This is a genomic window from Butyrivibrio sp. VCB2001, from assembly GCF_000423965.1.
Taxonomy (GTDB): Bacteria; Bacillota; Clostridia; order Lachnospirales; family Lachnospiraceae; genus Butyrivibrio.
In genome coordinates this window covers 115,343-173,013 of record NZ_AUIZ01000008.1, presented here as the reverse complement: position 1 = coordinate 173,013, position 57,671 = coordinate 115,343, and the positions used below count along the sequence as shown (strand labels likewise).

Sequence of the window (57,671 nt, the reverse complement as noted above, 5' to 3'; positions counted from 1 at the left end):
GCAATCTTTAAACATTCTACTAAAGTGCTATACAAAAATCAAGGCTTTCCAGCATAAGCCGGAAAGCCTTTAATTCTTTGTAAAAATGAGGTTTTACTAAAAAATTAATCCTCAACTTCAACAATGCTCTTCTTATTGTAATAGCCGCACTTCTTGCATGCACAATGTGGCTGCATAAGAGCTCCACAGTGACTGCACTTTACCAAAGTAGGAGCTGTCATTTTCCAGTTAGCTCTTCTCTGATCTCTGTGGCCTTTTGATGACTTATTCTTTGGGCAGATTGACATTTCAGTAACACCTCCTTACTGTATCCGTATAAGAAACTGCCTTTTTATGGGCAATCAATTACGTTTAATCATTTGCATACCTATGTATTGTAACTAGCAGGTAAGTATTTGTCAACAGTTTTTTAATACCCTTATATCATATTTTTTCAGATATAAGAAATCTATCATTTTTATAATTTCTCACTTTTTGATAAAAACATATCAAATCTTGAAAATAATGAAGTCTTCCTGTATCATTACTTCTGTCGGTATTTATTTTATCATAAGCGGAGAACAATCATGAAAGAACTTAATTCCTGTAAGGAAGCAATGGCTAAAAGTATTGAGAATAAGTATTTTGCCGTTGCACATCTATATAAGGATGAAAAAGCCATGGAGATGCATATCCATGACTGCTATGAAGTCTATTTTTCAATTTCCGGTGGGAAGCAGTTCCTTATAGATAATCAGGTATATGATATCGCTCCCGGAGATCTTTTCCTTATTAATCAGTACGACTCCCACTATCTCACTCAGATTGATAAAGAGCTACACGAGAGAATCGTTATCATGATTGATCCTGAGTATATGCGAAGCATATCCACGGAAGAGACCAATCTTGACGCATGTTTCCAGGGAAGATCAGAGCACTTCTCTCACAAGGTAAGCCTCACCCAGGAGCAACAAGGCAGATTCTTATACTTCATAAACAAACTTGTAACCAGCAACGGCTATGGTCATGACCTTTTAGAACGTGCAACCTTCACAGAACTCTTCGTCATGATCAACAAGATCGTCGCTGACAGGGAAAATAACACAGAGGCTGAGAAGCCTTCAACCTACAACGAACAGGTTGACTCCATTCTCTCCTACTTAAACAACAACCTCCAGTACCCGGTTAGCATCGGCGATCTTTCCAAGCACTTTTATATAAGCGAATCCTATATATGTAGAATTTTTAAAGCCGCCACCGGTACAACAATAAACAAATACATGACAGCGCGTCGTATATCCATCGCCAAGTCATTACTTGCTGAAGGCGTTGGTGTTAGTGAAGTCTGCGAACGCTGCGGCTTTTCCGATTACAGCAACTTCCTGAAAGCCTTCACCAAGTCAGTAGGAATATCACCAAAGAAGTATTCTCAGTACTGCAACAAATAAAAATAGCCTCAGGCTCTTGGCCTGAGGCATTATTTTTTTACATCTTGATTTCGTGGATCCATCCTTCCGGAGCTTCTACTGTGCCCATCTGGATACCTGTGAGGGTGTCGTAGAGCTTTTTGATTACGGGACCCATCTCGTCCATTCCATTCACGAAGCAGATCTCTTTTCCGTGATCATTGATCTTGCCTACAGGTGAGATTACAGCTGCTGTTCCGCAAAGTCCCATCTCAACGAAATCTGAAACCTCTGAAAGCTTAACAGGTCTCTCTTCTACGTTCATGCCAAGGATCTCTTTTGCAACATAAACAATTGATCTTCTTGTGATTGAAGGAAGAATTGAATCTGTGTGTGACTTAGGAACTACAAGTGAGCCGTCCTTGGTTACGAAGATGATGTTAGCTCCGCCTGTCTCCTCAATGTAGGTTCTCGACTCAGCATCAAGATATACATTCTCTGCAAAGCCCTCTTCATGAGCTGTAACAATAGCATGAAGACTCATTGCATAGTTAAGTCCGGCCTTGATGTTACCTGTTCCGTGAGGTGCTGCTCTGTCGAAATCACTGATCTTAACAACGATTGGCTTAGCACCACCCTTGAAATAAGGTCCAACAGGTGTTACAAAGATTCTGAACTGATATTCATCGGCAGGCTTAACACCGATTACATTACCTGTTGCAAACATAACAGGTCTGATATAAAGTGTTGCACCGCTTCCGTAAGGTGGTACCCAGTCAGCGTTTGCTGCAACAACTTCTTCTACTGCCTTAATAAATCTATCTTCCGGGAAAGAAGGCATCTCAAGTCTCTTAGCGGAATCAACCATTCTCTTGGCGTTGAGATCAGGTCTGAAGGTAACAATCCTACCATCCTCTGTCTCATAAGCCTTAAGGCCTTCAAAGCACTCCTGTGCGTAGTGAAGAACTCCGGCATCCTCACTTAAGGTAATTGTGGAATCCTCTGTGATAACACCGTCATCCCATTTTCCGTCCTTGTAATTGGATACAAATCTCTTGTCGGCAACATGATAAGCGAATCCAATATTTGCCCAATCTAAATTTTTCTTAGCCATAATAACAGCTCCCCTTCCCGTACTTTAACACGTCAAAGCACTAATTAGTAACAATTATAATTCAAAATAAATTAACGTCAAGTGCCCATTATCCAAAAATCACTTCTTTGGATTCTTCTTTCTGTTAAATATCTTTTTGATACTGGACACCTTTTTTGAACCTGCATTGTATTTCGTATTGCTCTGGTCGCTCAAAAGCTTGTACTCGCCATTCTCGATATACGCCAGATCATAATAATCACTGGTATTCGTGCTCAAATCCTTTTTGCGCAGATAATGATTTGTTATCCTTGCAACAAAGGCATAGAATACAGCAAATATCGGAACTCCGATAAGCCATCCCACTATTCCCCATAGTCCGCCAAAGAACATGATTGAGAAAATAACCCAGAAGCTTGAAAGACCTGTTGAGCCTCCAAGGATATATGGTCCTAATATATTTCCATCAAACTGTTGGAGAACGATAACAAAGATCAAGAATATCAACGCCTGTATAGGATCTATCAATATCAGCAAAAGAGCTCCTGCTCCACCTCCGATATATGGTCCAAAGAACGGAATTACATTAGTAACACCAACTATAACCGAAATAAGCACAGGATAATCTATCTTCAAAATCTTGCATCCGATATAGCAAATAATTCCAATGATGATAGAATCTACAATTTTACCGCCGATAAAGCTCTCAAATGTTCTGTGCGTAAATCTGAAGGCTGAAATAAGTTCATTTGCAACGTTTTCTTTAAAGAAAGAATATGCGATCTTTTTCCCCCTTGTTGTAAATCTTTCCTTAGAATTAAGAACATAGATTGCAACAATTACACCAACGATAATATTGATGATCGCACTTACACCGGACATTACACTTTTTGAAGCAACTTTAAGCACTGTCTGCCATTCAGGAAGATAAGGCTTAATATTCCTTGTGATAAACACTGATAACGTTGCATAGTAAGAATCCAGCTGTGAATCGATCAGCTCCTGCAGATCGGGATTGTTCTCCAAAAGCGAATTGGAGTAATCATCAATCTTTTTTATATACTCGGGCAGATTATTGATGATCTCACGTATACTGCTTACCAGCTGAGGAATAATGATGATAAGAAGTGTATAGATCAGTAAGATGAATACCGCAATAGTTATCAGAACTGCTATTCCTCTCATCTGCTTTCTCTTTTTCCAATCTGCATCTTTGGAAAAAGAAACATCGATTCCTCTTTTCTTATATATAGGGATCAAAATAGTTCTTTCAATGCCGTTAAGCATTGGTATCAGTATATATGCCAGTACTACGCCCATAATAACGCCGGAAATAGAATCCAGCATTGAATTTAAGGTAGAAACCACTGTCTTGCCATGGAAAATGACGTAGTATGCAAGAAGTGTTCCTACTGCAACGAAAAATATAGTGATGCCCCAGGTTATTTGGTTTTGATTAGGCTTATTCTTCATCTCTTTTACCTCAGAATAAATATGAATATTATTCTGTCATTCCATCAAGCACGTAAACAAGACTATCAAGACAATCAACTTCGATATCTTCTGCCTTACCTGCGTCACACTTTGAAGCAAAATCAGGATTCATAGGAATTCTGCCAAGTACATCAAGACCTCTTGAAGCTGCATAAGCATCAAGCTTACTCTCTCCGAAGATATAGATTGGCTCACCACAGTGAGGACACTCCATGTAGCTCATGTTCTCAACAATGCCAAGTACAGGTATATTCATCATCTTGGCCATATTGATTGCCTTATCTACGATCATTCCTACAAGTTCCTGTGGAGTAGCCACTACAATTATTCCGTCAACAGGAAGTGACTGAAATACTGTAAGAGGCACATCACCTGTTCCCGGAGGCATATCAACAAACATGTAATCTATATCGCCCCAGTTTACATCTGACCAGAACTGTTTAACGATTCCTGCGATAACAGGTCCTCTCCATATAACGGGATCAGTCTCATTCTCCATGAGCATATTAAGAGACATTACCTTCATTCCGCCTTCTGTAGTTGCAGGAAGCATATTTCCATTCTCGTCAGCAAAGTTCAGCTTACCGATTCCAAACATCTTAGGAATGGAAGGTCCTGTAATATCTGCATCCATAATTGCTGTTTTATAGCCTTTTTTATTCATAAGAGATGCTGAAAGACCTGTTACAAGGCTCTTTCCTACGCCTCCCTTACCACTTACGATTCCGATAACCTTCTTGACTTTTGAGTTCTCATTTAAAGGAGCCCTCATGCTATCTTCCATCTGTTTCTTAAAATCTTCCGGCTTCTTGCCATGTCCGTTTGCCATAATTTCTACTACCTCTGTTTCTATACTTATTTCTGATCCTTCTCGTCGCCGAGATAAGATTCTATGATAAACCTTGGCCTGTTCTTGGTTTCAAGGTAAATCTTGCCTATATACTCACCAATAACGCCAAGGGAGATCATCATAAGACCTCCGATTGCCCAGACTGAAATGACTGTTGTTGTCCAGCCCTGAATAGTATTGCCTGTAAAGTATCTTACAAGCGAATAGATCAGTACTGCTATGCTGACAAAAAAGATGAAAAAACCAAGACCTGTGATCATCTTGATTGGCTTAGTTGAAAGGCTGGTGATACCTTCTATAGCAAAGCTGATCATCTTTTTTAAGGGATACTTGCTCTCTCCTGCAAACCTCTCGGCTCTTTCGTAGTAAACAACGTCACTCTTGTAGCCGATCATGGGAACTATTCCTCTGAGGAACAGATTAACTTCACCAAACTCTGCAAGGCCTAAAAGAGCTCTTCTGGACATCAGTCTGTAATCCGCATGGTTATAAACTGTTTTTGCACCAAGTGCGCCCATGAGCTTGTAAAAACCTTCTGCAGTTGTTCTTTTAAAGAATGTATCAGTCTTTCTGGCACTTCTTACACCGTAAACAACATCGCAGCCTTCATTGAACTTATCAATCATCTCATCAATGGCATTTATGTCATCCTGAAGATCCGCATCAAGAGAAATAGCTGCATCACAAATGTCTTTTACAGTCATAAGTCCTGCAAGAAGCGCATTCTGATGACCCATATTCTTGGAGAGATTGATACCCTGAAAAATCTCATCCTCTTCATGAAGAGCCTGTATTATCTCCCAGGTTGCATCTCTAGAACCGTCATTGACAAAAACAATTCTGCTGTCTGAAGAAATCTTGTTCTGTTCAATTAGATCGTGTAATTTGTCCCGAAGAAGGGATGAAGTAGTCGGCAGAACCTCTTGCTCGTTATAGCAAGGGATAACGCAGAAAAGCCTTCCCATAAAATATCCTCCAAATAATTTTCATACCCTCTTATAATAATACATTTAGCCAAAAATCACCATACGCTCTTACGAAGGAATCGTAGAATAATAAAAACGGGTAGTTCTTAACACAAGAACTACCCTTCTTTTTTATTTGTTGTTTATGTAATTTATAAGTCCCTCTGAATCTATGATCTTTTGCATAAATTCCGGGAAAGCCTGTCCCTGGAAGGTCTTGCCTGTTGTTTCATCGGTGATCACACCGGAATCAAAGTCAATTGAAACAGTATCTCCTGCTTTTATATTCTCGGCTGCTTCCTCGCACTCGATGATAGGAAGACCGATATTTATGGCATTTCTGTAAAAGATACGTGCAAAGCTCTTAGCAATAACGCAGCTCACACCTGCAGTCTTTATTACAAGCGGCGCATGTTCTCTTGAAGAGCCACATCCGAAGTTTTTATCAGCAACGATGATATCGCCTTCTTTTACATTATTTACAAAGTCCTTATCGATATCCTCCATACAGTGAGTCGCAAGCTCTTTTGCATCAGAAATGGCAAGATATCTCGCAGGAATAATTACGTCAGTATCAACATTATCTCCGTATTTAAAAACTGTTCCCTTTGCAGCTTTCATCTCAAATCCTCCTTAAAGTCCAAGCTCGCTGGGCTCGGAAATCTTTCCTGTAATAGCACTTGCTGCTGCAACAGCAGGTGAAGCAAGATAAATCTCAGAATCAATGGCGCCCATTCTTCCAACAAAGTTTCTGTTGGTTGTTGATACGCACTTTTCACCTGAAGCAAGAATACCCATATATCCACCAAGACATGGTCCGCATGTAGGTGTTGAAACAATTGCTCCGGCTTCTATAAAGGTCTTTAACAGTCCTTCTTGCATTGCCTGAAGGTAAATCTTCTGAGTTCCCGGGATGATGATGCATCTCATGCCATCTGCAACGTGTCTTCCCGACAGGATCTCAGCTGCACAGCGAAGGTCATTAAGGCGTCCGTTTGTACATGATCCGATTACAACCTGATCTATCTTTGTATCTTCGATTTCATCAAAGGTATGTGTATTCTCAGGAAGATGAGGGAATGCAACCGTTGATTTCAAAGTGCTAAGGTCAATTGTGTACTCTTTGTCATACTCAGCATCGGGATCAGCTTCAAATATCTTGTATTCCTTACCCGGTGCATGCTCTTTAAGGTACTCGATAGCAATTTCATCAACAGGGAAAATTCCGTTCTTACCGCCTGCTTCAATAGCCATATTGGCAATTGTAAATCTGTCATCCATCGAAAGGTTCTTTATTCCTTCACCAACGAATTCCATTGACTTATAAAGAGCTCCGTCAACACCTATCATTCCGATGATGTGGAGGATAACATCTTTTCCGCTGACCCACTTTGAAGGTTTACCAACAATATTGAACTTGATGGCTGAAGGAACCTTAAACCATGCCTTTCCTGTTGCCATTCCGGCTGCCATATCAGTAGAACCGATACCGGTAGAGAAAGCTCCGAGTGCACCATATGTGCAGGTATGAGAATCAGCTCCGATGATAACATTTCCCGGAAGTGTAAGTCCGCTCTCAGGAAGAAGTGCATGCTCAATACCCATCTGGCCTACTTCAAAGTAGTTTGTGATGTTGTTCTTCTTGGCAAATTCGCGAACACATTTGCAATTCTCAGCTGACTTGATGTCCTTATTTGGAACAAAATGATCAGGAACAAGAGCAATCTTGTCCTTATCAAAGACGCTGTCAGACTTAAATTTGGTCATCTCCCTTATTGCCACAGGGCTTGTTATATCATTCCCCAGAACAAGGTCAAGGTCTGCCTCAATAAGCTGACCTGCGCTAACCTCTGAAAGCCCTGCATGAGAAGCCAGTATCTTCTGGCTCATAGTCATTTTACTCATACCGTTAATCTCCTTTGATGTCTTAATATAAATCAAAAACTTTATAGCAAATATAACATAACTAACAAATCACGAACACATACAAATTTAATCGTTTTTCTTGATTATTTTTAACATTACGCAATAAAGAGCCAGCAGCAACAGTCCAAAAGCTGTCATCAATGTGCCGACAAGAAGCCCTTCCGGTCTGTAATCCACCCTGATAACATGCTCTCCTCTTTTTACCGGAATAGCCATAAGACCATAATCTGCTGTATAGATCTGCGTCTTTTTGCCATCAACTCTGCATTTGAAGCCTTTTCTGTTTGGAACGGAGAAAAATACAAGAGTATCATCTTTTAAATTAGCTGTTCTTGCAGTAAATCCATGAGTATCTGTTTCAAAACTGGTACAGGAAGTCTGCCTTCTCTTTTCACATTCCTGCGTAAACTTCAGATATGATATGTTTTCCTCAAACAAGTCCTCGGCAGTGATCTCTTTCATTGCTACAGTCTTTTCTACTTCCATTGCAACTTTGTCAGGAAGGATAAGGAGTCTTGCGAGGTCGTAGTCTCTCTCTTTTGCCTCGACATCGCTCCATTCCGACTCAGTAATGTAGTAGTCATAAGTAAATCCCATTGGTATGAAATTTAGATTTTCAAATATATCAAAACCGTTGTGAGTGTCCAGATACTGATAACCATCAGTACCCTCGCTGTTATAGTAGGTTCTGTTTTTACTGATCTCAGCATTTTCAAAATAATATTTTGCTGAAATTATCGCTCTTAAACCTGCTCTTTCAACAGGGATATTGGTTTCTACCGTTCTCTTGATGCCACCGGTACCTTCAAGGAACGTAAATATCTGTGACGGAACTGTACTTAAGAAGCAGTGGACCGAAGGGATTCCCCAGACCATATCGTAATTGGTGGATGTGGAATCGACTTCACCTCTGCAGAAATCGCTAAGGTCTACAGTGACAGTGTTTTCAAGCATCTGCTCCTGCCACATCTCTTTTCCCCTGTCACTTATTATCGAGCTTCCGTTCTTGACCGGAATATAGGTCGCAATAATGCAGCTGATCATCACAAGGAAGAAAGTTATAATCTTCCTCTTTTTATTGATAAAAAATGTGGTGGCAATAAGGAAAATACAAAGTACCGCAGTTCCGATCAAATCCCTTATAAAAATGGCATTGTTATCTGACATTTTGAAAAATACTCTTTTACCGTCTTCATCTGTACTTGGCAAGAAATAAATAAGAACAAACAGAAGAAAGAACAAAATCGCAAAGATCGTTCCTTTCTTAAATTCCTTGGTTCTACCTCTCTCAACCGTAACTGCTGTCATCTGGCTCATGATAAGCACAGGCATGTAGAACCATCTTGCATAGTAGCTTGAATTAAAGAACGAAAAGGCTGAATTAAATACCGGAATAAGAGCGATCACAAGGCATACGATAAGAAGGTGCTTCTGCCAGCTCTTTTTCTTGTCTTCAAAAAGCATAAATGCCACAACACCTGACAAGCCAAACATAGGTATATAAGCTGCCAAAGAGGCGTTTTTGACCGTACTTGTGTAAAAGAGTGTGCCCTTTCCTATAATGTCAGGAAGCATAGCCATGCTCTTAAAGATATCCCAGATCAGTTTTTCACTTGGGTAGATGAGCATATCATAGCCGCTGATAAAATTATCAAGCCTTGTATTCCCGGACACACCAACAAAAGCAGGCACCAGGAAAAATCCGGCTATAAGGACGCCTATTACACCGCTTATCAGAGCTCTGTTAAAAAGAACCAGATTCTCCCTCAGGTGATTTTTAACTCCAACCTTAACTATGTAATAGATCAGCAGAAAAAGAACCTGTCCAAAGAAGAAGTAATAATTTACTATGGACATGAATGTAGTCATCAGAATAAAGCGAATCAGCGGCTTCTTAGGAAGGTATAAATAGCCTTCATCATCTAACGTCTTCTCTTCCATCAGCCTGTCAAAGAAGTGCAGATAAAGCGGGAAAAATGCAACAGAATCTGTAAAATGATTAAATACAATGTTGCATGCATTAAAACCGGAAAAAGCAAAGAGATAGCCACCTATCATGGCGTAGACATCTCTTTTAACATATTTTCTGATGTAGATGTAAGCACAAAGCGCAGCAAATGCATACTTAAGCGCCATTAGCACAGGCATCAGATACGGAATCGCACCTTCAGGAAAAAGAACTGTCAGCCAAAAGAACGGACTTCCCCATAAATAAAATGAGAAATCTCCGGCCATACTTCCTCCGAGATCAATATTCCAATTCCAGAAAAACTCTCCGCTTCTTACAGCCCTGTGGGCAACAATATAGAAAGGAATCTGCTGAACATTGTAATCGCCGTAATAAAAAAAGGGTAATCCTCTGATAACCAAGATAGGAAGAATTGCGATAAGATACATTAAAAAGCTGCTTGCAAAGACTATTATCGGAGCATACACCCTGTTACTCGTATTCTCTTTAATGGTCAATTTCTTAGTAAGCAGCATTTCATTGTTTCCCCTGATAAAAATTAAGAGTGCCATTTACATGACACTCTTAAATATTAAGCCAAATTCAGGACTTTTTCAAATGTCCGAAAATCAGTTGTTGATGAGCTTATCAGACTCATTATTCCAGCTGTAAAGCTTTCTGATCTCAGCACCGATCTTCTCTGAAGGATGCTCAGCATGAAGCTTACGCATAGCCTGGAAGTGAACCTGTCCGCCTGCCTCTGACATATCAAGCAGGAACTCCTTAGCAAATGTTCCGTCCTGGATGTCTGCAAGGATCTTCTTCATTGTCTTCTTGGTCTCATCTGTGATGAGCTTAGGTCCTGTTACGTAATCGCCATACTCAGCTGTGTTAGAAATTGAATATCTCATTCCTGCGAAACCTGACTGGTAAATAAGGTCAACGATGAGCTTCATCTCGTGTACACACTCGAAGTATGCATTTCTTGGATCATAACCTGCCTCAACAAGTGTATCAAATCCTGCCTGCATAAGAGCACAAACACCACCGCAAAGAACTGCCTGCTCACCAAAGAGGTCAGTCTCAGTCTCTGTTCTGAAGGTTGTCTCAAGAAGACCTGCTCTTGCTCCGCCGATTCCTGCACCATATGCAAGTGCAAGGTCAAGAGCCTTACCTGTAGCATCCTGCTCAACAGCAACAAGACAAGGTGTTCCCTTACCTGCCTGATATTCACTTCTTACTGTGTGTCCGGGAGCCTTAGGAGCGATCATAGCAACGTCAACATCCTTAGGAGCCTTGATAAGACCGAAGTGTACGTTGAAACCATGAGCAAACATAAGCATATTACCTGGCTGAAGGTTGGGTTCGATGTCCTCTTTGTACATCTTAGCCTGCTTCTCATCGTTGATAAGGATCATGATGATATCAGCCATCTTAGCAGCCTCTGCTGTATTATAAACCTTAAGTCCCTGAGCCTCAGCCTTAGCCTTGCTCTTTGATCCCTCGTAAAGACCGATGATTACATTGCATCCTGAATCCTTAAGGTTAAGTGCATGTGCATGTCCCTGTGAGCCGTAACCGATAATAGCAATGGTCTTGCCCTCAAGCAGTGATAAATTACAATCTTCCTGGTAAAAAATTCTAGCATCCTGTGACATAACTAAATCCTCCATATTTTTGTTTTATATTATTCCTTACTCATCAAGGTAAATAACCTTGTCTGTGCCTCTACCAAGTCCTGCGATACCTGTTCTTGCAAGCTCTAAGATCTCATATCCCTCAAGGAGTTTAAGGAATGCATCAACCTTAGACTGGCCACCGGTAATCTCGATAATTAGTGAATCAGGACTTACGTCGATAATGTTTCCTCTGAAGATGTTTGCTGTAGCAAGTATGCTCTGTCTGTTGGTTGCCTCAGCTCTTACCTTGACCAGAGCAAGCTCTCTGTAAACCGAATCCTCAGGAAGCAGTTCGTGAATATCTCTGATATCAACAAGCTTAGCTACCTGTTTCTCAATCTGATCAAGAATGACATCATCGCCTGATGCAACAATTGTTATCCTGGTAAATCTCGGATCTGCTGTAACGCCCGCTGTGATACTCTCGATGTTGTATCCTCGTCTTGAAAACAGTCCTGATATTCTTGAAAGAACACCGGGGTTGTTATCAACGATCAGCTGAAAGACTTTTTTCTTTAATTCTTTCATTTTTCGCTCTCCAATTGTGCCTTTAACTTTAGTGTTTATCTAATACCTTTAGCACTTTAAAGTGCTAATTTTTATTGATTTAAAAGCAAGTCATTTTCTTAATATTTTGTTATTTATTGCCTTGTTTTTTCATCAATTTAAATCAAATTATACCACTTGAGTCACATAAGTCAACAAAAATATTTCATCGCTTTACACCGTTAAATTCATGTCCATAAAAATAGGGCCTCCCAGTTATTGGGAGGCCCATTTAGGTCAAAAGTATTACTGTTCTCTGCACTTTGTAAGCGCTACTGTTCCAGTGCGTGCAATCTCGACAATGCTCACACTCTTTAGCATCTCGATGAAGACTTCAATTCTGTCTGAAGTATCGCATATCTGGATTATCATCATATTTTTGGACATATCAACAATCTGAGCGTTCATGATTGTACAGTTCTCCATGATATCACGCCTGTTTTCTTTGTTGTACTTGACCTTGATAAGCATAAGTTCTCTGTTGATACTCATACTTTCTTTAAAGGTCTTTACCTTGATGACATCTATCTTCTTGTTGAGCTGCTTCTCAATCTGCTCTATGGTCCTTTCATCGCCTGTTGAGACAATAGTCATGCAGGAAACAGCCTTGTCAGCCGTCTCACCCACAACCATTGAATCAATATTAAAGTTTCTTCTTGAAAAGAGTCCTGCTACCTTTGAAAGGACACCAGCTCTGTTTTCTACAAGAACCGAGTAAATTCTCTTCATATCTTTACCTGCCTGTTTTTATCTTGTAAGTGCCATTGGATCAACCATAACTTCCATCAGTTCTGAGGAGTCATCTTTAAGGAAATCATCAAGGGCTTTCTCCATATCAGTATTTCCGTCAACCTTATAATACTCCATACCATAGGCTGCAGAAATGAGTGAAAGATCAGGATCACCCTCCAGTTTTACCATGGAATAGTTGTCATTATAAACATTGTGCTGATGCTCTCTTACCATTCCAAGATATCCGTTGTTCATGACAACTATCTTTACTTTTACACCGTATTGGCGCATTGTTGCCAGCTCCATCATAGACATCTGGAAGGCTCCGTCACCAATTACAGCAACAACCTGCCTCTTTGGTGCAGCGATCTTACCGCCGAGAGCTGCAGGAATTGAGTATCCCATTGTTCCCATTCCGCCTGATGTAAGGAATCTTCCGTTCTTTACGATATGATATGCGCAGGACCAGATCTGATTCTGTCCTACATCAGCAACGTAAATTGCATCATCATCCATTGCTTTTGAAAGAGCCCTGATGAATGCTTCCGGATCAACAAAGCCTTCTGCAGCAGGAGCTCTTAGAGTCATCATCTGCTCTTTGTAGCTTCTAAGTGTTTCAATCCACTCTTTATGATCATCTGCATGGTCATCCTGTGCAAGGAATTCAGCAAATATATGCTTGATATCACCAACCAGAGGAATTGTAGGGCCAACATTCTTTCCAATCTCGGCAGGATCCACGTCAATGTGAACCATTACTTTGTTCTCTGTTATAAGATCAGGTCTGTTCACAGCTCTGTCAGCAACTCTTGCACCAACCATCAAAAGAAGGTCAGACTCATTCATTGCCCTGTTGGCATAAGCCTTACCGTTATTTCCAACCATTCCGAAGAACAGCGGATGATCAGAAGGCATAGCTCCAATTCCCATCATTGTAGAAACTACAGGAACATCATTGAGCTCAGCAAATTTTATCAGTTCCTGGGTAGCACCACTAAGATGCACACCTCCGCCAACGCATATAATAGGCCTTTTCGCTTTTTCAACTTCCTTAATGACCTTCTTTATCTGTACAGTATTTCCCTTGACTGTAGGCTTATAGGACCTCATTGAAATAGTCTCAGGATAAGCAAACTTTTCAGTCATCTCATCATTCTGGATATCAAAAGGGATATCTATAAGTACAGGACCCTTTCTTCCGGTGCTCGCGATATAGAAAGCTTCCTTAAACACCTTTGGAATATCATTTACATCTCTGATGAGATAGCTGTACTTAACAAAAGACTCAACAGCACCTGTAATATCTGCCTCCTGGAATACATCGCTTCCGATCATATCGCTGTTAACCTGTCCGGTAATTGCGATCATGGGAATTGAATCCGCATAGGCAGTTGCTATTCCTGTAATGAGGTTAGTTGCACCGGGACCTGAAGTCACAGCACATACGCCAACCTTTCCGCTTATTCTTGCATATCCGCTTGCACAGTGAGCAGCATTCTGCTCTGTGCGGATAAGCACAGTCTTAATATCAGAATCTAAAATCTTGTTCCAAAACGGATCAATGGCAACTCCCGAATAACCGAAGATCACCTCAGTATTTTCTTTTTCAAGGCATTTTACTATGGCCTCTGCTCCAATCATGAAAGCTCCTCCGTTCTTATTAAGCAATGCTTAATATCGTTCTTACTACCTTAACAGCATCGGCTGCATCGGATGAATAGCCGTCTGCGCCGATCTCAAATGCATAGTCTTCAGTAACAACCGCTCCACCGATTATTATCTTGGACTTTATCTTTTCTTTCCTTGCCAGCTCAACCACGTTCTTCATTTCCTTCATGGTCGTAGTCATAAGTGCAGAAAGAGCTATAACACTGGCGTCGTTTTCTTTAGCGGCTTTGATTATTTCTTCTTTTGGCACATCCTTTCCAAGGTCAATAACGTTGAAACCGTAGTTTTTAAGCATCAGTGCCACAAGGTTTTTACCTATATCATGGATGTCTCCATGCACAGTAGCAATTATTATTGTCGGGAGTTTTTTAGAATCGTCTGCTCCTTCGGCAAGGAGTGGCTCAAGGTATCCAATAGACATCTTCATTGCCTCAGCACCTGCTATGAGCTGTGGCAGGAAGTATTTCCCCTTATCAAAATATTCCCCAACTTCATTAATCGCCGGCATGAGAGCTTCATCCAGGATCTGCTTGGGATTTACTCCCTCTTCAACGGCTTTCTGTGTGTTCTTAACGATGGTCCTCTTTGAACCTGTAAGAACATCCTTTTTTATTATATCAATATAGTTATCACCTTTAACAGAGTCGTTTTTAACTTCTTTACCTGTAATCTGGGCTTGGCCTTCAGTATTATACCGCTCCATTCTCTGAATATATCTTAGGTCAGCACCTTCTTTTTTCTTTAGAAGGTCTGATGCAAACGCAGCATTAACCAGCATTTCCTGCGACGGATTTGCAATTGCCATGGTCAGTCCTCTGGAAATAGCCATAGTGAGGAACGCAGTATTCACATTCATTCTCTGTGGCAATCCAAAAGAGATATTGGACAGTCCACAAATTGTTGCATAGCCTCTTTCATAGCAAAAACTAATGGTATCAAGTGTGTTAAGCGCAGCGTTTGGATCAGCTCCAACGGTCGCTACAAGTCCGTCAACAACAATATCTTCTATACCAAGCCCTAAATCATAGGCTTTTTTGCTAAGAGTAAGGATGTTGTCTTTCTTCTCATCAAGATCCTTTGGAAGACCCTCAGGGCTTAAAGGAAGGAGGACAAACATTGCTCCGTATTTTTTTGCAAGCGGGAGGAATTTCTCAGCCTTGCCCTTCTCAAGCGATATAGAATTAATGAGTGCTCTACCCGAATAAATACGAAGTGCAGCCTCCATAACCTCAGGGCTTGAAGTATCAATGCAAAGCGGAAGGTCTGTAATGCCTGAAACTTCTTCCATGACATTTAGCATCATTTGCTTCTCATCAATTCCACTCATTCCAACATTGATATCAAGAATTGACGCGCCTTCTTCTTCCTGATTTCTGGCAAACTCAGAGACCATATCAAGGTTTCCCTCTCGAAGTTCAGCCTGAAGCTTTTTCTTACCTGTGGGGTTTATTCTCTCACCGACGATCATGAACAGATCATCCATGCCAAAGGAAAGCGCTCTTCTCTCAGAAGAAAGATATCTTCTTCCACATATCTTTCTTGGCACAGGATTTCCATCTTCACCTGTTACTTTGGAAGGATTTAAGTCATTATATGTCTTTTTCAAAAGAGCTATAAACTCAGGCGTAGTACCACAGCATCCTCCAAGGATTGATGCTCCGCAGCCGATAAGTTTTTTCATCTCGCTGACAAAAACGTCGCTTTCCATATCGTAGATGGTATTGCCCTCCGGATCCACCTTTGGAAGTCCGGCGTTGGGCTTGGCAATTATCGGAATGCTTGTAACTGATGACATACTGCTGATGATATCCATCATCTTGTCAGGTCCTGTAGAACAGTTTGCACCTATTGCTGCTGCGCCTAGTGCCTCAAGACATATTGCAGATGCTGCCGGGTCGGAACCAAAAAGTGTTCTTCCGTCAGCTTCAAAAGTCATTGTGATTATCACCGCAAGATCAGAAACTTCCTTGGCAGCAATTAGAGCTGCTCTGCATTCCTGAAGACTCATCATTGTTTCAATTACAAGAAGATCAACACCTGCTTTATCCAGAATACGGATCTGCTCCTTATAAACTTCAATAAGTTCTTCAAAATCCAGATCTCCTACCGGCTTAAGCTGTCTTCCTGTCATGGTAAGATCACCTGCTATCAAGGTTTTATCACCTACAGCTTCTCTTGTGATGCTTACAAGATCAGTATTTATCTGAACTATATTCTCGGAAAGCCCGTACTCTTCAAGTTTTATCCTGTTACTGGTAAAGGTAGGCGCATATACAATATCAGAGCCTGCATCTGCATAAGCCTTTGACAATCTCTGCATTACGTCTTTATGCTCTAAAATCCACTTTTCAGGGCATACTCCCGCAGGCATTCCTGCTTTCATCAGATTGCTGCCTGTTGCGCCGTCAAGGAATACTATTCTTTCTTTGCAAAATTCAAGGAATTCATTTCTGTTCATTTACTTTTACCTTATTAATTAAAATAGGGATTACTCCAAAAACAAGAATTGCTATAACCATAACCAGAATTGGCTTCTGCGACATGGTATATGATGGTATTATGCCATTTTGAGATAATATATCAAGTGCCGAAATTATCATAACGTGATAAAAATAAATCAAGGAAGAAGCTCTTTTCCCAAGATAAGGCAGCACTTTTCCAGTGTTTATGCCGCATTCAGAAAGCATTAAAAGCGCGAATACTATAATGACTGAGCCTATATAGACTTCTTTTTTTCCAATCGTAAACTTTTCAATCATACTCAAAGCACACCCAAAAGCCAGTATCAATATATTCCTTGGCAAAAGAGCTTTTGCCCTTTCTTTATACTTCTCAGCCCCGAGGTCGTTTTTTCTCTTCTTTGCATTGTCGGTAAAAACAACACCTATGAGCACAAAGGGCATACCGACAAAAAGCCAGTTTCTAAGAATATACCAGGTTGATATGCTGATATCAAAAGGTCTTATCGGGTAAACAGTCTGCAAAAGCTCACCGAAAAACATCAGCCCCAAAAGAAGCACAATGAGCCATTTATACCATTTTCTAAGCACCGGTGCAAAGATGATTATCAGTACATAAACGTAGATCAAAGCAAAAAGAAACCAAAGATGATCAAAGACATAGGACTCATCATAGATATATCTTCCAGAATTAAACAAAAAGAAAGTCCTGGTTTCATAGGCGTTGAACTTGTCATGAAACCAATACCCAAAACTCCATCCTTTAAAATGAAAGAAACAAAGTGAATAGATCAAATAACAGGAATAGACAATTGCAGTCATTTTTAAAAGTTTGATCAGTCTGTTCTTTGTAAACTTCCTAATTTCTGCTGTATCACCGGCAAATGAGCCATCTCTTTTAACCAAAAGAAATCTTCCCGAGATTGCAAAAAAGAATGGAACTGCAAATCTTGAAAGTGCATAAATAACATCTCCAAAGGTACCTTCAAACGGAGCATGTATGGTTATAACAAAAAGACACGCTATGAACTTTATGGCATATATAAAACTGTTATCGTTTGATTTATCCATAGATTTCCTTGTATGCAAAACAAGCACTGATCATTCGCCATCAGTGCTTGAATCTATTGTTGAAAATTCGTAGGTACTCTGGGTTTCGACAGAAATGCCCTCGCCTTCAGGTACTTCTCCATGAAGAACCTGTAATATTACCTGGGCTCTGCTGTTGGCTCTCTCATAGTACTGCTGAGCCAGCATCTCCGAGTCAGAATCAAACTCGTTGTCATAAGCCATATGATAGAATTCATCGGCCTTCTGCATATAATCTGCAGCTTCTACAGATATGTCGGCTATTCCGGAAAATTCATCCGGAACAGGTGTCTCAGCCATAGTCTTATAGGTCAGGTTCATCTGATCCAAAAGATCAAGGAGCTGGATCTTAGCAGCTTCATCATCAGGATCTAAAGCATTTATCTCATTGTCATACCTGCTTAGATCACTGTAGAAGGTAGTCATGCTCTCTCTGTAAGCTTCGAGCCTCGGGTCTTCCTTCTTACCACAACCTGTTACAAGTAATCCCACTAAAACTATAGCAATTCCGCAAACATTTAATCTCGTATTATTAAACAATTATTTCCCACCAACTTTTCTTTTAATCTTTGTACTTAGAAGCCGCACTCAGCCTTGCCATAGCTCTGGCAAGTCCCGCCTGAGATTTCTTGAACTCTTTAATGGACTGCTTCTGATTCAGATGGTCCATTGCAAATTCATAGGCTTCCTGTGCTCGTCTCTTATCTATATCAGCCGGACTTTCTACGGTGTTAACCAGAACGATGCACTCATTGTCAACAGTATACTGCACCGAGCCGATACTAACAACACCATAAATCCAATCTCCCTTGGGAGTTTTTATCTTTATGACGCCGTCATAGATAGCGTAGATCATCTCCTCATGCCCAAAAAGCAGCGCCAATTCCCCATCATGGCAGGGCAAAATGACCTCAAGTGCCTGTCCGTCATAAAATATTCCATTGATTGAAATGACCTTAAGACCAAAGGTCTTTTTGTTTTCTTCCATAATCAGGCCTCGATATCCTTAGCTTTCTTAGCCACTTCATCAATAGTTCCAACATTGAAGAATGCTGCCTCCGGATATTTATCCATCTCTCCGCCTATGATATACATAAAGCCTTTGATGGTCTCTGAAAGAGGCACATACTTACCCTTAAGTCCGGTAAACTGCTCAGCTACATGGAAAGGCTGAGACAAAAATCTTTGAATCTTACGAGCTCTGTGTACTGTAGCCCTATCCTCTTCGGAAAGTTCCTCCATACCAAGGATTGCAATAATATCCTGAAGCTCTTTATACTTCTGCAAAATCTCCTGCACCTTCATGGCAGTTGAGTAATGAGCCTTTCCTACGATCGTCTCTTCAAGGATACGGCTTGATGATTCCAAAGGGTCAACAGCCGGATAAATACCCTGTTCTACGATCTTACGGGACAGAACCGTTGTTGCATCAAGATGTGCAAATGTTGTAGCAGGAGCAGGATCTGTAAGGTCATCTGCAGGAACATAAACTGCCTGAACAGAAGTAATTGATCCGTTTCTGGTTGATGTGATTCTCTCCTGAAGAGCTCCAAGGTCTGTTGCCAGGGTCGGCTGATAACCTACAGCTGATGGCATTCTTCCAAGAAGTGATGAAACTTCAGATCCCGCCTGAACAAATCTGAAAATATTATCGATGAAAAGAAGCACATCCTGATTCTTAACATCTCTGAAATATTCAGCCATTGTAAGTCCGGTCTCAGCAACTCTCATACGAGCTCCCGGAGGCTCATTCATCTGACCGAATACCAGTGCAGTTTTCTCTATAACCCCTGATTCTGTCATCTCAGTCCAGAGGTCGTTTCCTTCTCTTGAACGCTCTCCAACGCCGGTAAATATGGAATATCCGCCGTGCTCAGTGGCTATGTTCTGAATAAGTTCCTGAATAAGAACGGTCTTACCAACACCCGCTCCTCCGAAAAGACCTATTTTTCCGCCTTTTGCATATGGTGCAAGAAGGTCGATTACCTTTATTCCTGTCTCAAGGATCTCGACAACAGGGCTCTGGTCCTCAAGCTTTGGAGGTTTTCTGTGAATCTCCCATTTTTCACTTGATTCAACGCTCCCCTTTTTGTCGATGGCTTCGCCAAAGACATTAAATAGTCTGCCAAGTACCTGATCTCCGACAGGAACTTTAATTGGTCCGCCTTCAGATACAACTTCCATATCCTTTGAAAGGCCCTCACTTGGAGAAAGCATGATGCATCTGACTATATCTCCTCCGACATGCTGAGATACTTCCATTACTCTCTTTTCCCCATCCACTGTTACAGTCAGGGCATCTCTGATATATGGAAGCTGTGCATCATTAAATTGTACGTCTACTACAGGTCCCATGACCTGAACAATCTTACCGTTTTCCATGCTTCTTTATTTCCTTGCTGTGCTTAAGCGCTTTAGCTCCGCTGACAACCTCAGTGATCTCCTGTGTGATCATAGCCTGTCTCTGGCGGTTATAGCTCTTTTTCAGATCAACGATCATCATCTCTGCGTTCTTGTTGGCATTGTCCATGGCCATCATTCTGGACTGCTGAACGCTGCAGAAGGACTCGACCAGCGCTCCGTATATGTATCCTGTCACATAATTGGGAACAATATTGTCCAAAACAGCTGATGGCGATGGTTCCATTAGAAATTCTTCATACATGTTTCCACGAATCGGTACTTTTTTCCTCTTCAGCGCCGAAAGGAAATCAAGTGGCAAAATTCTTTCAATCCTTGCATCGCAGGTATTTCCTCTTATGGTCGTGAATATGATATAGAACTCATCAATCTTCCTGTTGTAGTAATAATCCATTATCTCAGCAGATATTTTTCGTGCTCTGTGAAGCGTCGGGTTCTGAGATGTGAAAGGGAAAAACTCCTCAATATCAATATTCTCAGCATTAAAATGATATCTACCGACTTCTCCTATCACGAAAAGCTTGTTTTCACCCTTATTTTTTGCAAGTGCATCTTCCGTAAGTTTTATAACATTATGGTTAAAAGCACCTGCCAGGCCCTTATCATCGGTAAAAACGAGATAACCACGTTTCTTTTTGTTCTCAGGTATATCATCTCTGAGCTCAAGAAAAATGTTCTTAGTTCCCTCAGGAAGGTTGTTAACAACTCTTTCGATCATATCCTTCGTTGCATAGAAGAAAGGCTCCGTGTCCGATAGCATCTTCTTTGCCTTTCGAAGCTTGGTCGAGGAGATCATATACATCGCATTTGTAATTTTCTTTGTGTCACTTACGCTTGCGATCCTTTCGCGGATCTCTTTTATATTAGCCAAATTACTGTACCTTTATATCTTCGTTAAATTCATCAATGAGGTCATATATCCTCTTCTTAAGTTCATCCGAGAGGTCTTTTGTCTTCTTGATCTCATTGCATACATCTTTGTGTTCGTTGTTGAAGAAGGTAATAAGCTTTTCCTTGTATTCGTTGACTTTCCTTACAGGAACATGGTCAATTCTCTTAGAGCCGGCTGCCAGAAGTATCAGTACCATCTCATGCATTGCAAGCGGATGCTCCAGGGGCTGCTTCAGAAGTTCCATCAGGACCTGTCCGTGATTAAGCTGTTTTTTGGTCACTTCATCAAGGTCTGATGAAAACTGTGTAAACACAGCCATTTCCCTATACTGCGCAAGATCTACTCTTATGCTTCCGGTAGCTTTTTTCATTGCCTTGGTCTGAGCTGCACTACCTACACGGGATACTGAAAGTCCTACATTAACCGCAGGTCTCATACCGGCAAAGAACAGGTCACTTTCAAGGAATATCTGACCATCAGTAATAGAGATAACGTTTGTTGGAATATACGCAGAAACATCTCCTGCCTGTGTCTCAATAATAGGAAGCGCTGTAATTGAGCCTCCTCCAAGATCATCTGAGAGTTTACTTGATCTCTCAAGAAGTCTTGAATGCAGGTAAAAGACATCTCCCGGATAAGCCTCACGTCCCGGTGGCCTCTCAAGAAGTAGTGATAATGCTCTGTATGCTACAGCGTGCTTGGAAAGATCGTCATAAACGATAAGCACGTCTTTTCCTTTGTACATGAAGTACTCAGCAAGTGCAGTTCCTGAATAAGGCGCAATATACTGAAGCGGAGCAGGATCAGATGCTGTAGAACTTACAACAATCGTATACTTCATCGCTCCGGTCTTTTTAAGAGTAGTTATGAGCTGAGCAACAGTTGAAGCCTTCTGACCTATAGCAACATAGATACAGATAACTCCCTTGCCCTTCTGGTTGATGATTGTATCAAGAGCAATTGAAGTCTTGCCGGTCTGTCTGTCGCCGATAATAAGCTCACGCTGTCCTCTTCCTATAGGGAACATGGTATCTATAGAAAGAATACCTGTGGCCATAGGCTCGTTGACGGACTGTCTTTCGACAATTCCCGGAGACCTCTCTTCAACGGCGCGATATCCGCTCTCTTTAATGTCTCCCTTACCATCAATAGGCGCACCAAGAGAATCAATTACTCTTCCGATGAAAGCTTCTCCAACAGGAACTCCTGCTTCTTTATAAGTACGAACAGCTCTGCTTCCCTGTCTTATGCTTCTTTCGTCGCCAAATAGGATACACCCGATATGATCATCTCTGATATCCTGGGCCATACCCTTGGTTCCGTCTTCAAATTCAATTATCTCTCCGTAGAAAGCGTGCTCAATTCCTTCGACATTGGCTATACCGTCACCTATCCAGGTAACAACGCCTACTTCCCTGCCCTTGATGGAAAGGTCAAAGTCTTCAACCTTCTGCTTGAGCATAGGAATGATGTCTTTTGAATGAATGCTTCCAAGTTCGGTCCGTAGCTGTCTGGCTCTGCCCTTGTCGCTCCAGTCGTACTCTAAGCCGCCACAGGAAACGATAAAGCCTCCGCCTACTTCAGGATCATTTATGACCTTAAGCTTAACATCGGGATTGCCCAGCTTGTCTGCTATGAGCTGCCTAATGCTATTAAGCTGTGACTCCGTCGGCGGAGTTGAGGCATAGCGCAGTGTAGCTTTAATCTTTTTATCCATTATTAGCCCTTGCCTCATTTATGAATTTATCGTAGAGCAAACTGTCATCCTCTGAGCTGTGCTTGGTAGCTGCAATCTTGGCAGCTGCATCGATAACCATATCCTTAAGCTCATCGGCATGAAGTTCTCTTTCCTTCTCAGCTTCTGCTCTGGCGTTTTGTCTTGCCTCTTTTACGATCTTGTCGCCGGTCTTTCTGGCATCCATAACGATTCTCTCGTACTCTTCATAGCCGAGCTTTTTGATATCTGAGAGAATCTGCTCTTTTTCCTCGTCGGCAAGCTCAATCTTCTTCTCATATTCTTTTTTGATGGCACGAGCCTCAGCAGTTGCCTTATCAGCAGCCACGGTAGCCTCGTCCACCTCTTCCTGTCTCTTTTTGATGATCTCATCGATCTTTCCGAACAGGAATTTCTTTACAAAGAATAAGAGTATAAGAATATTTATTACTGTGAATAATATGTTAATCAGGCTTATACTTAACACTTTGCTTCCCCTTTTCTTTCGGTGTTTATGAGAAAAGAATGATCATGATAGCTACAACGAAACCATAGATAGCTGTTGCCTCTGCAAGAGCACAACCAAGGATCAGAAGTCTCATGATCTTGCCGTCCGCTTCGGGCTGTCTTGCAACTGCATCAGTAGCCTTTGCTGTTGCAAGGCTGATGCCGATACCTGCTCCGATACCTGTGAATGCAGCGATTGCTGCGCCGATTGCTGTTAAACTCATTTCTTATGTCCTCCTTTTATTCAACTGCTTCCTTGATGTATAACGATGTCAAAAAACAAAATACATATGCCTGAATACAACCGTCGAATATATCAAAGTAAATACTAAGTGCTGCAGGCAGTATTATTGGTACTACATGTTTGATCAGCTCCATAATGACCGTGGCTCCAAGGATATTACCAAAGAGTCGCATGCACAGTGACAAAGGTCTTATAAATAGCTCTAAAACATTCATAAAGGTTATTACTGCCATGGGCTCTGTGAAGCTCTTCAGCCACTTTTTAGGACCTTTTTTAATGATTCCGGCCAGCTCAACAAGCACGATGCTCATAAGAGAAAGAGCCATTGTGACATTAAGGTCCATGGTTGGCGGAACAAGACCAATCAGTCCTATCATATTTGAGAAAGCAATGAAGATCAGTACCGTTACTATATATGGCGCATATCCAATGGCTTCCTCTCCAAGTAGCTCTCCAACTACACCTCTGATCCATAACACGGCAGATTCTACAGCTGCCTGTCTTCTTGATATATTGTGAACCTTAAGGTTACTTGTTAGTGCAACTATCAGTACGATCAAAATCGCAAGCACTATCCAGGACACCACAGTCGATTTGTAGATGTCAAAAAGTCCGTCCCCAAAAGGCACATGGATCAAGGTCTTGTCTGCCATAAGCAGCTCATTAAGCATTTCTTTCATGGAAACATCTCCCTGATTAAAAATGATTACTTTTTATTATTTTTACTGTTCTTATTATTCTTCTTGGCTCTGCGACGAAGCTTTCTGTACTTTTTACTGTCGAATTCCTTCTTTTCCGGAAGTTCTTCTCCTTTTTCCTTGGCAAGTTCTTCTTTGTACTCTGAAATTTCGTCGGTCAATTGCTCAAGTTCTGTCTGTTCTTTTATTTCAGCCGCAGTTTCTGTTATCTTATCTCGTACCATAGCTTGAAGTTCATCGGTATCATCAAAGAAAATGGTTTCTTTGTTCTCAATCTTATCAGATACTTTCATGACAAATCTTCCAAATATCTTAGGTACTTTTCCGCCATGTCTCTTAATAATATTAACTACAATGATTATTATAACAATAATCAGTACAAATGCTAAAAGAAATATAGCAATAATGATAAATCCGATATTTTGCGCATTGCTTACACCATAAGAAAGTGTATGGGTATTGCCTTCAAGCTCGTATGTCGAGTATGCTCCCATTTTTCCTGTAGGAGTAAGTTTGACCTTTGTATTCTCTGTTACTTCGTACAGAGCGTAATCAGTAGAACTTGCAAATTTGCCAAAGACCTCAAGGACCTGATTGTAGTCATTGTCAGGCTTAAAGCGTATCTGATGAACGTCCTGACCGTCATCCGGAATAGTCAGCTCAATAATTTCCATTTCATCAAGGCTGCTGTTTTTATTTTCTTCATTAAGAAGAACTGTTCTGGTAGCCTCTATCTTATCGTCTTCCTTGAAATTGCCGTCAACTAGCAGTATTGACTGATTCTTTTCGGCTGAATCTTCGATGGCAAGAGTTGTCCTGTAAAGTTTGTAAGTTGCTGTTGCAGTTACATCACAGACAAGTCTGTCTACTTCCGGTATATCCCAGTCTACATAATATCCTTCTTTCTCAGGTACAGATGGATATTCTTCAGGCTTTAAGCTCTCACCATACTTCTTGCTGAGCCTGTCTACCTGCTCACTTCCATCTTCAAGGTCCTCGTCTTCAAGAACAAAGTTTACTGTAATATTAGAGAATTCATGAGGAAGATCTCTGTACTTAACTTCCTCTGCAACTTCTTCATCAGTGCCGGTACTAAGAGGAACTACTTCAAGCTTTTCTTTGCTCTCTTCAGTTTCCTGCATGATTTCTTCAAAAACTTCATTTTTCTCAACGGCAGCATAACTGATAGGCTCAGCCTTAAGGGCATAGCTTACTCTGTCTATTCCCGCGAGGTCATCACTGACAAAGTAGTTGTTTCTGACTTCACCCTTTTCCGCAATGTGTCCGGAAATCGCACCATACCAGTTCTCTGCTCTGTTTACACTGACCAGAGTAAGGCAGTCCTTGATGTGCATTCCGTCACCGGTTATTCCACCGACATAGGTATTTCCGTCAAGTTCGCCCTTTGCATAGGACTCAACAATGTAAGATACAGAAGAACCTGCAACTCCGCCGACATAATTGCCGTCTGTTGATTCAATCTTTGCGTAGCTTCCGCAGTTAAGGATTGTACCCATTTCCTGAAGACCACAGATACCGCCTGCATAATCCTTCTGGCTCTCTATATTTCCGTAGTTTCTGTTATTTCTAAGAACACACTTGGTAATATAGGATGAATTGAGGTTAGCATCCTTTATACCTGTGATATCACCCTCTTTATCAAACTCGTACTCAATTGCCATGGTTCCCGCAATACCGGAGATATCGATATCACCTTCACATTTTCCGAAATTAAAGCAGGAATCAACTGTCGCATCCGTAGTATATGATGCTTCCTTGTAGGACTCATCTGAGTACATGGTTGTGTAGTCTTTATCAAGTACTCCGTCAAGAGCATCAGTATAAAGATTAAGAATATTGTTGAACTGATCGTTTACAGCCTGAAGGTCTCCGACCAAAACTCCGGTCGCATTATTCATCTCAGAGTTTAAAAGTCCAAAGTTATCGTTCATTGCAGCCATGTTATCTGCAAGGCTGTTGGTGTGAGCTCTGTATTCCTCATCAAGTCTGGGGAACCTGATGTCATCTCTTCCGGCAATGTTACTGAGAATTGACTTGGTCTGCTGACCTGCGGACTGAAGATTGGCTGAAGCAGCATCCAGATCATTTATAGCAGCCTGCGCATCTGCACGGGATGCATCCCTCATCTCACTGGCATGATTGGCATATATCTGAGCAAGTATCTGTGACTGAGTCTGAATATCATCACTGTAATTAGTTGAGCCGGATACAGGATTCCTGTAAAAGTGCTTTGCATAATCATTGGCCTCATCTTGAGCATATCTTGTAGCATCTGAAACAAGCGATGTATCATTTGTAGAGTTGGCTGCCGGAAACGATATGTTATCCTGATGCTTCCACGATCCGGGAGTAGCGGGACCATTATTGTTTTGTATATAATTTTTTACTTCATCATATTTATTTCCAAATGTTGATGGCCAGGTTGAATCATCTACATAAATATCATTTGAATTGTAATAACTAATATCTGAACTTTTTAGTCCAGCATCATCTTTATTATAATCAGAGTTAGCTTTATGGTTCTTTATATACAAATTGTAATGAACTTTATAGGAATTATTGTAATCCCTCTCATAAACCTCAGTTCCTGCAGCAATTGCGGACTTTGCTTTATCATACTGCTGTCTTTCATCCTCACTGGTAATATAATCTTCGATATTAAGATCTCCGACAGCCTTTCTTAGATTACTGTTGGCATTTTTTGCATTTCCTGCTGCACTTGAAAGATTGTCAATGGGACCTCCGCTTTTAGAAGATTCATCCATTACATACTCAACCCTTGAAAATGCCTCATTAGTAGCGCCGGAAATATCATTGGCATAGTCAATTGTGCCGTTTGCAATATACTTAGTATCCTGAACTGCCTGACCTGTAAACTTCTGAATGATAGCAAGTCGTGCAGACACAACATCAGACTGATTCTTGGTATCGGCAAGGGTTGCAGATACTGTGTCATGAAGCTGAGCTATAGCTTCAGAGAGCTGATATGCGATATCAGAAGCAAGATCTACCTGAATGTAGGGCTCTGCCTGACCTACAATACCACCTACATCTTTTCTTCCCTTTATCTTACCGTTATTTGAACAGCTATATAGATATCCGGACTGTCTTCCCGCAATGCCACCAACGTTATATCCAACGTGCTCGTATCCGATTTCTCCGTTGTTGATACATCTTGAAACGATACCTATTGAGAGGCCTACAATTCCGCCTGTATCAGATACCGTAACATCTGAACTTGCCTCGTCGTCTTCCTTATCGATTCCGTTCTTTATGAGGGAAAGAACCTTATTAAGGCTTTCCATGGAATCAACTGTTATCTCAGTATCTGTATTTGTTGTATTTACCATGGCTTCATTTCTGCAGTTTGCGATATTACCCATGTTTTCACCGCAGATTCCGCCTGTAAAATGGACACCACTGATAAAGCCTTCAGAAGTACAAAATGACACATTTCCTGAAAGCTGATTCATACCGACGATTCCGCCGACATAATCGTTACCTTTTACAACTCCCTTAAATGAGCAGTCCTTGATAAGACCATAGTTTTCACCTGCAATACCACCGATGATAACAGGACTTCCTGTAGGGATTACAGAACCTGAAACGTTAAGATTCTGAATTACAGCACTTTTCTCAACATGAATAAATAGTCCAACGTAGGACTGACCTTTTGAAATGTTTATCTCAGAGATTGTGTGTCCCTGTCCGTCAAAGACTCCACCAAAGTCAGGGATTCCGTAGAACTCCTTACCAACAAGAGAAATATCCGATGTAAGGAGAATTTCTTTGTTATCTGACCAGGTGTTTAATTTACAGTTATCTACAAACTCTAAGAATTCATCAACGTTAGATATCTTAATGGTCTCAATTTCTACAGGAACAGCTGCAGCAATGTCATCTTCAATATCCGCATCAACATCGACTTCATTTTCGGCAGCTCTCTCCTGAGTTCCGGTAGTTATAACATTTTCCTGCGATGCATCTTTTTCCGGCTCATTTTCAGCAAAGCTGATAAGACCAGATGTTGTAAAGAGCGTAATAGCCATTAAAGAAGCTAAGATCTTTTTTCTCATATCAAATGCCCTCCCCTTCATTACCATCCGGGGTGGTATCCTCATTTCCATCATTTTCTTCTAGCATGGTAACGTCACTATTTTCGATATAAGCACTGACATTACCCTTAACCACAGCATGAACTACACCGTTAATAGTTCCGTCAATGTGGCCTCTTACAACGCCGTCAATACGCATAGCTCCTGCAACCTGTCTGGTCTGAAGGGGCATGTTCATAACGAAAGCTGTAAGTTCGATCACCTTATCTCCCACAAGAAGTATCTGAGGAAGGACAAACATGGTGACTATAATGGAAATAATTGTTCCTCGTCCAAGGCATTTTCCGATTCCGTAAATAACCGCATCGGAAGTCATCTTACCGATAAGTATTCCGGCAACAGCCATCATGGTTCCGGAAGTAATGATTGTTGGGAACGAGAGGTTCATGGTATCAATGATGGCATCTCTTTTACCCATCTTCTCACGAAGTTCAGTGTATCTGCCGGCTATTACGATAGCATAGTCGATATTGGCACCCATCTGAATAGAGCTTACGATGAGGTAGCCAAGGAAGAACAGATTCTCATGCTGGATTGCAGGGAATGAGAAGTTTATCCAGATACATCCCTGAATTACCGCAATAAGAAGTACAGGCATACCGGCTGACTTAAAGGTAAACAGAAGAACAATCAAAACCGCAAGGATTGAGATTATTGAAGTAACCTTGGAATCTCTGTCATTGCACTTCTGAAGATCATACTGGCTGACAGTGTTTCCGACTACATAAATCTTGTCTTCGTCGTAATATTTCTCTGTTATCTTGTGAAGCTTCTCAATAAATGCAAAAGACTCTTCAGACTCCTCGGGAAGATTCATATAAACCAGTATTCTTGAATAATCCGGTCCCTGAAGCTGTTTCTTGGCAAACTCCATCATTGTGTTTGCATCTTCAAGCTTCTGCATCAGTTCATCATCAAGTGTTACATATCCCTCTTTTACTTCCTGATATACAAACATGAACATATCAATAAGAGGAACCTTATAGTTTGCAAGGCCGTTTACTGCCTTTGCATAATCTTTATCGTTGACCGCATAAGCAGCATAAACAAGCTCTGCTATTTCATAGTCCACGTCAAGGAGCTCTGAGAACTGTCTTGGAGAGAGCTTGTCTGTAAGTGTATATCCGCCGATAGCTTCAGTATTTGCAAGACCTGTAATGCTTGATACTTCATCATAGGTCAAAAGATCATCAATAAGCTTTTTCTCTGTCTCGTAATCAACTGACGGGAAAACAAGCGCAACCATAGGGTTGGTCGGGAAGTTCTCATCCTGAAGGTTCTGAGCTTCCTGCACCTCATTGGTAAGAGGCGGATGGATCTTGGTATAACCGTAAACGTAAGGTGTTTTGGATGATACAAAACTGGCGATTATGATGATCACTACAAATAAAGGCGCAATGATGTATCTTGATGCATAGGCAAACTTACCAACAAAAGGAATAGGCGGCACGAAATTTCTGTGCTTTGTCTTTTCCATGAGCTTGGCAAATACCATGATAAGTCCGGGCATCAGAAGGAATACTGACATAAGACTTAAGATAATAGCCTTTATCAGAACGATACCAAGGTCTACGCCGATACCAAACTGCATAAACAGCATAGCAAAAAGACCACCGATGGTAGTCAGTGAGCTTCCTGTGATCTCAGGAATCGATTTTGTAAGGGCGATGACTGTTGCTTCTCTGTAAGGAAGGCCCTTTGAGAGTTCCTCCTTGTATCGGTTCAGGTAAATAATTGCATAGTCAACAGAAAGTGCCAGCTGAAGAACTATTGTTACTGAATCTGATACAAAAGAGATTGTTCCAAGGAAGAAGTTCGTTCCCATCTGTACCAGAGCCGCGCTGCCAAAAGTAATAAGAAGAACAGGTATCTCTGCATAAGCTTCGCAGGTAAAAAGAAGTACTGCCAGTACTACAAACACTACCAGTACCGTGATTACACCCATCTCCTTTTCAATAAGAGCTGAATGTACGTCACCAAGCTCTGTTGAGAGATAAGTGTCATATGGTTCAAAGTACTCTTTTACAGCATCAAGTGATGTAAGACACTGTTCATCATCTTCATCATAATCGAAGGTGATATTAAAAAGAGCTGATCCATTATTGTAATGGTCTTTTGAATCATCTACTTCTGCGGAAAATACACCCTCAATATTTTCCACATCCTTCTGAATCTTCAGTGCCTGTTCATATGAGATGTTTGCCACCATTACTTTTACAGTACCATAGGTGGTAAACTGCTCTTCCATCAGATCAAGACCCTGTCTAGTTTCAGTGGTACCGGGAAGGTAGTAAGCAAGATCATTTTCTACTCCTACCCAGTTACTGGCTACAAATGCAAAAATACCAAGTATTGCATATATAAGGAAAAACAGATTGCGCTTATCAACGATAAATGCGCAGATTTTCAACATAAAACTACCGGCTTTTTCATTCTCTTCCATAGCACAAACTCCAACTTAATAAGTATTTTTAAAACAATTATTTAATTGGACTCTGAAATCTCTGCAGCAAGTAAGTAAATCAGCGGAGAATTCCAATAAATTGTGATCTCATTTGTAGAATAACTCTGAGCATTATCAGCATAGCACTTAGCGCTTGCAAGTCCTCTAAGTACGTTCTGAACATAAGGGTCATTTAGTCCGCTGTTTGGACCACCTACCAGCATTCCGGGTACAGTAATACCTGTTGCCTGTGAAGGTCTATGGTGCGGATGATCAGAGTAAACCGTTCCAAATCCTGTAAGGAAGCAATATCCTGTTGCATTGTTACCAAACAGGTAATTAAGCTGCATGTCAGCAACATTCTTGTTGTATGTATCAATCAGGCCTTTCATCATGAACATATACTGGCCGTTATTTGCGATGGTAAGGTTACTTCCCCAAGGATAAGCTCCAACTATAGAAGAGCCGTAAGAATACTTGGCTGAATTAGATACTACTTCTTTTGCCATCTTATTTGCTTCATTCTTAACCAGTTCAAGTGTAGCTGCATCAGCATCCTTAGCAGTAAGATATGCATATCCGCCGTATCCGGCTACGCCCTGCCAGCCAAGTGAGTAACCGTTATCCGGGAGTTCATTCTTTAAAAGCTCCTCATAGGCCTTATCACCTGTTGTCTTAAAGAGTTCAGCATATGCCCAGAATCTCTCATCTACGTCATTGACATCTTCATACTCACCTGTTGAGATGTCCGCAGGATTCTTATATCCTATCGGGTCACGAGGTGTCTTTTCGATATATTCAGCAGCCTTCTTGGCAGCATCAAGGCACTTGTCAGCATATTCTTTAGAGGTTCCTGCATAAACTCGTGAAGCTATAGCCATTACACCTGCAAAGTCAGCAGTTGAAGTAGTTGTTACAGGCATTATCACCAGCTCATCAGTCTCTTCCTCGGGCATTATCTCTCCGGGGAAGTTCCTGCAGGTTACTTTATGATATACTCCGCCATCTTCTCTCTGCATCTTAAAGAGCCAGTCCAGCTCATATTTTGCTTCATCGAGAATATCAGGTGTTCCGTTTCCACTCTCGGGAATACCTACAGCATCATCAAATACGTCCGGGTAGTTCTCGTAAGCAAGAAGAAGGTCAGCTACAGTCTTAGCTCCTGCCACAGAATACCTTCCGTAATCTCCTGCGTCGTGCCATCCGCCTGATACATCAAGTTTCTTAGAAGTATCTTCATATAAAACCGCCATATCAGAGTGACATACAGGATGTGAAAAATCTCCTGCGAGATCCTTTGTAAGCTCAGTTCCGCACCTCTGATAGTAAAGCATCTTGATTGCTGCCTTGAATGCTTCATCATAAACATTCTTGGAAATCTTAAAGCTGTGAGATACTGCATCACCTGCTTCTACATGATATGTACCTTCGTCCGTTATATCAGAGAAATTAAAGATAGCTTCTTTCTCTCCTGTATCAGGATCATCGATGCTATTCTTAATCTCTTTTTCAAAAACAGACTCACCTGTATCTTCGTTGATAAGAACAGCTGTCTTATTAAGAGCTGATCCTTTTAATGTAGCACTCTTATATGCACCGGGAAGATATCCAATCTGGTTTACAGCTATATCAGGCACATCAACACCTCCACTGCTTGCAACTCTGTTGGTAGCATCTATCAAAGTAAGCTCAAAGTTATCAAAATATACGTGGTGTTCAGGAGTATTTTTATCCATATCCTCTACGACGCCCATGTTAAAGCAGAATCTGGGAGCTGGATCTCCTGTCTCATTCATTGTAAATGTATATTCATGGTTCTGTTTTTCTTTTCCAATCTTTAAATGATCTTCAAAGTAGGCGTGATAATCTCCGCTATTTAACTGGAATCTCATCTCAAGCCACTTATCTTCTATATCTGAATAACAATCAAAAGTAATCTTATATACACAGCCCTCATCGAGAGAAAAGCCATCATGATATAGCTGAACTCCGTGCGCAACTGTTCCAAGATTTTTAATATCTACATCAAGTTCGCCGTCTCCTGTGACCGAAATCTCAGCTAGTCCATCCTGACAAAATGTACCCCACAGTTCTGTACCATTTGAAAAATCTCCATTTTCCAGCATGTTTTCGCCGGTAAGCTCAATGGGCTCCACTTCTTTTTCAGTCTCGGCAGTTTCTTCTGTACAAGACTCCTCAGTAGTAAGTTCTTGAGTCGCCTGTTCCTGCACTTCCGGAGCTTCCTCTGTAGCTTCAGGAGTAACAGTTTCAGCATTTCCGCAGCCAATTATCCCCGCTGCCAAAAATGCGGACATTGCCACAGAAAAAATCCTTTTCATAAATTTCCTTTTCATAACTTCCCTCTCTTTATAAAAAGACCTTATTTAAGGTCATATTCAAGCTTTACTGTAATAGATGCAGTCTTATTTCTTGATGTCGTATCGAATGCTCCGTCATAGGAGTAACTGCTTGTACCTGAATTAGTTGCAGTGATCTGGAATACTCCAAGGCTTGAGTTTCTGAGTTTTCCAACTTTTGCACCGGAATTCTTGGCCATGATATCGATTCTCTCTCTTGCGTTGGCAGTTGCCTGCTCAATAAGAGAAAGCTTAAGGTCATCAAGACCTGTGTAGTAATACTCGGGAGCCTGTGACTCGAATTCAACGCCGGTCTCAAGAAGGCTTGAGATATCTCTTGAGATCTTCTCTACCTTGTCGATATCTGTTGATGTAACCGATACTGACTGAGACAGGCTGTATCCGTCCTGTTCTCTTCCGATGTAATTACCGTTGTCATCATAGATGTCCTTGTAAGTTTTCCAGATGTCAACTGAATTGAAAATTATCTCATCTTCAGTTATCCCATTTGCAATGAGATAATTCTTAACTACAGCACTGTCTTTCTTTATCTTGTCATAAGCTGCCTTTGAAGTGTAATCTGCAGCAGAAAAAGAGCCTCTCCAAATAATAAGGTCAGACTCAAAATCTACATTTGCACTTCCCGTTGCTGAAATTGTATGAACACTCTCAGATCTGAAATGAGACAGTCCAAGCGCTAAACATAAGCAGCTTGCCACAATACTTAGTCCGATGATAAGAGCTGTAAGCCAGCTCTTATTAGTCTTTGCATTTTCCATTTCCCTCTCCTCAAAAACAAACTCTTAGTTCTTAAAGCTGTGTACAGGTGCCGGTATTCTTCCTCCTCTGTTTACAAATTCATCACAGGAGAACTTGTTTACAGGCATGATTGGTGCATATCCCAAAAGTCCGCCAAACTCAACAGTCTCACCAACACCTTTTCCTATAACAGGAATTAGTCTTACAGCTGTTGTCTTCTGGTTGATCATACCGATAGCCATTTCATCAGCGATTATTCCGGCGATTGTAGTATCCTTGGTATCTCCGGGTATTGCGATCATATCAAGTCCAACTGAGCAAACACAGGTCATAGCTTCGAGCTTCTCCAGTGTAAGAGCTCCGGCTTCTACTGCATCAATCATTCCCTGGTCCTCACTGACAGGGATGAATGCTCCGGAAAGTCCTCCGACATAGCTTGATGCCATAACTCCGCCCTTTTTAACCTGATCATTTAAAAGAGCCAGCGCTGCAGTTGTACCGGGTGCTCCGGCGTGTTCAACTCCGATCTCATGAAGTATGTCAGCTACACTATCACCAATTGCAGGTGTAGGCGCAAGAGAAAGGTCGATTATTCCAAATGGAACGCCGAGTCTCTTTGAAGCTTCCTGAGCAACGAGCTGGCCAACTCTTGTTACCTTAAATGCAGTCTTTTTGATGGTCTCGCACAGCACTTCAAAGTTCTCACCTCTTACCTTTTCAAGTGCTGTCTTAACTACTCCCGGTCCGCTGACACCTACATTTATTATCTTGTCAGCCTCAGTTACACCGTGGAATGCACCTGCCATAAATGGATTGTCATCAGGTGCATTACAGAAAATAACCAGCTTGGCGCATCCAAGCGAATCCTTTTCTTTGGTTGCTTCTGCAGTCTTCTTGACTATGGTTCCCATAAGTCTTACTGCATCCATATTGATGCCGGTCTTGGTTGAACCGACATTAATTGATGAGCACACAACATCTGTTGTTGAAAGAGCAAGTGGAATCGACTCTATCAGCATCTTATCTGAAGCTGTCATTCCCTTACTTACAAGTGCTGAATAGCCACCGATGAAGTTAACTCCAACTGCCTTTGCAACTTTATCGAGAGTTGCGGCTATTTTTGCAAAGTCATCAGGGCTTTTGCAAGCTGCTCCGCCGATCAATGATATAGGTGTTACAGAAATTCTCTTGTTTACAATAGGAATACCAAATTCTCTTGCAATCTGGTCTCCGGTCTTAACAAGGTCTTTTGCTGTATCATAGATTTTGTTGTAAATGTTGTCACAAAGCTTATTAAGGTCACTGTCTATGCAGTCCAAAAGGCTTATGCCCAGAGTAATGGTCCTGACGTCCAGGTTTTCCTTCTCAATCATCTCATTGGTCTCTACGACCTCGTGTATATTTATCATTGTGGCACCTCACTCAGACCCTGTGCATAGAGTCAAAAATCTCTTCGCGCTGACACTTTATTACTACTCCGATGTCTTTACCAAGAGTCTCAAGGTCATCAGCTACAGTATTAAATTCCTTAGCTGTCTTTGACATATCAACAATCATCATCATGTTGAAATACCCGCTGACTATTGTCTGGGAAATATCAAGAATATTGATACCTGACTCTGCAAGATAGGTGCAGACCTTGGCAATGATGCCGACAGTGTCTTTTCCGACTACTGTAATGATAGTTTTATTCATAACGCTCTCCTCCACTTCTATATACTCAGAATTCAATTATTGGTGAAATACAGCTTCTCTCAGCAACCATTATAGGAAAATCGTTGCCGTGATAAGGATTGTCACCCATTTCAATCTCGACTCTTACCGTTTCATAGGCAAGTTCGGGCAGATTGTTTTCCTTGGAAAGGTGTCCCAGGAATATACCTTTCATCTTTTCGTTTAAAAGACTGCACAGAAGCTCTCCGCTCTTTTCATTGGAGAGATGCCCCTTATCGCCAAGGATCCTGGACTTCAAAACATAAGGGTAAGGCCCTGTCTGAAGCATTCTCACATCGTGATTTGCTTCCAACAAAAGAGCATCGCAGCCTGACAGAGCACTGACTGTATACTGGTCATAACAGCCAAGGTCTGTTGCGATGCCAACCTTTTTATCGCCACAATAAACTCTGTAGCCGCAGGGCTCAAGAGCATCGTGGGAAATCTTCATTGGATTTATAATCATGTCACCTACTACAACAGCTTCATCTGCCCTGACAGGAACAAAGGATGAAAAGTCAATTTCACCCTTTTTGTCAGAGTTTCTGATGCCTGTAATGGTGCCTTCTGTGGCATAAACAGGAATGTGATGTTTCTTTAAGATAGTGCGGATAGCTGCTATGTGATCTGTGTGTTCATGGGTCACGAAAATCGCGCTGATATCATCAAATCCCAGATCCAGCTGGCACAATCCTTCTTCAATTCTTTTCTTACTTACTCCGGCGTCCACAAGGATGTGTGTGTTGTCTGAACCTACATAGGTACAGTTTCCGCTGCTTCCGCTGGCAATACTTGTAAATCGCATTATTTCCAATAAACCTCTATCTTATCGCCTTCTTTGATAGGCTGCATATAATCCGGTGTGGAGCCGTTTAGTGTGGTTACGATACTCCTTCCGTTTGGCTTTGAAAGATCAAAGTCGATGGCATCAAATATATCAACAAAGATATAATCTGCCTTGCCATGAAGCGTTACAGCTTCATTATTTACGATAATGTGAAGATCATGAGCCAGGATATTTCTAACAACTTCAGGCTCTGCCTCATCTGCCTCACTCTTTTCATAGGTTCCGTCATCATCCGGAAGGTCATCAAAAGAGAGCTGACCATCTTTGTCAGTTTTTAGCCTTGCTTCATAGTCCATGTTCTCATAGGATTCCTCGTTTGCCTGAGAAATAGCCATCTCATCTGCACTCGGGAAGTCCTTATAGTAGTCCATGATCATATCTTCCTGATCCTTGAACTCTACCTTGAAGTTCTCGTAAACAGGAGTGTTTATATCGCCTCTTTCATTGTTGACGATGATCACAGTATCTTCTGTTATGGTAATGTCCATCAGTTCTGCTATCTGAGCTGCAGTATTGTAATCAAGGATCTTGACATCGTCACCTGCAGAAATATCATAGTAACCGGTCTGAGCCTCTCCGTTAACTGTTGCATATCTGGATGCTTCTACGCTCTTTCCGTTTACATTTACATTGAACTTGGTCTTAAATTCCGGAATGCTCTCAATTGTAGCCTTACCGGGAGCTCCGGCTGTTGAAGGAGTAACGCTTATAATATCGTTGGCATGGATCTTGGAGTGGATATCTGCAGGCTTACCGTTAAGCTGTATAACAGCAGCTTCACCGGGTTCGCCCCTTGATGTTCTCTCCTTGCCGTTAACGGTATATTTAAGCTCGGCGCCTCTCTTGGGGAAGAGGTCCTCATTAGGGAATGCAGCCTGCATGGCAGCATCCACAATCTGAAGCTTACCGTTGTCATAAATCTTGGTCTGGGTTCCGTTAAAGGAAACAAAGATAAAGTTGTTGGCTTCCTCATAGTAACTGATACAGATGCCAAGAGGTGTGACAAGAAGTGAATCCCTGTCTATTCCGTCGTTATTAAGGAAAGTAATGTTCTTCATTACTTCCTCGCCTCTAAGGGCTACACGCTCCTCAGGAATATCCATATCCTTGGCTATTGCCTTGGTATATCCCGGAACGCATCCGCCACCACCAACGACAAATACAGCGCTTACAGCTCTGTCACCGTTAAGGCGCTTTATTTCATCAGTAGCCTTCTGTGCCATTTCCTCAACCTTAGGCTTTATAATACGTGAAATTTCCTTGGCACTTATGGTCTTGTTAAGACCCATGATATCGACATATTCTACCTGATCCTGGTGGCTGGCCTTTATCTTGATCTCATCGGCCGAATTAAAATCAACCAGGCAGTGCTGAGCAATGATCTCTGTGATATCATCACCTGCTATCGGAAGCATTCCGTAAGCAGTAATGGATCCGTCATCTGTAACACAAATATCGGAAGTACCTGCTCCAACGTCTACAAGAGCAAGGTTCAGCATCCTGAATCTGTCAGGAATTGCAACCATCATAGCTGCAATAGGCTCGAGAGTAAGATTTGCAACGTTAAGGTTTGCTCTCTCACATGCCTTGTAAAGACCATCTACACAGTCATCAGGAAGGAATGTAGCAATAAGCTCAACGCTTACCTTACCTGCATTGTGGCCCTCAAGGTTTGCAATCTGATATCCGTCAAGGTAATAATGCATAACAGAATATCCGACCAGATAAAATTTAAGGTCAGATGTATTCTTTTTAAGAAACTCCGAATACGCCTGCTCAACTGCAGCCGAATCCAGGTTATAGATATCTTCATCGGTTATGGTGTGGTTATCCGGATACTCATACTCGTAGGTTGTCCTTACAGTCTGAAGTACACGACCGGCAGCAGCTATGCAGACATCTGTAAGATGGATATCTGTCTGCTGTTCAAGCTTATCCGTTACCTTTCTGATGGTAGCGCCAACCTTGCCGATGTCATGGATCTGTCCATCCAGCATAGCTCTTGTCTCATGCTTCTCAACAGCCTGAGCAATAACATTAAACTGGTTGTCATTCATATAGCCGACAGTTCCGACAACACTTCTGGTTCCGATGTCGAGTCCGTAAACAACCTTCTGATCTGCCTGTTCTAAGCTTGCCATTTTGCTTTCCACTCCCCAAGTTTTTTGTCTATTTGCGCCTTGGCATAATCCAAATCAGCGCTGTTATCTATTACGAAGTCCGCATTCTCTCTAAATGTCTTTTCATCAAGTTGCGAAGCAAAGATACTGTCTATCTTCTCATCGCTGTAGCCTCTTGATGACTTAAGGCGACTTCGCCTTGTAGACTCATCTGCGTAGACATACCACAGTTCATCCACAAATCTCTTATATCCGTTTTCTATCAAAAGAGCTGCTTCCACAAAAACAAAATCCAGCTGATTCTGTTCTCTCTCTCTGTCTATTATATTAATAATAAATGTATTTACTGCAGGATGCAAAATATAATTAACCTTGGAAAGGAGATTTTCATCACCGAAAATGGCTTCTGCCATCTTCTTTTTATCTATCTCGCCATCATCTCCCAATATACCTTCTCCCAGGAGCATGACCAGCTCATCGTAGGCAGGATACCCCTTTTTCTTAATGTCATTGGCAACAATGTCCGAGTATATCACCCTTGCATTATAGTTCTGCGCAAGAAACTCCAGGATGGCGCTCTTTCCGGCGCCAACACCTCCTGTTATTCCGATGATATTGGTCTTTCCATAGGTCAGCTTATTTTGCTTCATACCAGTCACTTCCCGTATGGCAGTCGACTTCCATCGGTACAGAAAGTTCTACTGCCTTTTCCATTTCTGTTGTAAGTATATCTGAAACCTTTTCAATTTCATCAGGTGCGGTCTCAATCAGAAGTTCATCATGAATCTGCAATATAAGTCTGGATTTCAATTCTTCTCTTTTAAGTCTGAAAAAGACATTTATCATGGCAATCTTCATGATATCGGCAGCAGTTCCCTGGATCGGAGCATTCATCGCAACCCTTTCGCCAAATTGCCTCATCATGTAATTACCGGACTTAAGCTCAGGGATTGGTCTTCTTCTTCCAAACATAGTCTCAGAGTAGCCCTTGTTCTTGGCGTCCTGAATGACTTTGTTCTGATAATTCCTCACTCCCGGATAAGTCTCAAAGTACTTCTCCATATACTCCTTGGCTTCTCCGACTGAAATAGAAAGGTCCTGAGATAATCCGAAAGAACTGATTCCATAAACAATACCGAAGTTAACAGCCTTGGCATTTCTCCTCTGGAGAGGTGTTACTTCTTCAAAGGGAACATGAAATACCTTGGAAGCAGTTATTCTGTGAATATCATCACCCTCGTGATAAGCACTGATGAGTCCTTGATCCTCTGACATGTGCGCAAGGATCCTGAGCTCGATTTGCGAATAATCGGCATCTGCAAATACATAGCCCTCTTTTGGTACAAAGACCTTACGAATGAGCCTTCCAAGTTCAGTCCTCATGGGGATATTCTGGAGGTTCGGCTCTGTTGAACTTATACGCCCTGTTGCTGTTATTGTCTGGTTAAAGCTTGTATGGATCCTGTCATCTTTTTCTATGAAATTAGCAAGGCCGTCAGCATAAGTGGATTTGAGTTTGGCTAGTCCTCTGTACTCAAGGATGTCTGCTACGATCTTGTGCTCAGGTGCAAGCTTCTCAAGGACATCTGCTGCTGTTGAATAACCTGACTTGGTCTTCTTTTCTGCAGGAAGTCCCAATTTCTCAAATAATATCTCGCCGAGCTGCTTGGGTGAATTGATATTAAACTCACAGTCTGCAGCTTCATATATCAGCTTCTCAAGCTCCGTGATACGAATCTGAAGCTTATCTCCGTATTCTTTAAGGGCGTCTCTTCTTGCGATGATTCCCTCTTTCTCCATCTCAAACAGGATATAGGAAAGTGGCATTTCTATATTGTAAAAGAGTTCTTCCATACCTGTCTTTTGAAGTTTCTTTCTGATTACAGGAGCGCTTAAGAAACATACTGCAGCTATCTTTCCTGCATAATCGGCAACGGTATTCTCATCGCTGTTTGAGAGCTTTTCCTTACCAAAGACATCGCTCATCTTAGGAAGAGGAATTCCCAGATATTCATTGCTGATATCCCATGGCTGATAGTCGTTCTTGATTGGATTTATTACGTAAGCACCTATCAAAACATCAAAAGCTCTCGCCTTATTCTTATAGCTCTCATCAGATTTCTTGTAGCCTTCAGTTCTGTCCTTCATCTCAGCAGGAACGAAGAACCTGAAGTCTTCCTTCATATCAAAGCCGGAAAGTGATGCTCTGCTGATAAGGGTGTCAAGCTTCTGTCCCAGATAAGAATCAGTTATGAAGTTCACAACAGGGATATAAAACGCCTTGTCTTCACTAAAACAAATAGAAAGTCCCAGTACATCTACGTCTGATTTACCGGTTCCGGTTTTCTCGGTCACAAAGTGATAGCCAACATAACTATCAGGATTGCCGGAGCAGCTCTTTTCTGCGTCTGCAAATATCTGCTCTACTTCGTTAAGATCAGAAGTTATGGTAAGAGTATGCTTGAACTTAGGAAGCTCCTTAACTGATCCCGATGGTGATAAATTCTTTAAAATCTCTTCTACAGCTGATTTTACAGTTTCAGTCACTTCAAATTCCGCATCTATAGAAGCACCCTCTATCGATCCTATAAGTTCTTTAAACCTATTGACCTGCCAGGACACATCTTTGGTAAAAGAGCCTGTATCATCGTCAAAGGTTATCTCCAGGGAAGATGCTCCACCTGCCATAAGCTCTTTTAACTTAAAAAATGCGCCGTAGAGGCCACTGATATGGTTGCCCTCAGCATCGGTAAAATCAGGGATTGCATAAAAAGCATCTCTTATTAACTTGGTTCCATCAATTATCAGTTTGTTATCAGACATAATTCTCCGGGTTTAAAGTGCGATCGCAAGCAAAAGACACAGTGCAAACAATGCTGCCACTGCGATCTCAAGTATGTAGCTTATAAGCACCAGGGTTTTCCGTCGGTGCATTTTCTTCTTAGCATCCGCAAGTTCTCTCTCAAGCTCTTTTACAAGGTTGAAGGTATTACCATCCTCAAGTCTCTGCATACCTACGCGGACAAGGAACTGTATTGTCAGCTCCTCCTTGCACTCGGGGCAATTGTCAATGTGATCCAGAAAATCGGATAAATCCTGATTATCAAGATCATCATCAAGAAACTGCGGGATTAACTTTTCCATCTGTTTGCATTCGATCATAGTCAATCTATTGTCAACATGTTGTATGCCAAAAAGGCTTAATTACAAATAATTCTACAAGATATAGAATACTACAAAACACATGATTTTACAACGAAAAAGCTCCCTGATAATCAGGGTTTATTATCAGGGAGCCGTGTGTAGGGTATATTAAATTTTAGTATTACCAGAACAATCTTCTAAGAATGCTGAATACTGTTACTACAATCTTTTTGACAGCTCTCACAACAGGAGCAATGATCTGAATTACCGGAGGAATTACAATTACAGGCTCCGGCTGTGGTTCTGGCTCAGGCTGAGGTTCTGGCTGATCAGGATCCTCAGGCTCTACAACTGGATCATCTCCCGGCTGAGGATCAACCGGCTCTACTATAGCTTCATCAATCTCAATAAGAGAGATATCGTCGATAAATACATCGTGCTGCTGAGAAATTCTCTCACCATCGATTGAACCCATGGTCACATTAAATCTTGTCTTTGTATCTGTAGGGTATTCCATCTTAAATTCAGTTGTGAAGGTCTGCCATTCAGGTCCGATTGTTACAGGGCCGTTTCCTGAATAGTTTGTCCAGTCACCTTCAAACTGCTGCATGCAGTACTTAACTTTTCTCTCGATTGAGGACTTCATTCTCAGGGATAATCTGTAGCTCTTTCCCTGCTCGAGTGTAACGCCATCCTGGTTGAGCTGTACGTACCAGTCGTTTGAAGCAGATTCTGCCACTGTATCCTCAATTGTGATTGCAAATGTGTTGTCGTTTCCATTCATATTATCAACAACATAATTTGCCTTTACCTGAGAGTCGATATATGGGCTGAAGCTTGCCATACCTGCGTTGAATGAACCATTCTTAATAAGAGCTGACTCTGTAAAGAAAATGTTGTCCAGATAATATGTCCCGGCTTTCTCAAATTTGAGCTCTACATTTGATGCTACCCTGTCAAGGTCCTCATTATAATTAAGTTTTTTTGAGAATTTTGTGTCTGTGTCTGTAAGCTCAGGAACATAGCTGTTTCCTGCCATATTAATTGTAAGTCCGTCAGCTGCGCCATTTTCAAATCTTGCGTTAAATGAAAGCTCATACTGACCCTTGCCAATTGGTGAAAGCTCTGACTGCTTAACAGTTACGCTCTTGCCTTCAGGAACAGTTACCTTAAGCTCTCTCTTTGAGCCTGAATTTGTTACTGAAATGTACTGAGCATCTTCTTCATCAAACTCCCAGTAACCAAGTCTTCTCTCGCCCTGATCAAAGGATCCGTTATAGATATAGTTTCCATCAGGTCTGATAACCTTTGAATTATCTTCTGCAATCTCATCACCTGACTTGTGTGTAAGTCTTACGTTTGAAATTGTTACTGCTGATGCAGGAGTATTCTTACCAAAGTTAAACTCAAGTGATCCGTTTGGATCATTCTTGTCATTCATTGTAAATGTGTAACTGTAGCTCTGCTTGGTTGTTCCAACTCTTACAGTTGTATCCTGCATGTATCTGGTCCAGCCTCTGTCAGGACCTTCAACATCAATTACAATGTCTCTCTCTTCATCTGCTACAGCATCGAACGAAAACTCATATTCCCAGCCTTTGTACATAGGAATGTTTTCCTGCTTGAGCTGTACGCTGTGGTTCTGTGAACCTGCCTTTTTGGGTGTTACTTTTATAGAATTATCTTTTATAGCGTATGTTGCGCCTACAGCATCTGATTCTGTGTGGAACTTCCAGTTGTCCTTATCAGCTGATGCATCGCCGTCAATTCCGATCTCCTTTGCAAAATCCCCGTTAATTACAAAGTTGCCGGTCTCATCTGCTTCCCTGAATTTAACTTCTTCCTTCTCAGGGCGCTTACATTCTGCTTCAAGTCTTTCATATTCCTCTGCTGACTTCTGATAAACTCTTACATAATCAATCTCATAAGCCTGATTGTTCATGTCAGCATATACTTCATCATTTGGATATCCAACCCAGCTTCCGCCTACAGCAAGATTAAGAATGATGTAGAAATCCTGATCAAAAGGTGCAGGATATGTAACCTGGTTGTCATCATCGGTTCCTGTGTACCAGTCATTTGTTGTATAAACTTCTTCACCATCCACATACCATGTGAGCTTGCCCGGATCCCAATCAAGTGTATAGGTATGGAACTCATCTGAGAAGCTTCCTTCAGAGAGGACCTTTGTTCCCTGATTTTCCTTATGTCCTGTTCCTGCGCTGTATCCGTAATGGATTGTGTGATAGGACTTTGATGTATTCTGTCCCATTACTTCCATGATGTCGATCTCGCCACATTTTGGCCACTGTCCGTAGAAGCCCTCATCTGTAGCCATGAGCCAGAAAGCAGGAAGATATCCCTGACCTGCAGGAACCTTGGCTCTTGCCTCAAAACGTCCGTATGTGAAATCATGCTTATTCTGGGTTGTGATACGTCCTGAAGTGATTTCTCTCTTACCACTGCCTGCAGATCCGCTATTTCCCTGTGCTGCGCTTCCTTCGATAAGAGCCTTTGTACCACCATACCATGCATATCCGTTATCAGGATCAAGAGCACTGAGCTCAACTGCTCTGTCCGCATCTGATGATGCTTTCATATGGAAGCTGTACTTATGTCCTGTTTCAAAGGTAAGTCCTGTTTTCTGTATCTGGAAATTCCAGTTTTGATCACCGGCGTTTTCAATTGTAAGATATGCTGCTCCGTTATCGAAGCTAAAGCTTCCTGCTGCAGGAGATGTTACTCCTCCGACCCAGCTTGAATCAAAAGATGAGAAAACATCAACTACGTTCTCTTCATCTGTAATATCTTTTAATGAAACTTCTGAAATAGTTACGTTTGCAGCACCTGAAGTTCCTTCAAAACCATCACCGATAAGACCGAAGTTGATCTGAACTGCAATTGACTCGGATGTATCTGCTCCGAAATCAACAGTAAAGTCTACATCTGTTTCCTTAACTTCTGCAGGCTCTGTGTTTTCCTCTTCTGCCTCATTTACTTCAGGCTCTGTTACATGAGGCTTGATAACAAGATTTCCGTCTTTTACCTCAATGTTGCCCTCGTCAAGAGAAGTATATCTCTGGAGCTCTGCGTTAACCCAGCCGGGCTCATGCTGCTCTACGTTCCAATCTGATGTATTAAGGGCCCCATCCTCGAATTCATCAGACCAGACAAGAGAATAACCGTCATCTGCAGCATCTGTCTCTGCGTTTGCAATTACAGGAAACTGAATCCCGGTAAATGCCAGACAAGCCGACATAGCTATAACACTTAAACTTCTGCGTCTAAACTTTTTCATAAGCATCTCCTTACCCAAAACTTATAGTTGAATTACAAAGGTCATGTTAATACTTTTTTTGTAATTTCTATATCAAAAGCAATGAAAAAATATCATATTTATGACATTAAATTGCTTTTTCGAACATGGATATGTTATCATTTGCAGAAGCAGATAGGATGTGGGAGAAAAACTATGGATACCGAAAAACTCTTTAATCTTGATAAAGAAATGATACACAGAAGTCAGAACGACGAGCTTTTATTCTACAGACAGGTTGCAGGAGGCGATGTCGAGGCTATATTGGAAAACTGCCGTCAGCATAGATTTATGGACAATGAGGGTGTAGGTGTTTTGTCAAAAGACCCTGTCCTTAATCTTAAGTATCACTTCATTGTTACAGCTGCACTCGTTTCAAGAATATGCACCGAAAACGGTATGGAAATGGAGCTCTCTTTCAGGCTTTCAGACCATTATATTCAGAGGCTTGATTATCTCTTTACCCTTGATGAAATTGAACAGTGGCATAACAAAATGATCCTTGATTACACCAAAAGAATGCAGATACTAAGGCAAAATGCTGCCCTTTCAAGACCCATTTCCGAATGCATCAACTATATCTATGCTCACATCAAGGAGCGTATAACAATTGAAGATCTAGCTGATTTTACCGGGAATTCCGCCAGTTATATCTCAAGACTGTTTAAGTCTGAAATGGGAATATCTCCCAGCGACTATATCAGGAAAGTAAAGATAGATAAGGCCAAGAACCTCCTTAGGTTTTCCGACTCTTCCATGGTCGAGATTGCTTCCTATCTTTCTTTTTCATCCCAGAGCCACTTCATAAAGCTCTTTTCCGAAGAGACAAAAATGACACCAAAAAAGTACCGTAAAATGTATTACGGTACTCATTGGAAAGGAAATGAAGATGAGTTTAGTATGGAATGAGAATTACTTCTCTTCTATGCCTTCTGATTTTCTCATGACAAGCTCCATTGAGATTTCCTGAAGCTTCTCATCATTAAGTATATATTTAGCCTTGAAGAACAAAAGCGCGATCACAAGTACAACTGTAGGTCCTATTGTCATGATCATTCTAAGTCCGATTACAGAGCTGTTATCAATTGATGCAAGCACACCTGAATTAGCGATCTTGTTAAGGAGCCCTGCCATATCAAGAACTGCTGCGCTGCTCTCCTGAATATTGAAGATTGTCAGGCAGATAGATGCAACAAGAGCTGCGATACCTGAAGCAAGCTTAACGACAAAGGTCTGCATTGAGAAGATAACGGACTCATCTCTTCTGTAGTTCTTAATCTCACCATAATCAACGGTATTTGCAAGGAATACGGTAACTACAACGTTAAGGATTCCTGCGCCGGACATGATAAAGAATCCCGGAACAAAGAATGCAAATACATTGGTAACTCCGCTGAGAGCCATGGTAAGAAGAACTATGTATCCTGCAATTTCTGCAATTACGCAAACATAGAATATCTTCAGTGTTGTAAATACCTTTCGAAGAAGCGGGAATAAAAGCATCATAGCAAGGATCTGCATTCCGCCTGCAAAGGTATTGAACAGTGTGTAGTTGCCCTGCCAGTTACTTCCTGCAAGGTCATACTTGAAGAAGTAAATAAGCAGATTGGATGTGATGTAAAGCGCTGTGTTTACAAGAACGATGGTGATAACAATTGTCATAGCCTGATCATTCTGAACAAGAGCTCTGAACATCTCACCGATTGAAGCTGTCTTCATATCAACTGTAGACTTCTCCTTAATGCATACACAGGTAATTGTGATAAAGAGAATAAACAGTATGCCGATTATGATGGAGAAGTATTTAAAACCAAGTCTCTCAACTTCAAGTGTGGATGCAGCCATTATTTCAAGTGATTTATCCGATGCGGATGTAATGGCATTGTACTGCTCAGTTGGAACATAGACTGCAACTACTGCTTCTCCGCAATCCTGGCTGTCCATGGAAATTTCAATTGCATTGTTTCCGTCTGACTTTCCAAGGGTTATACCGGATGCAGTAAAGGTGTAATCTGTGTTGTCATTACTGAGGTAAATAACGCCGGCCTTGGTATTCTCATCACCAACAGCTCCGTCAAATACCTTCTGAGTTCCTGTTACTACGATATCCACTGAAGCATCTGAAAGCTCAGTCTTGTTGCTTGTTGCATTTCCGTCTGCATCTCTCTCAATTACATAATATGTAAATGCTGTATTGCTTGCATCGAACTCTTTTACAATATTGTCGGTGCTCTTAGCTGCCATGCTACTTCCGATTGCTGCAACGCTCATAACTGTAACGATTGTGATGATGGCTGAACCCACACCTGCGCAGGAACGGGCAAGAGCTGAAAGACCTTCTCTCTCTTTTCCGCTCTCAGTAAAGGCAGGTACCATTGACCAGTAAGGAATATCCATCATTGTGTAGGTTACTCCCCACATGATGTAGGTAACTGCAGCATAAGCAATGAGTCCCTTAGGTGATAATGAAGGCGGTGCTGCGAACATCATGATAAGCAGTACTGTATTTGTGATAGTACCGATCATGAGCCAGGGTCTGAATTTACCCCACTTTGTCTTTGTCTTAGCTACGATAACACCCATGATAGGGTCATTAAATGCATCAAACACACGGGCAACAAGAAGAATGATACCCATTGCGATTGCACTTACGCCCATGATGTCCTGGAAATAGTAAAGTACATATGATGCGGAAAGCATGTAGACCATGTCTTTTCCAACCGCACCGATACCGTATGCAAATTTCTCAAGTCCTGTTAAAGTTCTCTTTTCCACGATTGTCTCCCTCGCCTTTTGGCTTATTTGTTTTTCATTGCTACTGCCAGCTCTACTACTTTCTTTGCTCCATCGTAGATTCCGGCCTTTTTGTTCTCAATAATATTTGCACACATTTCATTGAGAAGATCTGTCTTTAAGAACTGCTCAAGCATCTGGATTGTATGAGGAATATCTCTGCACTCCAGTGTGCCGTCGCCGATCTCGGCTGAATGGATTGCACCCCACATCTCATGCTTGCCTACTCTCTTTATAAAGAGCTTGGGAACCGGGTAAAATGCAAGTTCACTTGGCTTTGTAACAAGTACGTCGCAGCTTCTCATAAGGAGGTTTGTTGTATATACAGCCTTGAAGATATCTGCATGATAGAAGCCATGAATTCCTGTAACCAGTGTGTTCTCATCAAGGGCATCCTCTGCAAACTTGCAGGTGTCATCCCATTTATCCATATGCTCTGTTGCAAGTTCCTTCATTCCCGGGATCTCTTTTACCAGCTCATCCCAGACGTTTCTGTAATCACCAACATTTACATAGAGAGCCGCCTTGTTATCTCTGATGTATGGGATCAGATGCTTAATGATCTCAGCAAAGATTTCCTTCTGTGCTCCGGCTCCGCCGATGGTCAAAAGAAATCTCATAGGCTTTCTCATTTCTCTTCTGGCCACGCGTGCTTCGCAGTCTTTTTCAATGTTCTCTACAAGCTCGTAATCTATATAGTGGCCTGTATAAACAAGAGAATCCTGAGGCATTGGGCTACATACCTTTTTCTTGTTCATTCCGTTGAGGATCCTGTATCCCATGTATGCATTTCTGCACTGTATGGTGTGAAGGGAACCTTCTGAAAGGTGAAGCGCCATTGGCCAGTTATCAGGGATTGCATTTACAACATGCTTCATTCCTGCATGAATAGCTGCCTGGGCAGGCCATACATGAGTTGCGATAACAGGAATGTCTTTATCAATATTTCTGTAAACGGGAGCCATAAGCTCTGCGTTCTTCTGATCTGATGAATTGTAGGTCAGGGCTCTGAATCCTTCGTAATTTGTAGGCTCCCAAACGAGTTTATTGAAGATAGGATTCTTGGAAAGCCTTGAACCAAGGGAATAAAGGTCATTCTGAGCACTGATTACCTTGGTACAGGTTGTCTCTTTAAATGAATTAAGATCAAGCCAGTAAGGTGTATATCCAAGGTGCTGTGCGTAAGAAGCCATAGCCATTGAAATACGGTAATGACCAAAGCCCATTCTGATGTTTCCAACTATGATTGCTTTATCCTTGTCAATTGTGCCTTCGTTTGCAGGAATCTTAGCAGTTACATCTATATTCTTAACTCCGAGGATTGGTCCTATTACTTCGTTGTCAGATACTCTGATCTTATAATCGACGTTTGAATCGTCTCCGTATTTCTTCATGAATTTCTTTTTGGATTTTAATGCTTTATTGTAATCTTTTGCATCAATGACATTACCGAATATTACTTTAGATCTGTCAGTCATATTACCTTCCATTCCGCCGAACATGGCTGTTTATAAGACATTCGAATTTGCTTCTCGGAAACCCATATCAAATTATTGGTTTCCGTATGCTTATAGTAACAAAAGGCGCTATTTTAAACAAGAAACGCTTTTACCAAATTTCGTTTCCTGCTTTTGTGCAAATTTACTTTTAGATGACTGCGGTGATTGATAAGCCTTTATTGTGCGCAAGATCAACAAACTCATCTCCGCATTTAACTGTCGGCTTAGAAAGATGATCAGGATTGATAAAGATTATTTCGCCAACCTGTCCGTTACTGAGTTTTACTCTGTTGGCAATAAAGGTATTTACGATGTTACCCATAAAAGTCATGATGGCATTAGGTTCGTACTTATCTAAGCCGTTTTTCTCAAACTGTTCAAGCACAGCAAAAGGACATACAGGTTCTCTGTAGATTCTCCTGGATGTCAGGTTATCATAGACGTTTGCTACGGTAACAATAGATGCAATCTCATCGATCTTTTCATTTTTAAGATGAAGCGGAAATCCGCTTCCATCCCTTAGTTCATGATGCATAAGGATAGTGTTCTTGATATGTGAATCAATGTTCTTATCCTTGACCAGTTCATATCCCTTTATAACGTGTTCGTTCATAGCTCTCTGCTCATACTCGGTAAGCTCCTGCTTCTTGTTAAGGAGTTCTGACGGAACAAGCATTTTGCCGATGTCATGAAGAAGGCCTGCAGCTGTTGCCACCTGAACCTTTTCTTCAGGCAGTTTCATCCAGGTTGCCAGAGTATTGCTGATTAGGGATACATTAAGGGAATGCATGAAAACTGCATCGGAATTATCTCTCAGATTATGAAGCATATCAAAAATACCCGCTGTACCACCGGCTTCTACAAACAGGTGATATACAGGCTCAGTAAGCTTTTCTACGTCCAGAGGAATGGAGTCATTTGCGAGCATTCTAAAAGATTCTTCAAGCTGCTCGGAATAGTCCTCGATGTGCTGCTTGAATATGATAAACTCCTCGGTGTTTCTTATCTTCTCTGCATAGGACGGTGTAGAAAGAGGCCCTTCAGGCTTTTTGGCGCCTGAACCGACAGGTTTCATCTCCTCTTCGACAAAGATATTGTAGAGTGAATAGGATTTTATTCTCTCAATATCCTTCTGATCAAGGACTGTTTCCTTGGGAAGAACAAGCCTGTCATCCAGAGTATAGACATTCTCTGAAACAACCATTCCGGGTATTAACTTGTCAACAGATACCAGCTTCATATTCTAATTATAGCATAGTATTGACGTAATTGCGTTTAAATATACAAAAAACCTCGAAGCAATTTGCTCCGAGGTTTAAATGCCGGCAGTGGGACTTGAACCCACACGTGGTTACCCACAACAGATTTTGAGTCTGCATCGTCTGCCATTCCGACATGCCGGCTAACAACTTAATTAGTTTATCACAGGGGTTATTCAGATTCAAGTCTTTATTCTTTTGATAAATACCATGCCAGTACATGATGAGCCTGCTTAAAGTCCCCACCAAAGATGTGCTCTTTGAGCTCTTCTTCAGTAAAAAGAACTACATTCAAAAATTCTGAATCATCAAGATGCTGTGTAGTCACCTTCCTGCAGTCTTTTGCAGCATAGATATGTACATTATTGCTGGCAAGAGTTGCATTTGCAGGTATTGTAAGAAGATGTCTCCAGTTATCGGAAACATAGCCTGTCTCTTCTGCAAGTTCTCTCTTTGCTGCTTCTAAAGCTTCCTCTTCGGTTGCAATTGTGTTCCTTGCAGTAATATAGGGGTGGTTTTCAGTCTCTTTATACTCGATGCCACCGGCTGGGAACTCTGTTGTAACCTCATCTATTCCATGTCTGTACTGCTTGACACAGATATACTTTCCATCTTCATCTGTAGCTACAACCACTGAAAAGCTGTGTTTTGAAAAGTTATATACAGGTCCTATATCTGTTCCATTTGGAAGCTCATATATATTCTGGCGAAAATCGATCCATTTATCCTGCTTTAAATGTTCTTCTTTAACCAGTTTCCACCTTAAATTCTCTTCACTCATTTTGATGCCTCTGTATCATTTTTTAATAAGATCCATTACTACTTCTCGCCCTATTATAAGGCCTGCAACAGGAGGAACAAACGCTGAACTTCCGGGAACTGTCCTCTTTTGCGAACCGGATGCCTTTAGCTCAGCATCGATCATTTCCTTATCAGGTTTTATAGGCTCTTCGTTAGAGTAAACGACCTTAAGCTTTTTAATTCCACGCTTTTTAAGTTCACGCCTCATAACCTTGGCAAGTGGATCTATCTCAGTCTTGTAAATGTCTGTAACTTTTATTTTAGTAGGATCAAGCTTATTGCCCGTGCCCATTGAACTGATGATCGGAACGCCAAGTTCCTTACACTTCATGATGATATCTATCTTGGCAGTTACAGTATCTATCGCATCTACCACATAATCGTATTCATTAAAATCGAACTCAGAACTCGTTTCAGGAAGGTAAAAACATTTATGACAAGTAACAACACAGTCCGAATTTATATCCAGTATTCTGTCCCTTGCCACATCAACTTTATCTTTTCCTACTGTGCTGTGAAGTGCGATGATCTGTCGATTTATATTGGACATAGCTACTTCATCATTATCAACTATATCAATTGCTCCTACTCCGCTCCTTGCAAGAGCCTCTACAACGTAGCCTCCGACTCCACCCACACCAAAAACACAGACCCTTGAGTTTTTTAATTTCTCAAGCGCCTGTGCACCAAGTAACAATTCAGTTCTGATCAGTTCATCCTTCATACGTAGCAATGCTCTTCTGTTAAATGAAGCCTCTTGTCATTGACTACAGCTCCGGTGATCTCAAGCTTAACACCTTTTTTGCCGAGTTTCCTGCGACCTTCCAATATAAGATGGACTTTCTTGTCCTCAGTCATGTATTCCTCTGATACCTCATCAAAGCTCTCCTCTGAATCCAGTACCTTCTTGAAATCTCCGATAAATGCAGGAATGACTATAGCTCCTATTCCCTGCCCCTGTAAAGGTCCATAAACCTTTACTATTTCGTGCAAGAGAAGCGTTCTTAATTCTTCCATTTACCCGTACCCCCCGTAATATAGTTTTTTTACTGCTGTATGGTTTCTACAATAGCCGGTAGAAGCTGCTTCTTACGAGAAACAACTCCCGGAAGTAAAACCACATCCCCCTCTGAATTTATACCAAATGCCGAGTTAAGTGTATGAAGTGCCTTCGCCCCCGAGAAGACAACCTGTGAAGACTCGTCAATGATATTTGTAAGCATAAAGAACAGCATGTCCAGTCCGTCAGACTCAGCAACGTCCTTAAGTTCAGGCATTATCTTGTCCTTGATCTCGACAAGTTCATCAGCACTCATGGAGTTGATCTGTCCGATTCCGATGGTCATATCATCTACAGTAAACTTCTTGAAATCCTGATGGATGATCTCATCTGCTGTCTTGCTGCCAAGATTTGAACCTGCATGGAACATCTCTTTTGCAAACTCTTCATAATCAATGCCAGCTATCCTGGCAAGCTCCTCACCTGCATCTCTGTCTACTTTGGTGCATGTAGGTGAACGGAACATCAATGTATCTGAAAGAATCGCTGCAAGCAAAAGACCTGCTGTAGTAGGATCTATTTCCTGCGCATATTCTTTGTACATGAGATAGATGATCGTACATGTTGAGCCAAGAGGCATGTTTCTGAAATAAACAGGACCGGCTGTCTCAATTGTACGAAGTCTGTGATGGTCAACGATTTCTTTTATATCAGCTGCATCAGCTCCGTTTACGGCCTGATTCTTCTCATTATGGTCAACGAGAATCAGCTGCTTCTTGTGAGCGCCGAGGAAGTTTCTTCGGCTGATCATACCGATGTAATTATCGTTTTTATCAAGAACCGGGAAGTATCTGTGCCTCATGGAAGCCATTACTTCCTGGATATCCTCAATGTAGTCATCCATGTGGAAGGTTACCAGATTGTCTTTTTTCATGATATGCTCGATTGGCATACTCTGGTTGATAAGTCTTGCAACAACAAAGGTATCGTGTGGTGTTGTTATGATCTTGGTGCCATGCTCCGATGCCTGAGCCTTAATAGTCCTTGCAACCTCTGCACCCTCACAAACTATAATGCATGCTGCATCCATCTCTATTGCGCACAGCTGAGTCTCATATCTGTTTCCGAGGATTACCACATCTCCGGCCTCAATGACGTTCTCCATCATCTCAGGGCTTGCTGCTGCGATAACAACCTTACCGCTTGTGAGTTCCTCGTTGATATCACCTTCGATAAGTTCTCCATCAAGCGTCTCAACGATATTCTTGTAAGAAGTCTTGGCCTGTGAAAGAATGTGAGGATCGATCACATCCATGTAGGTCTCTACAATGTCATTGGTTGTAATAATACCTGCCAGCTCATCGCCCTCTGTTGCGCAGAGTGTTACGACGTCTGCATCACGCATCTTGGCCCAGGCATTTTTAAGAGACATCTTTCTGCTGGTACCGTCAATACGCCTTATCTCCATGTCTCTGACCTGTGTTCTTACATCCTTTACATAAGCCGGAACATCAACTCCAAAGTGAGACAAAACAAACTGAGTCTCCTCATTTAAATGTCCAGCTCTGCAAGCTATATAATTGCCGCCAAAAACCTTGTTCTTGAGGTTAGCATAGGTTATGGCTGCACAGATAGAGTCTGTATCAGGGTTCTTATGTCCTATTATAAATATTGGTCTGCTGTTTTCCTGCTCGCTCATAAATCTCCTTAAAAATCACCTTCATCATATGTATCCAGAAAATGATGTCTGCCTGTCTTGTTCGTCTTATAAGATATTATCGCATTAAGGTGGACATTTTCCACACTTTTAAAAATATTTGATTCAATATAGGGACTCTTTTCCCTGAGCTCTTTGATCAGCTCTTTTACCTCAGCACGCTTACTGACATCGCCGGGGTTTACAGATGCATCTCTTTTCTCTGTCATCTTGCAGGCGCAGGCAATGAACTTGAGCTCATTGTAGTTGCACCAGTGCTTGATGTCCTCTTCCCTTATAAGGTACATGGGTCTTATCAGCTCCATGCCCTCGAAGTTCGTCGAGTGTAGCTTAGGCATCATGGTCTGAATCTGTCCGCCGTAGAGCATTCCCATGAGAATGGTCTCGATAACGTCGTCGTAGTGGTGACCGAGAGCTATCTTATTGCATCCAAGCTCTTTTGCCTTGGCATAAAGAGCGCCTCTTCTCATTCTCGCACAGAGATAACAGGGCGAACCTTCAACAAGGCTACTGGTAACATCGAAGATGTCCGACTCAAAAACCTGTACCGGAATGCCCATTATTGTGGCATTTGTCATGATAAGGTCGTAGTTTAGCTTATTGTATCCCGGGTTCATTACAAGGAAAACTACGTCAAAGTTCTTCTTCCCATGTCTAAGTATCTCCTGAAAGAGCTTGGCCATCAGCATGGAATCCTTGCCACCGGATATACAGACAGCTATCTTGTCGCCGTCACTTATTAGTTTATAAGTATTTATGGCCTTTGTAAACTTGCACCATATCTCTTTTCGGTATTTCTTGATGATACTGCGCTCAATGTCCTTGCAGCGTTTTTCATCATAAGCCCCGGAAATATCAGGGTTTCTCATAGAACAGATTTCCTTTCATTTATAAAACAAGTGAGGATACTAATTTATCACCCAAACTGGCTCGTGTAAAGCTCATAATAAAAGCCTCTCTTTGCAACAAGCTCCATATGTATTCCCTGCTCGATAATATGGCCTTCCTTCATAACAAGTATAAGATCAGCTTCGCGTATTGTGGAAAGCCTATGGGCAACAATAAAGCTTGTCCTGCCCTTCATCATCTTGTTAAAGGCCTTCTGGATCCTGATCTCTGTCCTTGTATCAATTGAAGATGTAGCTTCGTCGAGGATCAGCATAGGTGGGATATCCAGCATTACTCTTGTTATGCAAAGGAGCTGTTTCTGTCCCTGCGAGAGATTTCCGCCATTTTCTGTAATGACCGTATCATACCCGTCAGGGAGCCTTTTTATAAAGCTGTGTGCATGGGCAGCCTTGGCAGCTTCTATGATCTGCTCATCAGTAAAGCCCTCTCTTCCGAGAGTGATATTATCTCTGATGGTTCCGCTTCTGAGCCATGTTTCCTGAAGAACCATGCCGAAGTTCTCGCGAAGACTTCCCCTCTTAAGATCTCTTATGTCAATTCCATCAATCAGGATATTTCCCTTATCTACATCATAGAATCTCATAAGAAGGTTGATGAGTGTGGATTTTCCTGCACCTGTAGGTCCTACGATAGCAACTCTCTGCCCCTTTGTTATGGACAGGTTCAGGTCTTCAATAAGGCTGGTTTCTTTATTATAGGAAAAAGACACATCCTCTATATCTACTTTTCCCTTGACATCAACAAGCTCTTTTGCATCATCAAGGTCATTTTTCTCAGGTGTTTCCTCAATCAGCTCAAATACTCGTGCAGCACATGCAAGCGCATTTTGAAGCTCAGTTATAACGCCGGAGATCTCATTAAACGGCTTAGTGTACTGATTGGCGTAGCTTAGGAAAATGGTAAGTCCGCCGACTGTCATACCTCCTGCTATACAGGTAAATGAGCCAAACAGTGCGACAGCTGCATAAACAATATTGTTAATAAACCTGGTTGAAGGATTGGTCAGCGATGAAATGAAGGTTGCCATTACGCTGACTTTCTCAAGATTGTCATTCATGGTATCAAAGGCATCTAAGTTCTCATCTTCATGCGCAAATGCCTTAACAACCGAGAGATTACCAACCATCTCATCAACAAATGATGTCTGCGCAGCTCTCGCTTCGCTCTGCTGTTTAAAGAGCTTAAAGCTCCTGGTTGCTACAAATCTGGCCACAAGGAGCGATAGCGGCGTTAATACAACTACAACAATAGCAATTCCAAAGTTCAAATAGAACATGAAAACAAGAGTTCCGACTATTGTCACTATTCCCGTAAAGAGCTGTGTAAAGCCCATAAGAAGGCCGTCTGCAAAGAGGTCAACGTCAGCTATTATCCTGCTTTCTATATCTCCTGTCTGCTTGTTATCCAAATACTCAAAAGGCAATATCTGCAGCCTTGCGAAGGCATCTCTCCTTACGTCTCTGACAACTCTGAAGGTTATCCTATTGTTAACGATATTCATTATCCACTGGCAAATGGCGATAAAAAGGACCGTAATTGCCATTCTGATCAGGATTTCAGTCACTTTTGCGAAATCCACATTGTCTTTTCCAACAATACAGTCAATTGCATTGCCGGCAAGTATAGGAACATACAGTGATAAAAGAGCCGTCACAATAGCAAGGAACATCGAAATAGCTATTAGGAAGTGGTATTTTCCTGCATAGCGCAGAACTTTTTTCAAAGCTTTTCTGTTCATTGTGCCACCTCCTTCTTGTACTGAGATTCATAGATCTCCCTATAGGCCTCGCAGTGTTTAAGGAGGTTGTCATGGCTACCTATTCCAACTACATGTCCGTCATCAAGCACAACAATCTTGTCGCAGTTCATAACAGATGCAGTTCTCTGAGACACAATAATGGTGGTCGGAGGATTATCCATGGATGCAATTGCATCGCGCAGCCTTTTATCAGTGAGGTAATCAAGAGCTGATGCACTGTCATCAAGGATCAGTATTTCAGGCTTTCTCACAAGGGCACGTGCAATTGTAAGTCTCTGCTTCTGGCCACCCGAGAAGTTTTTTCCTCCCTGAGCTACTACGGTATCAAGACCGTTCTCTTTGCCATCAACAATCTCTTTTGCCTGAGCAATTGTAAGCGCCTCATTTATCTCATCATCAGTGGCATCGTTCTTGCCCCATCTGATATTGTCACGAATGCTGCCGTGGAAAAGAACTGCCTTCTGCGGAACGATACCTATTCTCTCCCTAAGGGCATCCATTCGATAGTCTTTGACATTTACTCCGTCTATTGTTACGCTTCCTGATCTTGTATCATAAAATCTTGGTATAAGATTTACAAGCGTAGTCTTACCACTACCTGTTCCACCAATAATACCGATTCTCTCCCCTCTTTTAATATTAAGCGAGAATGGATAAAGAGAATCCTCGATATCACCTGCATATCTCATGGACGCATCGGTAAATACGATGTGGTCCCTGGTGTTTTTAAACTCAGTTATATTTCCGTCTGTCATAGAGGATTTCATCTCAAGCATCTCCTCTACACGG

46 protein-coding genes, 1 tRNA gene and 1 pseudogene (1 of these 48 cut by a window edge) are annotated in these 57,671 nt (G+C 41.5%); 2 read left to right on the top strand and 46 right to left on the bottom strand.

The genetic code is table 11. From position 1 onward, the window contains the following. Positions 1-104 precede the first annotated feature (104 nt). Positions 105-287: a 50S ribosomal protein L32 gene (gene rpmF, locus G589_RS0110350; protein ID WP_022764007.1), complete on the bottom strand. Its 183-nt coding sequence runs from the start codon at positions 285-287 to the stop codon at positions 105-107. 279 nt (positions 288-566) lie between these two features. On the opposite strand from rpmF, the gene G589_RS0110345 reads away from it, so the two are divergent. Next, positions 567-1,427, top strand: a complete 861-nt coding sequence (locus G589_RS0110345) for an AraC family transcriptional regulator (protein WP_026522088.1) — start codon at positions 567-569, stop codon at positions 1,425-1,427. Positions 1,428-1,464: 37 nt separating this feature from the next. Here the strand turns inward: G589_RS0110345 and G589_RS0110340 are convergent, their stop codons facing one another. The 33 genes from G589_RS0110340 to G589_RS19570 form a co-directional block, all read right to left on the bottom strand. Continuing rightward, the gene (locus G589_RS0110340) at positions 1,465-2,499 is read right to left on the bottom strand and encodes a branched-chain amino acid aminotransferase (protein ID WP_022767083.1); all 1,035 of its coding nucleotides are present in this window, start codon (positions 2,497-2,499) and stop codon (positions 1,465-1,467) included. A 99-nt stretch (positions 2,500-2,598) separates the two neighbouring features. After that, a complete protein-coding gene (locus G589_RS19590) occupies positions 2,599-3,951 on the bottom strand; it encodes an AI-2E family transporter (protein ID WP_051192312.1) in 1,353 nt (450 codons plus the stop codon). Positions 3,952-3,979: 28 nt separating this feature from the next. Next, positions 3,980-4,801: an Mrp/NBP35 family ATP-binding protein gene (locus G589_RS0110330; protein ID WP_026522087.1), complete on the bottom strand. Its 822-nt coding sequence runs from the start codon at positions 4,799-4,801 to the stop codon at positions 3,980-3,982. Between the two features lie 26 nt (positions 4,802-4,827). Continuing rightward, entirely contained in the window at positions 4,828-5,787 is a 960-nt protein-coding gene (locus G589_RS0110325) for a glycosyltransferase family 2 protein (RefSeq protein WP_026522086.1), read from the bottom strand. Positions 5,788-5,919: 132 nt separating this feature from the next. After that, a complete protein-coding gene (leuD, locus tag G589_RS0110320) occupies positions 5,920-6,408 on the bottom strand; it encodes a 3-isopropylmalate dehydratase small subunit (protein ID WP_026522085.1) in 489 nt (162 codons plus the stop codon). 12 nt (positions 6,409-6,420) lie between these two features. Further along, positions 6,421-7,692 carry a 3-isopropylmalate dehydratase large subunit gene (gene leuC / locus G589_RS0110315; protein ID WP_026522084.1) on the bottom strand — a complete coding sequence of 424 codons (1,272 nt, stop codon included), beginning with the start codon at positions 7,690-7,692 and terminating at the stop codon, positions 6,421-6,423. Between the two features lie 87 nt (positions 7,693-7,779). Beyond that, a complete protein-coding gene (locus G589_RS0110310; protein ID WP_026522083.1) occupies positions 7,780-10,233 on the bottom strand; it encodes a YfhO family protein in 2,454 nt (817 codons plus the stop codon). Between the two features lie 57 nt (positions 10,234-10,290). Continuing rightward, a complete protein-coding gene (ilvC, locus tag G589_RS0110305) occupies positions 10,291-11,319 on the bottom strand; it encodes a ketol-acid reductoisomerase (RefSeq protein ID WP_026518980.1) in 1,029 nt (342 codons plus the stop codon). Positions 11,320-11,355: 36 nt separating this feature from the next. Further along, positions 11,356-11,868 (bottom strand): acetolactate synthase small subunit, encoded by a 513-nt coding sequence (gene ilvN / locus G589_RS0110300; protein WP_022767061.1) that lies wholly within the window; start codon positions 11,866-11,868, stop codon positions 11,356-11,358. A gap of 264 nt (positions 11,869-12,132) precedes the next feature. Beyond that, a complete protein-coding gene (ilvN, locus tag G589_RS0110295; RefSeq protein ID WP_026522082.1) occupies positions 12,133-12,615 on the bottom strand; it encodes an acetolactate synthase small subunit in 483 nt (160 codons plus the stop codon). Positions 12,616-12,633: 18 nt separating this feature from the next. Next, positions 12,634-14,259: a biosynthetic-type acetolactate synthase large subunit gene (gene ilvB, locus G589_RS0110290; RefSeq protein WP_026522081.1), complete on the bottom strand. Its 1,626-nt coding sequence runs from the start codon at positions 14,257-14,259 to the stop codon at positions 12,634-12,636. A 19-nt stretch (positions 14,260-14,278) separates the two neighbouring features. After that, entirely contained in the window at positions 14,279-16,744 is a 2,466-nt protein-coding gene (locus G589_RS0110285; RefSeq protein ID WP_026522080.1) for a homocysteine S-methyltransferase family protein, read from the bottom strand. Further along, entirely contained in the window at positions 16,731-17,816 is a 1,086-nt protein-coding gene (locus G589_RS0110280; RefSeq protein WP_026522079.1) for an acyltransferase family protein, read from the bottom strand. The genes G589_RS0110285 and G589_RS0110280 overlap by 14 nt, the downstream gene beginning before the upstream one ends. A gap of 30 nt (positions 17,817-17,846) precedes the next feature. Beyond that, positions 17,847-18,374: a hypothetical protein gene (locus tag G589_RS0110275; protein ID WP_155832526.1), complete on the bottom strand. Its 528-nt coding sequence runs from the start codon at positions 18,372-18,374 to the stop codon at positions 17,847-17,849. Between the two features lie 22 nt (positions 18,375-18,396). After that, positions 18,397-18,822 (bottom strand): ATP synthase F1 subunit epsilon, encoded by a 426-nt coding sequence (atpC, locus tag G589_RS0110270; RefSeq protein ID WP_035775836.1) that lies wholly within the window; start codon positions 18,820-18,822, stop codon positions 18,397-18,399. Positions 18,823-18,824: 2 nt separating this feature from the next. After that, positions 18,825-20,216 (bottom strand): F0F1 ATP synthase subunit beta, encoded by a 1,392-nt coding sequence (atpD, locus tag G589_RS0110265; protein ID WP_026522076.1) that lies wholly within the window; start codon positions 20,214-20,216, stop codon positions 18,825-18,827. Next, entirely contained in the window at positions 20,203-21,126 is a 924-nt protein-coding gene (gene atpG / locus G589_RS19585) for an ATP synthase F1 subunit gamma (protein WP_035775834.1), read from the bottom strand. The genes atpD and atpG overlap by 14 nt, the downstream gene beginning before the upstream one ends. 1 nt (position 21,127) lies before the next feature. After that, on the bottom strand, positions 21,128-22,864 hold the full coding sequence (atpA, locus tag G589_RS0110255; protein ID WP_242826440.1) for a F0F1 ATP synthase subunit alpha: 1,737 nt from the start codon (positions 22,862-22,864) through the stop codon (positions 21,128-21,130). Next, complete coding sequence (locus G589_RS0110250; RefSeq protein WP_022767052.1) at positions 22,857-23,348, bottom strand: ATP synthase F0 subunit B; 492 nt, start codon at positions 23,346-23,348, stop codon at positions 22,857-22,859. Before G589_RS0110250 ends, atpA begins: the two co-directional genes overlap by 8 nt. A 25-nt stretch (positions 23,349-23,373) precedes the next feature. Next, positions 23,374-23,592, bottom strand: a complete 219-nt coding sequence (gene atpE, locus G589_RS0110245) for an ATP synthase F0 subunit C (RefSeq protein ID WP_022765699.1) — start codon at positions 23,590-23,592, stop codon at positions 23,374-23,376. Between the two features lie 16 nt (positions 23,593-23,608). Beyond that, complete coding sequence (locus G589_RS0110240) at positions 23,609-24,283, bottom strand: F0F1 ATP synthase subunit A (RefSeq protein ID WP_242826443.1); 675 nt, start codon at positions 24,281-24,283, stop codon at positions 23,609-23,611. Positions 24,284-24,318: 35 nt separating this feature from the next. After that, positions 24,319-28,407, bottom strand: a complete 4,089-nt coding sequence (locus G589_RS0110235) for a hypothetical protein (protein WP_026522073.1) — start codon at positions 28,405-28,407, stop codon at positions 24,319-24,321. 1 nt (position 28,408) lies between these two features. After that, positions 28,409-30,889 (bottom strand): efflux RND transporter permease subunit, encoded by a 2,481-nt coding sequence (locus G589_RS19580; protein WP_051192311.1) that lies wholly within the window; start codon positions 30,887-30,889, stop codon positions 28,409-28,411. Positions 30,890-30,930: 41 nt separating this feature from the next. Further along, positions 30,931-33,228 (bottom strand): glycoside hydrolase family 9 protein, encoded by a 2,298-nt coding sequence (locus G589_RS0110225; protein ID WP_196811872.1) that lies wholly within the window; start codon positions 33,226-33,228, stop codon positions 30,931-30,933. Positions 33,229-33,269: 41 nt separating this feature from the next. Continuing rightward, the gene (locus tag G589_RS0110220; protein ID WP_022767047.1) at positions 33,270-34,025 is read right to left on the bottom strand and encodes an SIMPL domain-containing protein; all 756 of its coding nucleotides are present in this window, start codon (positions 34,023-34,025) and stop codon (positions 33,270-33,272) included. A gap of 24 nt (positions 34,026-34,049) precedes the next feature. Then, positions 34,050-35,414 (bottom strand): PFL family protein, encoded by a 1,365-nt coding sequence (locus G589_RS0110215; protein WP_026522071.1) that lies wholly within the window; start codon positions 35,412-35,414, stop codon positions 34,050-34,052. A 13-nt stretch (positions 35,415-35,427) separates the two neighbouring features. Continuing rightward, positions 35,428-35,700: an ACT domain-containing protein gene (locus tag G589_RS0110210; protein ID WP_022767045.1), complete on the bottom strand. Its 273-nt coding sequence runs from the start codon at positions 35,698-35,700 to the stop codon at positions 35,428-35,430. 25 nt (positions 35,701-35,725) lie between these two features. Then, entirely contained in the window at positions 35,726-36,523 is a 798-nt protein-coding gene (locus G589_RS0110205) for an MBL fold metallo-hydrolase (RefSeq protein WP_026518993.1), read from the bottom strand. Then, entirely contained in the window at positions 36,523-38,706 is a 2,184-nt protein-coding gene (locus G589_RS0110200; RefSeq protein WP_026522070.1) for a cell division protein FtsA, read from the bottom strand. Before G589_RS0110200 ends, G589_RS0110205 begins: the two co-directional genes overlap by 1 nt. After that, complete coding sequence (gene coaE, locus G589_RS0110195) at positions 38,694-39,335, bottom strand: dephospho-CoA kinase (protein WP_051192310.1); 642 nt, start codon at positions 39,333-39,335, stop codon at positions 38,694-38,696. The genes G589_RS0110200 and coaE overlap by 13 nt, the downstream gene beginning before the upstream one ends. Further along, positions 39,322-41,508, bottom strand: a complete 2,187-nt coding sequence (polA, locus tag G589_RS19575) for a DNA polymerase I (RefSeq protein WP_026522068.1) — start codon at positions 41,506-41,508, stop codon at positions 39,322-39,324. Before polA ends, coaE begins: the two co-directional genes overlap by 14 nt. Before the next feature lie 12 nt (positions 41,509-41,520). Further along, the gene (locus tag G589_RS0110185) at positions 41,521-41,829 is read right to left on the bottom strand and encodes a zf-HC2 domain-containing protein (RefSeq protein WP_196811871.1); all 309 of its coding nucleotides are present in this window, start codon (positions 41,827-41,829) and stop codon (positions 41,521-41,523) included. Between the two features lie 181 nt (positions 41,830-42,010). Continuing rightward, positions 42,011-45,127 (bottom strand): carbohydrate binding domain-containing protein, encoded by a 3,117-nt coding sequence (locus G589_RS19570; protein WP_051192309.1) that lies wholly within the window; start codon positions 45,125-45,127, stop codon positions 42,011-42,013. A gap of 174 nt (positions 45,128-45,301) precedes the next feature. Here G589_RS19570 and G589_RS0110175 point away from each other — a divergent pair, with 174 nt between their 5' ends. Then, positions 45,302-46,054 (top strand): helix-turn-helix transcriptional regulator, encoded by a 753-nt coding sequence (locus G589_RS0110175; protein ID WP_022767038.1) that lies wholly within the window; start codon positions 45,302-45,304, stop codon positions 46,052-46,054. A gap of 3 nt (positions 46,055-46,057) precedes the next feature. Here G589_RS0110175 and G589_RS22425 read toward each other — a convergent pair whose 3' ends face one another. From G589_RS22425 to G589_RS0110120, 12 genes and pseudogenes are all read right to left on the bottom strand, one after another. Beyond that, the gene (locus tag G589_RS22425) at positions 46,058-47,389 is read right to left on the bottom strand and encodes an MFS transporter (protein ID WP_442855617.1); all 1,332 of its coding nucleotides are present in this window, start codon (positions 47,387-47,389) and stop codon (positions 46,058-46,060) included. A 6-nt stretch (positions 47,390-47,395) separates the two neighbouring features. Beyond that, positions 47,396-47,854 (bottom strand): annotated as a pseudogene (locus G589_RS22420) (MFS transporter); the annotation flags it as partial. Positions 47,855-47,943: 89 nt separating this feature from the next. Then, a complete protein-coding gene (locus G589_RS0110165) occupies positions 47,944-49,416 on the bottom strand; it encodes a DUF6937 domain-containing protein (protein WP_022767036.1) in 1,473 nt (490 codons plus the stop codon). 169 nt (positions 49,417-49,585) lie between these two features. Beyond that, positions 49,586-50,677, bottom strand: a complete 1,092-nt coding sequence (locus tag G589_RS19555; RefSeq protein ID WP_081668998.1) for an HD-GYP domain-containing protein — start codon at positions 50,675-50,677, stop codon at positions 49,586-49,588. Positions 50,678-50,757: 80 nt separating this feature from the next. After that, positions 50,758-50,840, bottom strand: a tRNA-Leu gene (locus G589_RS0110155). A 46-nt stretch (positions 50,841-50,886) separates the two neighbouring features. Continuing rightward, on the bottom strand, positions 50,887-51,477 hold the full coding sequence (locus G589_RS0110150; protein ID WP_035775833.1) for an NUDIX hydrolase: 591 nt from the start codon (positions 51,475-51,477) through the stop codon (positions 50,887-50,889). A gap of 15 nt (positions 51,478-51,492) precedes the next feature. Further along, on the bottom strand, positions 51,493-52,221 hold the full coding sequence (locus G589_RS0110145) for a tRNA threonylcarbamoyladenosine dehydratase (protein WP_026522065.1): 729 nt from the start codon (positions 52,219-52,221) through the stop codon (positions 51,493-51,495). Beyond that, positions 52,218-52,514 carry a hypothetical protein gene (locus G589_RS0110140; protein ID WP_022767032.1) on the bottom strand — a complete coding sequence of 99 codons (297 nt, stop codon included), beginning with the start codon at positions 52,512-52,514 and terminating at the stop codon, positions 52,218-52,220. Before G589_RS0110140 ends, G589_RS0110145 begins: the two co-directional genes overlap by 4 nt. Before the next feature lie 29 nt (positions 52,515-52,543). Next, the gene (locus G589_RS0110135) at positions 52,544-54,196 is read right to left on the bottom strand and encodes a putative manganese-dependent inorganic diphosphatase (RefSeq protein ID WP_022767031.1); all 1,653 of its coding nucleotides are present in this window, start codon (positions 54,194-54,196) and stop codon (positions 52,544-52,546) included. A gap of 8 nt (positions 54,197-54,204) precedes the next feature. After that, on the bottom strand, positions 54,205-55,083 hold the full coding sequence (locus tag G589_RS0110130) for a tRNA 2-thiocytidine biosynthesis TtcA family protein (protein ID WP_035775831.1): 879 nt from the start codon (positions 55,081-55,083) through the stop codon (positions 54,205-54,207). Between the two features lie 47 nt (positions 55,084-55,130). Then, positions 55,131-56,861, bottom strand: coding sequence for an ABC transporter ATP-binding protein (locus tag G589_RS0110125; RefSeq protein ID WP_026522063.1), 1,731 nt, complete (start codon positions 56,859-56,861; stop codon positions 55,131-55,133). Further along, a protein-coding gene (locus G589_RS0110120; RefSeq protein ID WP_026522062.1) for an ABC transporter ATP-binding protein crosses the window boundary here: on the bottom strand, positions 56,858-57,671 show its 3' portion. It continues 911 nt past the right edge of the window; 814 of the gene's 1,725 nt are visible here — the last part of the coding sequence; the start codon falls outside the window, past its right edge — the gene reads right to left on this strand; it ends in the stop codon at positions 56,858-56,860. Before G589_RS0110120 ends, G589_RS0110125 begins: the two co-directional genes overlap by 4 nt.

Coding starts and splice junctions, on each gene's coding strand:
- G589_RS0110205 (WP_026518993.1), bottom strand. CDS start 36,523: ATGCGATTTACAAGTATTGCCAGCGGAAGCAGCGGAAACTGTACCTAT.
- G589_RS0110150 (WP_035775833.1), bottom strand. CDS start 51,477: ATGAGTGAAGAGAATTTAAGGTGGAAACTGGTTAAAGAAGAACATTTA.
- G589_RS19570 (WP_051192309.1), bottom strand. CDS start 45,127: ATGAAAAAGTTTAGACGCAGAAGTTTAAGTGTTATAGCTATGTCGGCT.
- G589_RS0110140 (WP_022767032.1), bottom strand. CDS start 52,514: ATGGAAGAATTAAGAACGCTTCTCTTGCACGAAATAGTAAAGGTTTAT.
- G589_RS19580 (WP_051192311.1), bottom strand. CDS start 30,889: ATGGAAGAGAATGAAAAAGCCGGTAGTTTTATGTTGAAAATCTGCGCA.
- coaE (WP_051192310.1), bottom strand. CDS start 39,335: ATGAAGCAAAATAAGCTGACCTATGGAAAGACCAATATCATCGGAATA.
- G589_RS0110285 (WP_026522080.1), bottom strand. CDS start 16,744: ATGAACAGAAATGAATTCCTTGAATTTTGCAAAGAAAGAATAGTATTC.
- G589_RS0110185 (WP_196811871.1), bottom strand. CDS start 41,829: ATGGAAAAGTTAATCCCGCAGTTTCTTGATGATGATCTTGATAATCAG.
- atpC (WP_035775836.1), bottom strand. CDS start 18,822: ATGGAAGAAAACAAAAAGACCTTTGGTCTTAAGGTCATTTCAATCAAT.
- ilvC (WP_026518980.1), bottom strand. CDS start 11,319: ATGTCACAGGATGCTAGAATTTTTTACCAGGAAGATTGTAATTTATCA.
- G589_RS0110220 (WP_022767047.1), bottom strand. CDS start 34,025: ATGGAAAATGCAAAGACTAATAAGAGCTGGCTTACAGCTCTTATCATC.
- G589_RS0110135 (WP_022767031.1), bottom strand. CDS start 54,196: ATGAGCGAGCAGGAAAACAGCAGACCAATATTTATAATAGGACATAAG.
- G589_RS0110330 (WP_026522087.1), bottom strand. CDS start 4,801: ATGGCAAACGGACATGGCAAGAAGCCGGAAGATTTTAAGAAACAGATG.
- G589_RS0110125 (WP_026522063.1), bottom strand. CDS start 56,861: ATGAACAGAAAAGCTTTGAAAAAAGTTCTGCGCTATGCAGGAAAATAC.
- atpD (WP_026522076.1), bottom strand. CDS start 20,216: ATGGAAAACGGTAAGATTGTTCAGGTCATGGGACCTGTAGTAGACGTA.
- G589_RS0110345 (WP_026522088.1), top strand. CDS start 567: ATGAAAGAACTTAATTCCTGTAAGGAAGCAATGGCTAAAAGTATTGAG.
- G589_RS0110165 (WP_022767036.1), bottom strand. CDS start 49,416: ATGACTGACAGATCTAAAGTAATATTCGGTAATGTCATTGATGCAAAA.
- G589_RS0110210 (WP_022767045.1), bottom strand. CDS start 35,700: ATGAATAAAACTATCATTACAGTAGTCGGAAAAGACACTGTCGGCATC.
- G589_RS0110225 (WP_196811872.1), bottom strand. CDS start 33,228: ATGAAAAGGATTTTTTCTGTGGCAATGTCCGCATTTTTGGCAGCGGGG.
- atpE (WP_022765699.1), bottom strand. CDS start 23,592: ATGAGTTTAACAGCAATCGGCGCAGCAATCGCTGCATTCACAGGTATC.
- G589_RS0110145 (WP_026522065.1), bottom strand. CDS start 52,221: ATGAAGGATGAACTGATCAGAACTGAATTGTTACTTGGTGCACAGGCG.
- G589_RS19555 (WP_081668998.1), bottom strand. CDS start 50,677: ATGAAGCTGGTATCTGTTGACAAGTTAATACCCGGAATGGTTGTTTCA.
- G589_RS19590 (WP_051192312.1), bottom strand. CDS start 3,951: ATGAAGAATAAGCCTAATCAAAACCAAATAACCTGGGGCATCACTATA.
- leuC (WP_026522084.1), bottom strand. CDS start 7,692: ATGAGTAAAATGACTATGAGCCAGAAGATACTGGCTTCTCATGCAGGG.
- G589_RS0110175 (WP_022767038.1), top strand. CDS start 45,302: ATGGATACCGAAAAACTCTTTAATCTTGATAAAGAAATGATACACAGA.
- G589_RS0110280 (WP_026522079.1), bottom strand. CDS start 17,816: ATGGATAAATCAAACGATAACAGTTTTATATATGCCATAAAGTTCATA.
- G589_RS0110130 (WP_035775831.1), bottom strand. CDS start 55,083: ATGAGAAACCCTGATATTTCCGGGGCTTATGATGAAAAACGCTGCAAG.
- G589_RS0110215 (WP_026522071.1), bottom strand. CDS start 35,414: ATGATAAATATACACGAGGTCGTAGAGACCAATGAGATGATTGAGAAG.
- ilvN (WP_022767061.1), bottom strand. CDS start 11,868: ATGAAAGAATTAAAGAAAAAAGTCTTTCAGCTGATCGTTGATAACAAC.
- G589_RS0110340 (WP_022767083.1), bottom strand. CDS start 2,499: ATGGCTAAGAAAAATTTAGATTGGGCAAATATTGGATTCGCTTATCAT.
- polA (WP_026522068.1), bottom strand. CDS start 41,508: ATGTCTGATAACAAACTGATAATTGATGGAACCAAGTTAATAAGAGAT.
- G589_RS0110235 (WP_026522073.1), bottom strand. CDS start 28,407: ATGAGAAAAAAGATCTTAGCTTCTTTAATGGCTATTACGCTCTTTACA.
- G589_RS0110240 (WP_242826443.1), bottom strand. CDS start 24,283: ATGCTTAATGAGCTGCTTATGGCAGACAAGACCTTGATCCATGTGCCT.
- G589_RS0110325 (WP_026522086.1), bottom strand. CDS start 5,787: ATGGGAAGGCTTTTCTGCGTTATCCCTTGCTATAACGAGCAAGAGGTT.
- leuD (WP_026522085.1), bottom strand. CDS start 6,408: ATGAAAGCTGCAAAGGGAACAGTTTTTAAATACGGAGATAATGTTGAT.
- G589_RS0110200 (WP_026522070.1), bottom strand. CDS start 38,706: ATGGCAAGCTTAGAACAGGCAGATCAGAAGGTTGTTTACGGACTCGAC.
- G589_RS0110310 (WP_026522083.1), bottom strand. CDS start 10,233: ATGGCACTCTTAATTTTTATCAGGGGAAACAATGAAATGCTGCTTACT.
- ilvB (WP_026522081.1), bottom strand. CDS start 14,259: ATGATTGGAGCAGAGGCCATAGTAAAATGCCTTGAAAAAGAAAATACT.
- atpA (WP_242826440.1), bottom strand. CDS start 22,864: ATGGATAAAAAGATTAAAGCTACACTGCGCTATGCCTCAACTCCGCCG.
- ilvN (WP_026522082.1), bottom strand. CDS start 12,615: ATGAAGAGAATTTACTCGGTTCTTGTAGAAAACAGAGCTGGTGTCCTT.
- G589_RS22425 (WP_442855617.1), bottom strand. CDS start 47,389: ATGGCAGCTAAGAGCACCGACAATATTGTAAAAGAGTTCGATGCAAGC.
- rpmF (WP_022764007.1), bottom strand. CDS start 287: ATGTCAATCTGCCCAAAGAATAAGTCATCAAAAGGCCACAGAGATCAG.